Origin of the sequence: Paenarthrobacter sp. PPS72 (assembly GCF_048537125.1) — a bacterium.
Taxonomy (GTDB): Bacteria; Actinomycetota; Actinomycetes; order Actinomycetales; family Micrococcaceae; genus Arthrobacter; species Arthrobacter nitroguajacolicus_E.
In genome coordinates this window covers 1-55,452 of the sequence record NZ_JBLYIE010000036.1, presented here as the reverse complement: position 1 = coordinate 55,452, position 55,452 = coordinate 1, and the positions used below count along the sequence as shown (strand labels likewise).

Annotated in this window: 47 protein-coding genes; 25 read left to right on the top strand and 22 right to left on the bottom strand. The window is 63.2% G+C overall.

Going from position 1 to position 55,452, the window contains the following annotated elements; all coding sequences use genetic code 11:
• Positions 1–222: 222 nt before the first annotated feature.
• On the bottom strand, positions 223–414 hold the full coding sequence (locus tag ACLRGI_RS15095; protein ID WP_044569301.1) for a YegP family protein: 192 nt from the start codon (positions 412–414) through the stop codon (positions 223–225).
• Positions 415–575: 161 nt separating this feature from the next.
• On the opposite strand from ACLRGI_RS15095, the gene nboR reads away from it, so the two are divergent.
• Both nboR and ACLRGI_RS15085 read left to right on the top strand, forming a co-directional pair.
• Entirely contained in the window at positions 576–1,214 is a 639-nt protein-coding gene (gene nboR, locus ACLRGI_RS15090) for a nicotine blue oxidoreductase (protein ID WP_419202436.1), read from the top strand.
• Between the two features lie 20 nt (positions 1,215–1,234).
• The gene (locus ACLRGI_RS15085; protein WP_419202435.1) at positions 1,235–1,702 is read left to right on the top strand and encodes a GNAT family N-acetyltransferase; all 468 of its coding nucleotides are present in this window, start codon (positions 1,235–1,237) and stop codon (positions 1,700–1,702) included.
• Between the two features lie 48 nt (positions 1,703–1,750).
• Here ACLRGI_RS15085 and ACLRGI_RS15080 read toward each other — a convergent pair whose 3' ends face one another.
• The 5 genes from ACLRGI_RS15080 to ACLRGI_RS15060 all read right to left on the bottom strand — a co-directional run bounded on the left by ACLRGI_RS15080 (position 1,751) and on the right by ACLRGI_RS15060 (position 9,250).
• The gene (locus ACLRGI_RS15080; protein WP_419202434.1) at positions 1,751–4,654 is read right to left on the bottom strand and encodes a molybdopterin-dependent oxidoreductase; all 2,904 of its coding nucleotides are present in this window, start codon (positions 4,652–4,654) and stop codon (positions 1,751–1,753) included.
• Positions 4,644–5,582, bottom strand: a complete 939-nt coding sequence (locus ACLRGI_RS15075) for an FAD binding domain-containing protein (RefSeq protein WP_419202433.1) — start codon at positions 5,580–5,582, stop codon at positions 4,644–4,646. The genes ACLRGI_RS15080 and ACLRGI_RS15075 overlap by 11 nt, the downstream gene beginning before the upstream one ends.
• Positions 5,573–6,835, bottom strand: coding sequence for an XdhC family protein (locus ACLRGI_RS15070; protein WP_419202432.1), 1,263 nt, complete (start codon positions 6,833–6,835; stop codon positions 5,573–5,575). The genes ACLRGI_RS15075 and ACLRGI_RS15070 overlap by 10 nt, the downstream gene beginning before the upstream one ends.
• A 330-nt stretch (positions 6,836–7,165) precedes the next feature.
• Positions 7,166–8,749, bottom strand: a complete 1,584-nt coding sequence (locus tag ACLRGI_RS15065; RefSeq protein ID WP_419202431.1) for an NCS2 family permease — start codon at positions 8,747–8,749, stop codon at positions 7,166–7,168.
• A gap of 6 nt (positions 8,750–8,755) precedes the next feature.
• Positions 8,756–9,250 carry a nucleoside deaminase gene (locus ACLRGI_RS15060; protein WP_017200639.1) on the bottom strand — a complete coding sequence of 165 codons (495 nt, stop codon included), beginning with the start codon at positions 9,248–9,250 and terminating at the stop codon, positions 8,756–8,758.
• A gap of 425 nt (positions 9,251–9,675) precedes the next feature.
• Between ACLRGI_RS15060 and ACLRGI_RS15055 the strand changes: the two genes are divergently transcribed.
• A complete protein-coding gene (locus ACLRGI_RS15055; RefSeq protein WP_419202430.1) occupies positions 9,676–11,022 on the top strand; it encodes an 8-oxoguanine deaminase in 1,347 nt (448 codons plus the stop codon).
• A gap of 84 nt (positions 11,023–11,106) precedes the next feature.
• On the opposite strand, the gene ACLRGI_RS15050 is transcribed toward ACLRGI_RS15055, so the two are convergent.
• Both ACLRGI_RS15050 and ACLRGI_RS15045 read right to left on the bottom strand, forming a co-directional pair.
• The gene (locus ACLRGI_RS15050; RefSeq protein ID WP_419202429.1) at positions 11,107–12,042 is read right to left on the bottom strand and encodes a type IV toxin-antitoxin system AbiEi family antitoxin domain-containing protein; all 936 of its coding nucleotides are present in this window, start codon (positions 12,040–12,042) and stop codon (positions 11,107–11,109) included.
• 288 nt (positions 12,043–12,330) lie between these two features.
• Positions 12,331–12,507, bottom strand: a complete 177-nt coding sequence (locus tag ACLRGI_RS15045; protein WP_014922716.1) for a hypothetical protein — start codon at positions 12,505–12,507, stop codon at positions 12,331–12,333.
• Positions 12,508–12,877: 370 nt separating this feature from the next.
• On the opposite strand from ACLRGI_RS15045, the gene pucL reads away from it, so the two are divergent.
• Together pucL and ACLRGI_RS15035 are read left to right on the top strand one after the other, a co-directional pair.
• Entirely contained in the window at positions 12,878–13,792 is a 915-nt protein-coding gene (pucL, locus tag ACLRGI_RS15040; protein ID WP_419202428.1) for a factor-independent urate hydroxylase, read from the top strand.
• 174 nt (positions 13,793–13,966) lie between these two features.
• The gene (locus ACLRGI_RS15035; RefSeq protein WP_419202427.1) at positions 13,967–15,475 is read left to right on the top strand and encodes a nucleobase:cation symporter-2 family protein; all 1,509 of its coding nucleotides are present in this window, start codon (positions 13,967–13,969) and stop codon (positions 15,473–15,475) included.
• A gap of 155 nt (positions 15,476–15,630) precedes the next feature.
• On the opposite strand, the gene ACLRGI_RS15030 is transcribed toward ACLRGI_RS15035, so the two are convergent.
• On the bottom strand, positions 15,631–16,386 hold the full coding sequence (locus tag ACLRGI_RS15030; RefSeq protein ID WP_011776026.1) for an IclR family transcriptional regulator: 756 nt from the start codon (positions 16,384–16,386) through the stop codon (positions 15,631–15,633).
• 221 nt (positions 16,387–16,607) lie between these two features.
• Between ACLRGI_RS15030 and ACLRGI_RS15025 the strand changes: the two genes are divergently transcribed.
• The 4 genes from ACLRGI_RS15025 to ACLRGI_RS15010 are packed head-to-tail and all read left to right on the top strand — an operon-like array spanning position 16,608 to position 21,716.
• Positions 16,608–18,008, top strand: a complete 1,401-nt coding sequence (locus ACLRGI_RS15025) for an NAD-dependent malic enzyme (protein WP_159733163.1) — start codon at positions 16,608–16,610, stop codon at positions 18,006–18,008.
• Between the two features lie 18 nt (positions 18,009–18,026).
• On the top strand, positions 18,027–19,625 hold the full coding sequence (gene aceB, locus ACLRGI_RS15020; RefSeq protein ID WP_419202426.1) for a malate synthase A: 1,599 nt from the start codon (positions 18,027–18,029) through the stop codon (positions 19,623–19,625).
• Between the two features lies 1 nt (position 19,626).
• Positions 19,627–20,889 carry a DUF6986 family protein gene (locus ACLRGI_RS15015; protein ID WP_419202425.1) on the top strand — a complete coding sequence of 421 codons (1,263 nt, stop codon included), beginning with the start codon at positions 19,627–19,629 and terminating at the stop codon, positions 20,887–20,889.
• 14 nt (positions 20,890–20,903) lie between these two features.
• Positions 20,904–21,716, top strand: a complete 813-nt coding sequence (locus tag ACLRGI_RS15010; RefSeq protein ID WP_419202424.1) for a bifunctional allantoicase/(S)-ureidoglycine aminohydrolase — start codon at positions 20,904–20,906, stop codon at positions 21,714–21,716.
• Positions 21,717–21,822: 106 nt separating this feature from the next.
• On the opposite strand, the gene ACLRGI_RS15005 is transcribed toward ACLRGI_RS15010, so the two are convergent.
• A complete protein-coding gene (locus tag ACLRGI_RS15005; protein ID WP_419202423.1) occupies positions 21,823–22,134 on the bottom strand; it encodes a hypothetical protein in 312 nt (103 codons plus the stop codon).
• Positions 22,135–22,390: 256 nt separating this feature from the next.
• Here ACLRGI_RS15005 and ACLRGI_RS15000 point away from each other — a divergent pair, with 256 nt between their 5' ends.
• From ACLRGI_RS15000 to ACLRGI_RS14990, 3 genes are all read left to right on the top strand, one after another.
• Positions 22,391–22,978, top strand: coding sequence for a DinB family protein (locus ACLRGI_RS15000; RefSeq protein WP_419202422.1), 588 nt, complete (start codon positions 22,391–22,393; stop codon positions 22,976–22,978).
• 221 nt (positions 22,979–23,199) lie between these two features.
• A complete protein-coding gene (locus tag ACLRGI_RS14995; protein WP_419202421.1) occupies positions 23,200–23,700 on the top strand; it encodes a sensor histidine kinase in 501 nt (166 codons plus the stop codon).
• Positions 23,701–23,807: 107 nt separating this feature from the next.
• The gene (locus ACLRGI_RS14990; protein WP_419202420.1) at positions 23,808–25,991 is read left to right on the top strand and encodes a transglycosylase domain-containing protein; all 2,184 of its coding nucleotides are present in this window, start codon (positions 23,808–23,810) and stop codon (positions 25,989–25,991) included.
• A gap of 156 nt (positions 25,992–26,147) precedes the next feature.
• On the opposite strand, the gene ACLRGI_RS14985 is transcribed toward ACLRGI_RS14990, so the two are convergent.
• The 5 genes from ACLRGI_RS14985 to ACLRGI_RS14965 form a co-directional block, all read right to left on the bottom strand.
• The gene (locus tag ACLRGI_RS14985) at positions 26,148–27,908 is read right to left on the bottom strand and encodes an FAD-dependent oxidoreductase (RefSeq protein WP_419202419.1); all 1,761 of its coding nucleotides are present in this window, start codon (positions 27,906–27,908) and stop codon (positions 26,148–26,150) included.
• On the bottom strand, positions 27,905–31,018 hold the full coding sequence (locus ACLRGI_RS14980) for an FAD-dependent oxidoreductase (RefSeq protein WP_419202418.1): 3,114 nt from the start codon (positions 31,016–31,018) through the stop codon (positions 27,905–27,907). Before ACLRGI_RS14980 ends, ACLRGI_RS14985 begins: the two co-directional genes overlap by 4 nt.
• A 2-nt stretch (positions 31,019–31,020) precedes the next feature.
• Complete coding sequence (locus tag ACLRGI_RS14975) at positions 31,021–32,181, bottom strand: Gfo/Idh/MocA family protein (protein ID WP_419202417.1); 1,161 nt, start codon at positions 32,179–32,181, stop codon at positions 31,021–31,023.
• Positions 32,182–32,310: 129 nt separating this feature from the next.
• Positions 32,311–33,669: an MFS transporter gene (locus tag ACLRGI_RS14970; RefSeq protein ID WP_419202416.1), complete on the bottom strand. Its 1,359-nt coding sequence runs from the start codon at positions 33,667–33,669 to the stop codon at positions 32,311–32,313.
• A gap of 234 nt (positions 33,670–33,903) precedes the next feature.
• Entirely contained in the window at positions 33,904–34,713 is an 810-nt protein-coding gene (locus ACLRGI_RS14965) for an IclR family transcriptional regulator (RefSeq protein ID WP_419202415.1), read from the bottom strand.
• A 79-nt stretch (positions 34,714–34,792) separates the two neighbouring features.
• On the opposite strand from ACLRGI_RS14965, the gene ACLRGI_RS14960 reads away from it, so the two are divergent.
• From ACLRGI_RS14960 to ACLRGI_RS14945, 4 genes are all read left to right on the top strand, one after another.
• Positions 34,793–35,689 (top strand): LysR family transcriptional regulator, encoded by an 897-nt coding sequence (locus tag ACLRGI_RS14960; protein WP_419202414.1) that lies wholly within the window; start codon positions 34,793–34,795, stop codon positions 35,687–35,689.
• A gap of 112 nt (positions 35,690–35,801) precedes the next feature.
• Positions 35,802–36,164 (top strand): YciI family protein, encoded by a 363-nt coding sequence (locus tag ACLRGI_RS14955; protein WP_419202413.1) that lies wholly within the window; start codon positions 35,802–35,804, stop codon positions 36,162–36,164.
• A gap of 9 nt (positions 36,165–36,173) precedes the next feature.
• On the top strand, positions 36,174–37,229 hold the full coding sequence (locus tag ACLRGI_RS14950) for an alcohol dehydrogenase catalytic domain-containing protein (protein ID WP_419202412.1): 1,056 nt from the start codon (positions 36,174–36,176) through the stop codon (positions 37,227–37,229).
• Complete coding sequence (locus ACLRGI_RS14945; protein ID WP_419202411.1) at positions 37,226–38,851, top strand: FAD-dependent oxidoreductase; 1,626 nt, start codon at positions 37,226–37,228, stop codon at positions 38,849–38,851. The genes ACLRGI_RS14950 and ACLRGI_RS14945 overlap by 4 nt, the downstream gene beginning before the upstream one ends.
• Positions 38,852–39,554: 703 nt before the next feature.
• On the opposite strand, the gene ACLRGI_RS14940 is transcribed toward ACLRGI_RS14945, so the two are convergent.
• Positions 39,555–40,286: a glutamine amidotransferase gene (locus tag ACLRGI_RS14940; RefSeq protein ID WP_419202410.1), complete on the bottom strand. Its 732-nt coding sequence runs from the start codon at positions 40,284–40,286 to the stop codon at positions 39,555–39,557.
• 166 nt (positions 40,287–40,452) lie between these two features.
• Between ACLRGI_RS14940 and ACLRGI_RS14935 the strand changes: the two genes are divergently transcribed.
• Together ACLRGI_RS14935 and ACLRGI_RS14930 are read left to right on the top strand one after the other, a co-directional pair.
• On the top strand, positions 40,453–41,679 hold the full coding sequence (locus ACLRGI_RS14935) for an MFS transporter (protein WP_419202440.1): 1,227 nt from the start codon (positions 40,453–40,455) through the stop codon (positions 41,677–41,679).
• A gap of 173 nt (positions 41,680–41,852) precedes the next feature.
• Positions 41,853–43,178 (top strand): ammonium transporter, encoded by a 1,326-nt coding sequence (locus ACLRGI_RS14930; protein ID WP_419202409.1) that lies wholly within the window; start codon positions 41,853–41,855, stop codon positions 43,176–43,178.
• 93 nt (positions 43,179–43,271) lie between these two features.
• On the opposite strand, the gene ACLRGI_RS14925 is transcribed toward ACLRGI_RS14930, so the two are convergent.
• Together ACLRGI_RS14925 and ACLRGI_RS14920 are read right to left on the bottom strand one after the other, a co-directional pair.
• Positions 43,272–43,868, bottom strand: a complete 597-nt coding sequence (locus ACLRGI_RS14925) for a DnaJ family domain-containing protein (RefSeq protein ID WP_419202408.1) — start codon at positions 43,866–43,868, stop codon at positions 43,272–43,274.
• A 252-nt stretch (positions 43,869–44,120) separates the two neighbouring features.
• Positions 44,121–46,406 (bottom strand): SulP family inorganic anion transporter, encoded by a 2,286-nt coding sequence (locus ACLRGI_RS14920; RefSeq protein ID WP_419202407.1) that lies wholly within the window; start codon positions 46,404–46,406, stop codon positions 44,121–44,123.
• 256 nt (positions 46,407–46,662) lie between these two features.
• On the opposite strand from ACLRGI_RS14920, the gene ACLRGI_RS14915 reads away from it, so the two are divergent.
• From ACLRGI_RS14915 to ACLRGI_RS14900, 4 genes are read left to right on the top strand one after another with little or no spacing between them, the layout of a single operon-like run.
• Positions 46,663–46,866 (top strand): hypothetical protein, encoded by a 204-nt coding sequence (locus ACLRGI_RS14915; RefSeq protein ID WP_419202406.1) that lies wholly within the window; start codon positions 46,663–46,665, stop codon positions 46,864–46,866.
• A 25-nt stretch (positions 46,867–46,891) separates the two neighbouring features.
• On the top strand, positions 46,892–48,007 hold the full coding sequence (locus tag ACLRGI_RS14910; RefSeq protein WP_419202405.1) for an acyl-CoA dehydrogenase family protein: 1,116 nt from the start codon (positions 46,892–46,894) through the stop codon (positions 48,005–48,007).
• The gene (locus tag ACLRGI_RS14905; protein WP_419202404.1) at positions 48,001–49,353 is read left to right on the top strand and encodes a PIG-L family deacetylase; all 1,353 of its coding nucleotides are present in this window, start codon (positions 48,001–48,003) and stop codon (positions 49,351–49,353) included. Before ACLRGI_RS14910 ends, ACLRGI_RS14905 begins: the two co-directional genes overlap by 7 nt.
• Before the next feature lie 2 nt (positions 49,354–49,355).
• Positions 49,356–50,099 (top strand): glycosyltransferase family 2 protein, encoded by a 744-nt coding sequence (locus ACLRGI_RS14900; RefSeq protein WP_419202439.1) that lies wholly within the window; start codon positions 49,356–49,358, stop codon positions 50,097–50,099.
• On the opposite strand, the gene ACLRGI_RS14895 is transcribed toward ACLRGI_RS14900, so the two are convergent.
• From ACLRGI_RS14895 to ACLRGI_RS14885, 3 genes are all read right to left on the bottom strand, one after another.
• Entirely contained in the window at positions 50,096–50,674 is a 579-nt protein-coding gene (locus tag ACLRGI_RS14895; protein ID WP_419202403.1) for an adenylate kinase, read from the bottom strand. The genes ACLRGI_RS14900 and ACLRGI_RS14895 overlap by 4 nt on opposite strands.
• A 101-nt stretch (positions 50,675–50,775) precedes the next feature.
• Positions 50,776–51,273, bottom strand: a complete 498-nt coding sequence (locus ACLRGI_RS14890) for an SRPBCC family protein (RefSeq protein ID WP_419202402.1) — start codon at positions 51,271–51,273, stop codon at positions 50,776–50,778.
• Positions 51,270–51,632, bottom strand: a complete 363-nt coding sequence (locus ACLRGI_RS14885; RefSeq protein ID WP_419202401.1) for an ArsR/SmtB family transcription factor — start codon at positions 51,630–51,632, stop codon at positions 51,270–51,272. The genes ACLRGI_RS14890 and ACLRGI_RS14885 overlap by 4 nt, the downstream gene beginning before the upstream one ends.
• Before the next feature lie 213 nt (positions 51,633–51,845).
• Here ACLRGI_RS14885 and ACLRGI_RS14880 point away from each other — a divergent pair, with 213 nt between their 5' ends.
• Entirely contained in the window at positions 51,846–52,502 is a 657-nt protein-coding gene (locus tag ACLRGI_RS14880) for an SRPBCC family protein (protein ID WP_419202400.1), read from the top strand.
• Positions 52,503–52,585: 83 nt separating this feature from the next.
• Here the strand turns inward: ACLRGI_RS14880 and ACLRGI_RS14875 are convergent, their stop codons facing one another.
• Positions 52,586–54,619 carry a rhamnogalacturonan lyase gene (locus tag ACLRGI_RS14875; RefSeq protein ID WP_419202399.1) on the bottom strand — a complete coding sequence of 678 codons (2,034 nt, stop codon included), beginning with the start codon at positions 54,617–54,619 and terminating at the stop codon, positions 52,586–52,588.
• A gap of 178 nt (positions 54,620–54,797) precedes the next feature.
• Between ACLRGI_RS14875 and ACLRGI_RS14870 the strand changes: the two genes are divergently transcribed.
• On the top strand, positions 54,798–54,938 hold the full coding sequence (locus tag ACLRGI_RS14870; RefSeq protein WP_419202398.1) for a hypothetical protein: 141 nt from the start codon (positions 54,798–54,800) through the stop codon (positions 54,936–54,938).
• 179 nt (positions 54,939–55,117) lie between these two features.
• Positions 55,118–55,288, top strand: coding sequence for a hypothetical protein (locus ACLRGI_RS14865; protein ID WP_178994140.1), 171 nt, complete (start codon positions 55,118–55,120; stop codon positions 55,286–55,288).
• Positions 55,289–55,452 lie beyond the last annotated feature (164 nt).

Here is a 55,452-nt window from a genome sequence, read left to right as displayed (position 1 = left end):
CCATCGTCGCCAAAACCCTCCAGTTGCTGGCGGCGCGGGGCGAAGTCGAGGAGGGCGCGCCGTCGTACGCTATTGACCGCTACAAACTGCTGGACGTGAACGCCGGCACCACCGGCGGAGCAGGCGGCGACGCCTAAACAGCCCGCATCAACAAAAATGGCGGCAGCGTTCGTGAAGAACGCTGCCGCCAATTGCTGTTTAGCGGGTTTCGTTGAACCGGACTTAGGTGCCCAGGTTCCTTCTATCGACCACGAAGCCGGTTGCCGCATTCTCGCGAACTGCGTTGATACCAGCCACTACCGCTTTCAGGTTGGGGAACTGCGGCGACACTGCCACAACCGTTCCATCCTCCGCGGTGAGCCGGAACCGAAATGAGTTGGTTCCTGCCTTGAGAATTTCAAAACTGCCAGCCATTTTCCCCTGTTCTTTCACGCCACGTTGCGTATCCGAGCTGACTTCATAACTCCCTCATCGACCATATCGGCCATTTCAGACCACCAAAAGCCCTACTCAGCGGTAATTTACAACCGATATTGGTAGATCTCTTGGAAAGAACCACAGGAGGTAGAGACCGCATGCAGCCCCGCGCGTATCGTGAGGATATGACTGACACCGGCACGGCCCCCACCACGGGCGTGCTCCTCGCTGCTGGCGCAGGAACGCGGCTGGGTCGCGGACCCAAGGCGCTGCTCCCGTTCCGCGGCAGGACCTTGGTGGAAGTACTCGCCGATACCCTGTTCGACGGCGGTTGCCGCGAGGTTGTGGTGGTGCTCGGCGCCGAAGCCGATCATGTCCGGCGGAGCACCGACTTGGGCACCCATGTGGTGGTGGAGAACGAAAATTGGGCCAAGGGAATGGCCGGTTCCTTCCGCGCCGGCATTGACGCCGCCACGGAAGGCAACAGCATCATGGTGGCACTGGTGGACCAGCCCGGCTTGACCCCGACGGCGGTGAGCAGGTTGCTGGGCAGCCACCGTTCCGGCCGGGTCACCGCAGCTGCCTACCCTGATGAGTCCGGACATCTGAAGCGTCGGCACCCGGTGATTTTCGACGTCGGACTCCGTGCCGAAGCAGCCGCGGCCGCTAACGGCGACACGGGTGCCCGTTCGTTCCTCAAGGCCCATCCAGGGCTGGTGGACTTGGTGGACTGCAGCGACCTCTGCTCCGGTGAGGACCTGGACACCAAGGCGCAGCTCCACCTTTTGGACGGTTAGCGGGCGGGTAAATTAGGGACATGATCCGCATCGCAACTGACGATCCCGCACGCCCCGATGTCCACCAACTCCTCAGCGAGCACCTGGCCGACATGTTCGCCACGTCCCCGGCGGAAAGCGTTCATGCACTGGACCACTCGGCATTGACGCACGAGTCGATCACGTTCTGGACCGCCCGCGAGGATGGCGCCTTGCTGGGCTGTGGAGCGCTGAAGACGTTGTCCCCCGGGCATGCCGAGATCAAATCAATGCGCACTGCTTCCGCTGCACGCGGACGTGGAGTGGCCACCCGAATGCTGGAGCACATCATGGCCGAAGCCGCCCGGCTGGGTTGCGAACGTGTGAGCCTGGAGACGGGAACAGAGGAGTACTTCGCTCCCGCCCGTCGGCTGTACGCACGGCACGGTTTCACGGAGTGCCCGCCGTTCGGGGATTACGCCCTGGACCCGAACAGTGTGTTCATGGAGCTCGCGGTCGCCCCCAAGTAGCTGGCATTAGTGGTTGTTCCCAGGGCTGGGAACAACCACTAATGCGACTCAGTTGGGGATCAGGGTGCGGTCGCGGACGGCCAGGTAAATCTTGTCCCGCGCGATGGGCAGCTCGCCGAAACGGATCCCGGTTGCGTTACGGATCGCGTTGGCCAAGGCGGGAGCCACCGGATTGAACGGGCTCTCGCTCATGGACTTCGCACCGAGCGGACCGGTGGAGTCGTTGGTGGTGGCGAAGTAGACCTCGCTCCGGGGCACGTCCGCGAATGACGGAATGTGGTACTGCCGCAGGATGTCCGTGGTGACCCGACCGGCGTCGTCCACTTTCACTTCCTCGTAGAGCACCGCGCCGAGGGCCTGCGCAATGCCGCCCTCAATCTGCCCGCGGCACTGCCTCGGGTTCACCACCACGCCGGCGTCCGCAGCCTGAACACTCTGCAGGATCCGCAACTCACCGGTTCCCGTATTAACGGCAACCCTGAAGCCGTGGACGTTGAATGCCACCGACCGCGGCGTCCCTCCCCAGTTACCGTCCGTGGCGAGTCGAACGCCTTGCAGCCGGGCGGCGTCGGCGATTTCCGTCAGCGGCACCGTACGCTCGCCGCAGTCAACCGCTCCGTCCACCAAGCGGCAATCGGTCAAGGCTACACCGGTCAGGGACGCGGCAACAGTCTGGATCCGGGTAGCGAGTTCCAGCGCCGCGCCGAGTGTCGCCTTGCCGGCCACCACGGTTCCGGCCGAACCGAACGCGCCGGTATCGTGCTCAAGGAGGTCCGTATCGGACTGACGCACGGTCACCTTGGACGCGGTGGTTGCCAGTGCCGTGGCAGCCAATTGCGCGTGCACAGTTGTGGTGCCGTTCCCGAACTCGGCAGTACCGACGTCGACGGCGAACCTTCCGTTCGCTTCCAAACTCACCCGGGTGTGGGCGAAGTGGCCGCGCGGCGGGACGGTGTCGATCATGGACAGGGCCGAGCCCTCCCCCACCACCCAATCCGGTCCGAGGTCATCCAGCCCTGCCGCCCGGTAGCGCTCCTTGCCACGATCCAAGGCATCCCGAACCAAGGAAACACACTGATCCAGCCCATAGCTTCCGTAATGGACGTCCTCTTCAGGCTCGGGCGTTGTAGAGAGCATGTGATCGCCGGGCCGGACCATGTTCTTGAGCCGGAACTCGAGCGGATCCATGCCGATCCCGATGGCCAGCTCATCAATGGCCGACTCAATCGCGAAGATCATCTGGCTCAGCCCATACCCGCGGAAAGCGCCCGCGGGAACGGTATTGGTGTAGACGGCGTGGGCATCCACTTTCTTGTTCACGCACTTGTAGACGGCCAGCGACTCACCGCAGCCGTGGAACATCACGCCGGGAGCGTGGTTTCCGTAAGCGCCGGTATTGGTGAGGACATTCAATTGCAGGGCAGTGAGCGAACCATCGCGGCTGGCACCCGCCTTCAGGTGAATGGTGAAGGGATGCCGGGTGGTGGTGGCCGTGAACTGCTCCGTACGGGTGAACTCCAACTGCACGGGCCTGCGCAGCGCCAAAGCGGCGAGAGCCACAAGATCCTCTGTCAGGACTTCCTGCTTGCCGCCGAATCCGCCGCCGACCCTGCCGGCCACCACGCGAATGGTCTCGGGCGCAAGGTTGAACACCCGGCTCAACGTCCGCTTCACCAGGAAAGGAACCTGCGTGGAGGAACGGATCATCAAGCGGCCGTCCCCATCCAGCCAAGCGATGGCGGCATGCGTTTCCATGGCCACGTGCTGCACGCGTTGGGTTTGGTACGTGTGCTCGTGGATGAAATCGGCAGCCGCGAAACCGTCGGCAACACTGCCCAGTTCCGCGTGAACCTCTGCCACCACGTTGTGATGCGGCCGGGAAATGCGGGAGAAGACTCCGTCCTTTTCCCCGTGAATCGCCGGGGCACCGGGCAGGATGGCCTCCTGCGGCGTGAACACCGGTTCCAGGAGCTCGTACTTCACTTCCAGTGCCCGGGCACCGGCCTCGGCTGCACCCACGGATTCAGCGACTACCGCCGCAACGCGCTGACCGATGAAGCGCACCACGTTGTCCAGCACGCGGGTATCGTCCGGATCGTCGGTGTAATTCTCGTGCTGGGCCGTGGAAAACAGCAGCTGCGGCGCGTCCTCGTGCGTAAACACCGCAACGACGCCGGGAACAGCCAGGGCCGGGGCCTTGCCGATGGACACAATCCGGGCATGCGGGTACGGCGATCGCAGGAGCTTCATGTGCAGCATTCCGGGGAGTTCGCCGGCGGGAACGTCCAGGCTGTAGCGTGCGGTTCCGGTCACCACGGCCTGCCCGGCGGGAGCGGGAACGTTGTCCCCGAGCTGGCCTGGCGTGGCTGGAACGGCGGCGGGCGTCTGCGTCCCCCGTACTGACTGCGCCCCCTGAATTGACTGCGCCCCCTGAACTGCTTGCGCCCCCGGAACTACTTGCGCCCCCGAAACGTCAGCTCCGGCGTCGTGCTGGTGGTCGCCTCCGTGCGCCTCACCGGAACCGCCGCCGTGACCGCAGACCGCGTCCGCGATGGAGCGGTAACCGGTGCAGCGGCACAGGTTGCCCTTGAGGTTGCGGGGCAGGTTGGCGCGTTGCTCGTCGTCGAACGTTGCGGCGGTCATCATCATTCCGGCTGTGCAGAAGCCGCACTGGAAACCCTGGGCCTCGAGGAACTGCTCCTGCACAGGGTGCAGCCCCTCTTCGGAGGCGAGGCCCTCGATAGTGGTGACTGCTTTGCCCTCTGCTCGGACTGCCGGGTAGATGCAGCTGTGGACCGGCTTTCCGTCGACGTGCACGGTACAGGCACCGCAGTCGCCGCCGTCGCAGCCCTTCTTGACTCCGAAATTTCCTTCCTCGCGGAGGAAAGTGCGGAGGCATTGCCCGGGGCGGGGCGTGGCCTGCGAGGCAGAACCATTGATCTCAATTGCCATTGCGGGCCTCCTTCTGCTGGATGCTTGGTACGGCTGGCTGGGTGGAGGGCTGGGGTGAGGTGGCGTGTGGCGGCCAGAAATCGCCGGACACGGTCATCGATTCGCCCAGCAGCTCGGCCCGGATCTCCTCGGCCAGCTTGAACGTCATGTCACGCCGCCACGCAGGCAGCCCGTGGATGTCATCGTGGTACAGCGGCCACGGAATGGAATCGCCGACGGCGTCAGCCAAGGTCCCGGCGTCGGGAACCTGCCCGGCGGCGAACCTTAGCTGTACCGGCCTTTTGGTGGACGCGGTCACGGTGATGACCAGGCCGCCGTCGGGGTCGAGTCGGCCGATCAGCAGCACGCCGGAGCGGCCAAGGTTGCTCAGGGACAAGCGTCGGAAAGCGACGCGGGCGGACAGCGCTGATGCGGAAAGACTGATGCTGCGGAGCAACTCCCCCGGCGCCAGGACCGTCTGCATATCGCCTGTGACGACCTCGGCCACGGGCACCGCCCGGCTGCTGCCGTCCGGGCTCAGGATAGTGGCTACGCCGTCGAGTCCAGCGCAGAGCGAGGTCATAGGCCCCGCCGGCAAGCCTGTGCAGATATTGCCGCCCACCGTGGACATGTTCCAAATTTTGAACGAGGCCACAAACGACTCGCAGCACGGGCGGATCAGCGCCAGTCCAGGCCATTCGCGGTTGGCTGTCTCCGCAGACCGTGGCAGTGCGTAAAGCTCGGCGACGGTGCAGGTGGCGGCCAGTTCGATTCCCGCATCGGTGACCGTGATCGCGGGCCACTCTGCCTGCCCCAGGTCAAGGAGCCGCTTCAAAACAGTGCTGCCATAGGAGAAAAGGACAGTGCCCCCGGCGAGCCAGGCATCGCCGTCGCGCCATTGTGCCGGGTCCGTGGTGGGGACCACGGCCTCGATGGTGTTCATGTCCATGGGTCCTCCTGAGTGAGGTGTTGAGGGGCGGTGTGAGTCGGTGCGGTGTGAGTCGGTGCCGGGTGAATTGGTCCGGTGCTGTCCTTGAGGGAAGGGAAACCGGGTGCCTCGGACGTCTTCCGGCCCGCACCGCGCTCAGCGATGATTTCGGCGGTGATGGAAACCGCAACTTCGGCAGGTGTAACAGCACCAAGGTTAAGTCCGATGGGCGAATGCAGCCGCTCCAGGGACTCCGGTGGTGTGCCGGCCTCGAGCAAAGCGTCGATCCGTTGGCGGTGGCTGCGACGGGAACCCATCGCACCGACATATGCCAGGTTAAGCCGGAGGGCGCTCTCAAGCAGGGGGACGTCGAACTTGGGATCGTGGGTCAGGATGCAGACCACCGTTCGGGCGTCGATGCGCCCTGCGGCTGACTCCCGTTCAAGGTAGCGATGCGGCCACTCGGTGACCACTTGGTCTGCTCCTGCGAACCGCGCCTGCTTTGCGAAGGCAGGCCGCGCGTCGCACAGCGTGACGTTGTAGCCGAGGAGCTGCCCGGCAGGTAGCAGTGCTGCGCCGAAGTCATTGGCGCCGAAGATCAGCATCCGGGCTGCGGGCAAGCGGCTTTCCACCAGCAGGGTGATCGGCTCCGGTTGAGTTTCCTCCTGTGGGGGCCTGGCCAACCTCTCCGTGGTGACCCAGCCATCAATGCAGCCTTCCGGCGGTGCCAGACGGACCAAGCCGGCACGGCCACCCTGGAGCAGCGGCTCCACCTGGGCAGCGGCGGCGAAAAGTGTGGAGGGGTGGTCGCCCAACAGTTTGGCCAGTTCCTGGGACTCCATGGCCCGGAACCGCACAGGATCGTCCACCACCATGACACCGCCTTGGGCATCGAGCCGGCGGATCAGGGCTGCAGGACGCCGGGTTTGGGCAAAAACAGAAAGTTCAGGCGATCCTGCCCGGAGCGGCTGGATATGGACTTCCAGTTCCCCACCACAGGTAAGGCCGACGGCGAACGCGTCCTCGGAACTGTAGCCGAACGACTCAAGGCGAGGGCCGCCGTCGCGCATTGCTTCCAACGCCGCTTCCACCACGGCACCTTCCACGCAACCGCCGGACAAACTTCCCAGGATTTCGCCGTTTTCAGAGACCAGCATTGAGGTTCCCATGGGCCGGGGCACGGAGCCGCCGGTCCCCACGATCGTGGCCACAGCACACAATTGGCCGGAGACCGCAGGCCGCCAGCTGCCCAGTGAAGGCATCAGATCCAGCATGGCAACACATCCTTATTCCAGGTGTCCCGGCCGGATGGCCCGGCCGGAGCAGTGCGCGATCTTGCCTCATATTCTCATTTCCAGAGGAGGTAGTCGCGATTAATCAGTAAAAGTGCGGGTTCATAGGAACGGGGGCAAGGGCTTCATCTCCCTGCCCCCGTTCCCTGACGGAGCACCGGTGCCCGTTCCTGAATCATCAGGGCCGCCGCCCGCCGTCGTGCCTGTTATATAGGGACGACGACGGCGGGCGCCTATTCGTGCGGTGGGTACCGGCGGACCGCCGATCGGAGTGCCGGAATGATGCCCGCCGGCGCGGGGTGCGGCTCCGGGCTAGACGCCCATCAGCGCGTTGATGGGGCCGCGGGCGAAGTAGATGATGAAGCCGGCCGTGACCACCCACATGAGCGGGTGAACCTTCTTGGCCTTGCCCGACGCCGCGCTGATCACCGCGAAGGAGATGAATCCGACGCCGATGCCGTTGGCGATGGAGTAGGTCAGTGGCATGGTCACGATGGTCAGGAACGCCGGGAGGGCGATGGAGAACTTGGTGAACTTGATCTCGCGGATCTGCGCCATCATCATCGCACCCACCACCACCAGGGCTGCCGCTGCAACTTCCAACGGCACCACCGACGTGAGCGGCGTGAAGAACATGGAGCCCAGGAACAGCAGGCCGGTAACCACCGAGGCCAAGCCGGTCCGTGCGCCTTCGCCGATGCCCGCAGCCGAGTCGATGTACACGGTATTGGACGAACCCGACGTTGCGCCGCCCACCACTGCGCCCATGCCTTCAACAATGAAGGCTGACTTCAGCTTGGGGAACGTTCCGTCCTTATGTGCCACGCCAGCGCTCTTGGCCAGGCCCGTCATGGTGCCCATGGCGTCGAAGAAGTTGGTGAACACCAAGGTGAAGACCAACATGGTGGCCGCCAACCCGCCGATCCTGGCGAAGGAGCCGAAGAGATCAAACTGGCCCACCAGGCTCAAGTCCGGGACGGACACCAGCTGGCTCGACAGGATGGGCACGTTGAGGTGCCAGCCGCCGGGGTTCTCGGCGCTGCCGGGACCGATGCGGAACACGGCCTCGGCAACGGCGGCGAGGACAGTGGTGGCGACGATGCCGATGAGCAGGCCGCCCTGAATCTTGCGTGCCACGAGGATGCCCATGGTCAGCAGTCCAATGATGAAGACAAGAGTGGGGATGGAGGTGATGGAGCCGTTATCGCCGAGCTGGACCGGTGGGCCGCCCGTGGTTGCCCGGACGAACCCGGAATCCACGAAGCCGATGAAGGCGATGAACAGGCCGATGCCAACGGTGATGGCGGCCTTGAGCTCCTTGGGGACTGCCTTGAAGATTGCCGTCCGGGCGCCGGTGGCACCGAAGATTACGATCAGGATGCCGTTGATGACCACCAGGCCCATGGCTTCAGGCCATGTGACTTCCTGGATGACCGCGACGGCGAGGAACGAGTTGATGCCCAGGCCGGCTGCGAGGCCGAAGGGCAGGTTGGCGACGAGGCCAAAAATGATGGTCATGACGCCGGCGGTCAGGCCGGTGACGGCGCCAACCTGTGCAGCTGAGAGCCAGCCGCCTGCGACGTCGGTAGGGGCGTTTTCCGCCGAGAAACCGCCCAGGATCAGCGGGTTCAGGATGACGATGTACGCCATGGTGAAGAAGGTGACCAGGCCGCCGCGGAATTCGCGGGCCAGCGTGGAGCCACGCTTGGAGATCTGGAAAAACTTATCCAGAAAGGAGTTCGACACCGGGGGCTTCTTGTTGCCATCAGCCAGGCCGGTTGCCGTGTGCTTTGCTGCTGTGGGCCCTGCGCCTTTGCCCCCGTTGGGGAGGAGCGCAGCCTGCTTTTCAGCTGCTGTCTGCATTTCTGCGGGATCCAGGATTGTCATGTCAGCCACCGGGCCCTAGTAGTCAATCCTGGAATCAAGCGTGTTCCATGTGTTGAACGGCTGGAGGGCCGCCGGAGCCTGGGGGTCGCCCAGTTCCAGCTTGGCTACCGGCATCAGCGCGTCCCGGTTGTCGTTCTCGAAGTACTCGTAGAAGACAGCGTCATCGAAGCCCACGGATGCGGCGTCGTGGCGGTCTGCGGCAAAGAACACGCGGTCCACGCGTGCCCAGAGTGCTGAGGCCAGGCACATGGGGCACGGCTCGCAGCTGGTGTAGAGGGTTGCTCCGCTGAGATCGAAGGTTCCCAGTTCGCGGCAGGCGTTACGGATGGCCGTGACTTCTGCGTGTGCGGTGGGATCGTTCGTGGCGGTAACGCGGTTGACGCCTTCGAAGGCTCGTCCGTCCGCGGTGACAATGACGGCGCCGAAGGGGCCTCCACTGTTGAGGACATTGGCTGTGGCCAGCTCAATGGATGTGGCCAGGAATTGCTCGGCCGTGACGGTTGTACTCATGTTGCGACTTCCTTAGTGCTGAGGAAGCCAGGTGACCTGTTTGGGGGCGCTACAGAGAGGAGCTCCAGTTAGCTTGGTTACCAGGCTTCAGCATGTGCGATGAAGGTTAAGTTGCGCCTGGTAGATAGCTTCCCGAGGTCCGGGTGCCCGCCTTTGGCAGTTAGAGCGTAGCACCAGGTTTGTGAGCCGCGCCATAGTTTTTTGAAAATTTAATTTCGTCATGCGAAATTACTTTGAGGGCGGGCCAGTCACGGTTTTGGCACCCGAATGTGACTGCCGGCCGCCCCCGCAGGCGTTGACGGCCGCCGTCGTCCATTTTACGCTGTAGAGACCGGGCCGCTCTCTGGCGGACCCGCAACCTGGATCAGCAGACAGGGCCTAACTGAGCTGGAACGCGCACACGCCGACCAGACAAGGAACCTGCAATGACCCCTCTTTGGATCAAGAACCCGCTGGGTATCTTCACCGCAAACGACCTCGACGCCGGCGGCGGACTGGTGGTTTCCGACTCCGGCACCATCATTGAGCTGGTGCCCTCGGGCGGGCAGCCCTCCACGCCCTGCACCGTCTTTGATGCTTCCGCGCACGTGGTCCTGCCCGGGCTCATCAACACCCACCACCACTTCTACCAGACCCTCACCCGCGCCTGGGGTCCCGTGGCCAACGCGCCGCTGTTCCCCTGGCTGCAGAACCTCTACCCCGTGTGGGCCAGGCTGACCCCGCGCAGCCTGGAGCTCGCCGTGCAGGTTGCACTGGCTGAGCTGCTGCTCTCCGGCTGCACCACCGCGGCCGACCACCACTACCTCTTCCCCGACGGCATGGAAGACGCCATTGACATTGAGGTGGCCGCAGTCCGCGCCATGGGGATGCGCGCCACGCTGACCCGCGGATCCATGACCTTGGGAGAGGACGACGGCGGGCTGCCGCCCAGGACCACGGTCCAGTCACCTGAGGCGATCCTTGCGGACAGCGAACGGCTGATCCGGCAGTATCACGAGACCGGTGACGGGGCTGTTGTGCAGATCGCGCTGGCCCCGTGTTCGCCCTTCTCGGTGACCAAGGAGATCATGGCCGAATCTGCGGCCATGGCTGAGCGGTTCGATGTCCGGCTGCACACGCACCTCGCTGAGACGATCGATGAGGAAGATTTCTGCCGGTCCATGTTTGGGCTGCGGACCGTGGACTATTTGGAATCCGTGGGCTGGCTGGGGTCCCGCACTTGGCTTGGACACGGCATCCACTTTAACGACGAGGAGATTGCGCGGCTGGGAGCTGCAGGAACAGCGGTGGCCCACTGCCCGACGTCGAACATGCGCCTCGCCTCCGGCACCGCGCGCGTCCTGGAACTCGAGGCAGCCGGGGTTCCCGTGGGGCTGGGAGTGGATGGTTCGGCGTCGAACGATGCCTCCAACATGATCCTCGAGGCACGGCAGGCCCTGTATTTGCAGCGCCTCCGCTACGGCGCCTCGGTCCCCGTGGAACGTGCACTGGGCTGGGCCACCCGCGGATCCGCCGCAGTTTTGGGACGGTCCGATATTGGCCAGTTGGCGCCCGGACTTCAGGCGGACCTGGCCTTGTTCAAGCCGGACGAGCTGCGGTTTTCAGGCAGCCACGATCCCGTGGCCGCCCTGCTGCTCTGTGGCGCCGACCGGGCGGATCGGGTGATGGTGGGGGGTTCCTGGCGCGTGGTGGACGGCGCGATCCCCGGGCTTGATGTGGCAGGGCTGATCGCCGAGCACTCGGCGGCGGCGCGGAAGTTGGTTGCGGGGTAGGTTTTCGATTTCTCGGGTTGTGGCCCGTTTCGACGGTTCCCTGCGCAATAGACGGCAGGAGTCGTCTAATGCGCAGTGAGCCGTCTATTCGGCTGCGCGGAGAGCCCGAAGCACGCGCATCTTGAACTCGTGCTCCTGAAAAAGATCCCGCCATTTGATGCGAATGAAGGTCCAGCCGAGCTCCGTCAGGGCTTTTTCGCGTTGCCTCTCCTTGTAGATCACCTCGTCCGTGGGCGCGTAATCGAAGTACTTTGTGCGCCCGTCGAACTCCATGGCCACCTTCTTGTTGCGCCACGCGAAGTCGAGACGGTGCCTGCCTTCAACCGTGCGGACTTCCACTTGGAGTTCGGGCGGTTCAATCCGGAGACGCTGGAGCAGCTCGCGCGTCAGGGTCTCTCCGGGAGACTCGGAACGCGGGTCCGCATTTCGCAGGGCTCGGCGCAACGTCAGCACTCCACCTCTCCGCGCGAGCGCATCACACATTGACTCCAGGCGGGCAGAATCCGCGCCGATGCGAAGGGCATGGTCCATCAAGACCAAGGCTTGCCTGGAATTCAAGGTCAGGCAACAATCCACGACGGTCCGCTCAAGGGTTGTACACGGAAGTCCGTCCAAGAACGTCACGTCGCCCTCATTGAACACTCCGGAGTGGGCGACTACATCGCGACCATGCGAAACAGGCGACGGTGTTGTCTTCTGGGTGACGTGCACCAGGTCGTCGACATCCCACAAAAACAAGCGGTGGAGGCGGGCCGCGGAGGTGTGGCTGTAGACCAAGCCGCCACCCGACGTCGTAAGCGTTCCATGGGCATGCGCGGCGATGAGTTGTCGGCTGCGCACCCAGGATTTCTCCGCGGCCCAGGTGCTGCCCCGGATGTAGCAACCTCTGCGGAGCCTCACCAAGACTCCGCTTTGCACCATCCTGGCGATCGCGCGGGCGTTGAATCCCGCCTCGTTGAGTTCGGAAGTACGCCAGAGGTTGATCCCTGAAGGGAGCTCCGAGGGGGCAGTTTTAGTCATAGACCAAGCCTCGTTAGAACCCACCGACTTGGGACAGGCATGCTCAGTCCTATGTGGAAAAGTCCGAATAGACGGCTTGCTGCGGGTTAGGCGAGTCCTACCGTCTAAGGCGCAGCGAGGCATCGAAATGGCGGCGGGGTGGAGGTGAGGGCATGCGGAAAGGCGGGTGATACCTCCCCAGGTATCACCCGCCTCATTGGCTCTGTTGCGCAGAGTCCGTCCCCGTAAAGGGCCCACGGCGGCAGGGTGCCCTGTCCGAGCTTGCGAGGAAAGGGTGCCGCCGGGGATCTAGGGGCGCTGCCGGCCGAACACCGGGAGCGCGCGCAGCCAACGGGAGAACCCGCCGGCTTTGCGGTCACAGTCGGCCGGAATGTAGAAGTCCGGATCTGTTGCACCGAAGGGCAGGTACAGCTCCTGACCCGGCGCCGGGAATTCCACGACGTTGTTCGTATCCTTCGAGTCCATCTGTTCCTCCTCTTTCTCATGCCATCAGTTTCCGCTCTTCGGAAAACTTTTATTGTTATGTGGAAAGTCTAAGCAGGGGTGAAGCAAGGCGTCAAGGCCCCTGCCAGAGCCAAGTAAGTTGCCCCGGTCACATTTGGCTGGTTCATAACGATCCTTGGGAACCCATATACACAGGCCGAAATCATGCGCTACTCTCGAATGAGTTCGTGGCGCAGGTCACGTAACCTGAGAGCAGCAGGCAGGGTCGTAATGAGCTGGCATCAATGGATGTCGGCTCTTTTTTGTTGGGTCGGCTCCACCAGAAACGCGGTGGAAACACGCGCTTAATTTCATTGATGGAACCTAGGTTCCACCTCACAGAAGTTGGGATATGACCATGAGCAACAACATCGTCCTCGGCGAAAACCAGTACGGCAAAGCAGAAGTCCGCGTCGTCAAAGTCACTCGGGATACGGACCGCCACCACATCGAAGACCTGAACGTCACCTCGCAGCTGCGTGGCGACTTCCAGGCCGCACACCTCCAGGGCGACAACGGCCACGTCGTTGCCACCGACACCCAGAAGAACACGGTCTACGCATTCGCCCGTGAAGGCATCGGCTCACCCGAGTCCTTCCTGCTCCGCCTCGCGGACCACTTCACCGGCGGATTCGACTGGGTCACCGGCGGCCGCTGGGAAGCCGAGGCCTACAGCTGGGATCGCATCCAGGCCCACGGCGAGGGACACGACCACAGCTTCGTCCGCAACGGACAAGAGGTGCGTACCGCCGTCGTCGTCCGTGATGGCGCAACCACACACCTTATTTCCGGCCTCAAGGACCTGACCGTCCTGAAGACCACGCAGTCCGGTTTTGTCGGCTACCCGCGCGACAAGTACACCACCCTGCCGGAAACCACCGATCGCATCCTCGCCACGGACGTATCCGCCCGCTGGCGCTACAACACCAACCTGGACTTCGCCGGCACCGACTTCAACAAGAGCTACGAAGACATCAAGGCCCTCCTGCTTGAAGGCTTCACCGAGAACTACTCCCACGCCCTGCAGCAGACGCTGTTCGACATGGGCAAGAAGGTCCTGGAAGCACACAGCGAAGTGGACGAGATCAAGTTCTCCATGCCCAACAAGCACCACTTCCTGGTTGACCTGAGCCCGTTCGGCCTGGACAACCCCAACGAGGTCTTCTTCGCGGCTGACCGCCCGTACGGCCTGATCGAAGCTACGGTCCAGCGCGAGGACATCGCCGCTGCTCCCGTTGCCTGGAGCGGCATCGCCGGCTTCTGCTAAACCCGCACTAAACAAGTAACACCGCACCATCCAAGGGTTTGTGTGCAGGTCCCCCCGACGGCGCCCCGTAAAGGCCGGACCTGCACACAAACCCAACCCCAACAACCCAAGATTTTGTTAGCCAGACACAGTTAGCCAGACGAAGACGTCTGCCATGAACCCAGAAAGTCTGCCATGAACATCAAGAAAAAATCCCGTCCTGCGAATACCACCTCTTCGCAGTCGCACAAGCCGGAACGTCCCGAGGACAAGCGGCTCTCCATTGGAAGCACCTTCGCTTACGGCTTCCAGCACGTCCTCACCATGTACGGCGGAATCATTGCCCCTCCGCTGATCATCGGTGCAGCCGCCGGCATGTCCTCGCAGGATATCGGCCTCCTCATCGCCGCCTGTTTGTTCGTTGGCGGACTGGCCACCATCCTGCAGACCGTGGGTATCCCGTGGTTCGGCTCGCAGCTGCCATTGGTCCAGGGTGTCTCGTTCGCCGGCGTTTCCACCATGGTGGCGATCGTCCAAGGCGGCGGCGGGATCCAGGCGGTGTTCGGCTCGGTCATTGTGGCTTCGCTGATCGGCTTGGCGATCACTCCCCTGTTCTCCAAGATCATCAAGTTCTTCCCACCCGTTGTCACAGGCACCGTGATCACGACCATCGGCCTGACATTGATGCCGGTGGCAGCAAACTGGGCCATGGGCGGCAACGCCAAGGCAGAGAACTACGGCAGCATGGCCAACATCGGCCTCGCGGCAGCAACCATGGGCGTCGTCCTGCTCCTGAGCAAGGTTGGCAACGCGGCCATTTCGAGGCTCTCAATCCTGCTGGCCATGGTCATCGGCACCATCATTGCGCTCATTGCCGGCATGGCTGACTTCTCCAAGGTTGGCCAGGGCGACATTGTCGCATTCCCCACGCCGTTCGCCTTCGGTGCTCCCACCTTTGAAATTGCCGCGATCATCTCCATGCTCATCGTCATCCTGGTGACCCTGACGGAAACCTCGGCAGACATCATCGCAGTGGGCGAGATCGTAGATACCAAGGTGGACTCCCGCCGCATCGGCGACGGCCTCCGCGCAGACATGCTCTCCAGCGCCATCTCCCCGCTGTTCAACTCCTTTACGCAGAGCGCCTTCGCCCAGAACGTTGGCCTCGTGGCCATCACGGGCATCAAGAGCCGCTTCGTGGTCAGCGCCGGCGGACTCATCCTGGTGGTCCTCGGCCTCCTGCCGATCCTTGGCCGGGTTGTCGCAGCGGTTCCGACGCCCGTCCTGGGCGGCGCCGGCGTCGTGCTCTTCGGTACGGTAGCTGCCAGCGGTATCCGCACCCTGGCGAAGGTCGAGTACAAGAACAACATGAACCTGATCATCGTGGCTGCCTCGATCGGTTTCGGCATGATCCCGATCGCCGCCCCGAAGTTCTACGACCAGTTCCCGTCCTGGTTCGCCACGATCTTCCACTCCGGCATCAGCTCGGCAGCGGTCATGGCCATCCTGCTGAACATCCTCTTCAACCACTTCAAGGCCGGCAACTCGGACAACCAGTCGGTGTTCGTTGCGGGCACCGACAGGATCGTCAGCGAAGAGGACATCAAGTGCCTCAGCGAGGGCGACAGGTTCGAGAACGGCAAACTGATCGACGCCGACGGCAAGGAAGTCCCGCTCAAGACCTCCAGCGCGTCAGAGCACTAGCTCGCTAACCGGGCGAATGACAGTAGGCGGCAGCGTTTCCTTGGGGGACGCTGCCGCCTTTGTCGCGTCCCGAGACGACAAATAATGCCCATGTTTTTGGGAAACATGGGCATTAAGTGCCAACTCGGCGGGAGCCGGGAGGCCGGGGGTGAGTACTAGTTCTGGTTGAGCTCCGCGGAGATCGCCATAGCGGCCTCACGAAGCATGGGCACGGCGCGATCGGCGAAACTCTGGTCAACACGGGTGATCGGACCGGAGACGGAGATCGCGGTGGGAGTGGGCGCGTTGGGCACGGCCATGGCGAAGCAGCGGACGCCGAGCTCCTGCTCTTCCTCGTCAATGGAGTAGCCGCGTTCGCGGATGAGCTTCAGGTCAGCCAGAAGGGAGTCGATGTCCCCGATGCTCTTGGCTGTGGGAGTGGGCATGCCGGTGCGGGCCACAATGCCGCGGACCACTTCGTCGTCCAGCTGGGCCAGGATGGCTTTACCCACCCCGGTATCGTGCGTGTGGGCGCGGCGGCCAACCTCGGTGAACATGCGCATGGAGTGCATGGACGGGACCTGGGCAACGTAGATGACCATGTCCGAATCAAGCACGGCCATGTTGGAGGTCTCGCCAAGGCGTTCCACGAGGGTCTTCAACTGCGGCCGGGCCACTGCACCGAGCTGCTTGCTGGCACCTTCGCCGAGCCGGATGAGCCGAGGGCCCAGGGCATAGCGGCGGTTGGGCAGTTGGCGGATGTAGCCCAGGGACACCAGGGTCCTCAAAAGGCGATGGATGGTGGGCAAGGGCAGGTCAGTGGATGACGAGAGCTCGCTCAGGGTGACATCGCCACCTGCATCCGTGATCAGTTCCAACAGTTCAAAGACGCGCTCAACGGACTGCACGCCTCCGGAGGCTTTTTCAGCCATTCCCTTGTCTCCAATGACTCAGATTCCGACAACTCTTATCCGCATCGTGAAAAGAATTGCTTAGAACACCCAACATACAGCACAGCGTCCACCTGCGCGATGACACCGATCATGACCAAGCAAGGGGTTGTGTTTCCACTTTGTAGATAATAATATCCATAATACGAAAACATTCAGTTTGGAACGGCGGCCCGGGAACGGGCCTTACAGGAGGAATTTCAATGGCGAATCCGAGCCCCGGAAACTCGATCACCCTGCGCGTCGCCGCACCGTCGAGCTTCACCGCTACCAGCGAACTGGCAGCAGCCGTCGGCGCAGCCGGTGCAGCAATCACCGCGCTGGACGTCACGGAATCCCACCACGAGACGATCGTTGTTGACGTCACCTGCAACACCACCGATGACGACCATGCAGCCCGCGTCAAGGACGCCCTGAACGCGCTCGACGGCGTCACCGTCCAGCACGTCTCGGACCGCACCTTCCTCATGCACCTCGGCGGCAAGCTCGAGGTCGTCCCCAAAGTAGCCCTGCGCAACCGTGACGATCTCTCGCGTGCCTACACTCCCGGCGTCGCCCGTGTTTGCATGGCTATAGCAGAAGACCCGGCCGCGGCCCGCAACCTCACGGTCAAGCGCAACACCATCGCCGTCCTCACCGACGGCTCGGCTGTCCTGGGCTTGGGCAACATCGGCCCCGCCGCTGCCCTTCCCGTGATGGAAGGCAAGGCTGCGCTCTTCAAGCAGTTCGCCAACGTGGACGCCTGGCCGGTCTGCCTGGACACCCAGGACACCGAAGAAATCATCATGATCGCCAAGGCCATGGCCCCCGTCTACGGCGGCATCAACCTCGAAGACATCGCCGCACCGCGCTGCTTCGAAATCGAGAACCGACTCCGCGAAGAGCTGGACATCCCGGTGTTCCACGATGACCAGCACGGCACCGCGATTGTTACCCTCGCGGCCTTGGTCAACGCCCTCCGCGTGGTGGACAAAAAGCTCTCCGAGGTGAAGATCGTGGTTTCGGGCGTCGGCGCCGCCGGCTCGGCCATCATCCAGCTCCTAAAGGCCCAGGGCGCGCAGCACATCATCGCCGCCGGCCGTTCCGGCGCCATCCACTCCGGCGAGGAATACGGCGACGAGCACCGCAGCTGGATCGCCGCGAACACCAACGAAGAAGGCTTCTCCGGAACCCTGCACGACGCCCTCAAGGGAGCGGACGTCTTCATCGGTGTCTCCGCCCCGCACGTGATCGGCGAAGAGCAGGTTGCTTCAATGGCTGAGAACGCAATCGTGTTCGCCATGGCCAACCCGACGCCGGAAATTGATCCGGTTGTTGCATCCAAGCACGCAGCCGTGGTCGCCACCGGTCGCAGCGACTTCCCCAACCAGATCAACAACGTGCTGGCCTTCCCGGGCTTCTTCCGGGGCCTGCTGGACGCCGGCGCTTCTGACATCACACCGAACATGCTGGTGGCCGCCGCCGAGGCAATTGCCAACCGGGTGGCTGACGATGAGCTCAACGCGAGTTACATTATCCCCAGCGTCTTCGATCCCCATGTTGCCGCCGACGTTGCGACCGCCGTAGCCAACGCTGCGCACGCCAACGCCGCCAGCGCACTCTAGAAAAAGGAATCCGCTCACATGGCTATCACAGTCACCGATCCCCGGCCGATCGATCGCGCCGAGGAAATCCTCACCCCCAAGGCGCTGGCCTTCATCGAGGAACTGCACAAGCGCTTTGCCGGGACCCGCAACGAACTGCTGGAAGCCCGCGGCGTAAAGCGCCAGAAGGTTGCTGACACCAGCCGCCTGGACTTCCTTCCGGAAACCCAGGAAATCCGCGACGGCGACTGGAAAGTTGCCGAGGCACCGGCAGCTTTGCAGGACCGCCGCGTTGAAATGACCGGCCCGGCAACCCCGGCCAAGATGGCCATCAATGCCCTCAACTCCGGCGCCAAGGTGTGGCTGGCGGACCTCGAAGACGCCAGCACGCCCACGTGGCCCAACGTCATCGACGCCATCCTGAACCTCCGCGACGCCGCGCAGGGCACCCTGAGCTACACCTCGCCCGAGGGCAAGGAATACCGTCTCCGCACCGATGCTCCCTTGGCCGTCGTAGTGGCCCGCCCGCGCGGCTGGCACATGGAAGAAAACCACCTGCTGATCGACGGCGAACCCGCGGTGGGTGCGCTGGTGGACTTCGGCCTGCACTTCTTCCACATCGCCAAGCAGTTGCTCCTCAACGGTCATGGCCCGTACTACTACTTGCCCAAGATGGAGAGCCACCTGGAGGCCCGCCTCTGGAACGACGTCTTCGTGTTCGCACAGGACTTCCTCGGCATCCCGCAGGGCAGCGTCCGCGCCACGGTCCTCATCGAGACCATCCCGGCAGCGTTCGAGATGGACGAGATCCTCTACGAACTGCGCCACCACGCCTCCGGCCTGAACGCAGGCCGTTGGGACTACCTCTTCAGCATCATCAAGTACTTCCGTGATGCCGGCGAAGAGTTCGTCCTGCCTGACCGCGCCACCGTTGCCATGACCGCTCCGTTCATGCGCGCCTACACCGAGCTCCTGGTCAAGACCTGCCACAAGCGCGGCGCCTTCGCCATGGGTGGCATGGCCGCCGTCATCCCCAACCGCAAGCAGCCGGACGTCACCGCCGCAGCCTTCGACAAGGTCCGCGCCGACAAGACCCGCGAGGCAAACGATGGCTTTGACGGCTCGTGGGTTGCGCACCCGGACCTGGTCTCCACCTGCCGCGAAGTCTTTGACTCGGTACTTGGCGACCGTCCCAACCAGCTGGACAAGCAGCGCCCCGAGGTGAGCGTCACCCCCGAGCAGCTGATCGACGTCGCATCCGCCGGCGGCACCGTGACCGAAGCCGGCCTGCGGCTGAACCTGTACGTCGCCGTCGCCTACACGGGCGTCTGGATTTCCGGCAGCGGTGCCGTCGCCATCCACAACCTGATGGAAGACGCCGCGACGGCGGAGATCTCCCGTTCACAGGTGTGGCAGCAGCTGCGCAACAAGTCCGTCCTGGCGGACACGGGCAACACCGTGACCCGCGAACTGGTCACCCGCATCCTGGGCGAAGAAACCGAGCGCCTGCGCATCGAATTCGGCGACGAGAACTTCGCGAAGTACTACGAGCCTGCGTCCAAGCTGATCGAAGACATTTGTTTGTCCGACGATTACACGGACTTCCTCACCACGCCGGCGTACGAGCTGGTGGGCTGAGATGGGCTCATTCTCTTCGTCTGACCTGGCTCACATCGAGTCGCAGCTCGAGGCGACGGACCAGTTGCTGGACCGCAACTACCCCGGCGACGACGGCTCGCGCCAGCCCATCCACACCGTCTACATCCCGGCCGACCGCTTCACGCCCACCTTCGTGGCGGACTGGGGTGCGCAGGCACTCGCGACGGCGGAAGGCCACGGCGGATTGGAAAAGCTGGGCCGGCTGTTGGGCCAGGAGTCTCATTTGGCAGCAGCTGTTGCCTCCCGGGTGGCTTCCAAGCTGGCTGCTGAACCGATCGAGGACCTCCGCTTGGACTTCGAAGACGGCTACGGTAATCGCGGCGATGAGGCTGAAGACGCCGACGCCGTGGCTGCCGCCAACGCCGTTGCAGCTGCGGTTGCGGCCGGAACAGCTCCGCCGTTCATCGGCATCCGCTTCAAGTGCTTCGAAGCACCCACCCGCGCACGCGGCCTGAAGACACTGGACCTGTTCGTGTCCACGCTGGCTGAGGCAGGCGAACTCCCCGCCGGCCTGATCCTCACCCTGCCCAAGGTCACCGCGGTGGCCCAGGTCCAGGCGATGGACTTCGCAGTGTCCCGCCTTGAGGAAGTCCACGGGCTTCCCGCCGGCCGGCTCCGCTTCGAAGTGCAGGTGGAAACTCCGCAGCTCATTATCGGTGCTGACGGAACCTCGCCTGTAGCCCAACTCCCCCATGTTGTTCCGGGCCGCATCAGCGCCCTGCACTACGGGACGTACGATTACAGCGCTTCACTGGGAATCTCCGCGGAATACCAGTCCATGGAGCACCCCGTGGCCGACTTCGCCAAGGAAGTCATGCAGCTCGCCGTCGCCGGAACGGGCATCCGCCTCTCCGACGGTTCCACCAACATCATCCCCGTGGGCGATGCCGTGGAAGATGCTTGGAAGTTGCACGGCCGCTTGGTTCGTCGCTCCCTGGAAAACGGCTACTACCAGGGCTGGGATCTCCACGCCGCCCAGCTCCCCAGCCGTTTCTCGGCGTCGTACGCTTTCTACCGCGAAGGCCTCCCCGCAGCGGCGCTGCGCCTGCGCAACTACGTGGAGCGCACCGAAGGCGGCGTCATGGACGAGCCCGCCACCGCCCGGGCCCTCGCCGGCTTCGTCCTCCGCGGCGTCCAGTGCGGCGCAGTGGGGACCGACGAGGTCAAGGCGCTTGCCGGCGTCGAACTTTCACAGCTGACCGCACTGGCGCACCCGCGGCTCGCGCAACCGACTTCCCACTGATAGGAGCATTTCGCATGGGCAAGTACTACTACCCGCAGGGCGGCCTGCCGCCTCAGACCCACCTCACCACAGAGCGGGCCATCGTCACCGAGGCGTACACGGTGATCCCCAAGGGCGTCATGACGGACATCGTCACCAGCAACCTGCCGGGCTTCACCAACACGCGCTCGTGGATCATCGCGCGACCGATCTCCGGCTTCGCCACCACGTTCTCCCAGCTGATCGTGGAGATCGCTCCGGGCGGCGGGGCTCCCAAGGCGGAGTTCGAGTCCGGCGTCGAAGGCGTCATCTTCGTCACCAAGGGCCAAGTCAACCTGACCCTCGACGGCGAGCTGCACCCCCTCGAAGAGGGCGGCTACGCGTACCTCGCAGCCGGCGCCGAGTGGGGCCTGGAGAACGTGTCCAACGACATCGTGTCCTTCCACTGGATCCGCAAAGCCTACGAGCGCCTGGAAGGTTTCGAAGCCAAGTCCTTCGTCACCAACGAGAAGGACGTGGAACCCACCTCCATGCCTGACACGGATGACGTCTGGAAGACCACGCGCTTCACCGATTCCAGCGACCTGGCCCACGACATGCAGGTCAACATCGTCACCTTCCAGCCCGGCGGCGTGATCCCCTTCCCGGAGACCCACGTCATGGAGCACGGACTCTACGTCCTCGAGGGCAAGGCCATGTACCTGCTCAACAACGACTGGGTTGAGGTGGAAGCCGGCGACTTCATGTGGCTGCGTGCGTTCTGCCCGCAGGCTTGCTACGCCGGTGGCCCGGGCGAGTTCCGTTACCTGCTGTACAAGGACATGAACCGCCAGGTGAAGCTCACCTAGTCTTTGCTTCCCTTGTGCGCCGAGATCGCCGGAATGCTGCCAGTTCGTTGGGAGCCTTCCGGCGATTTCGCGTTTTTAGGGCGGTTTCGGTGCGGGGCCGGCGAACTCAGCTGTTTTGGTGGCTTCCGCGCCGGCCAATTCTGAGCCCGGCCCAAAACGCGAGGACAATCAGGCCAAGGACCGCCACAGCGAGCCCCACCTGACTGGCTTGGCTGACCATAGTCACACCGTTGCCCAAGAAGAGCGGGTCGCTCAGCGGCGCATAGGCAACGAAGCCAAAGTCCGTGCTTTGGTTGCTGAACGCCACGATCAGCCCCACGATCACCGCGATAAGCCCCAGCAAAGGCAAGACGACGGCAGAGACTCTGCGCGCAGGCTGCGGTGTGTTCTGTTCCCCAAGTGTGTTGTGTTCCCCCATGCGGCCGAGTCTAGCGGAGCGCGAGCACGCAACTGAGTAGCCGCGATTCTGTGCGACTCTTGCAGCAGTTCGTCGAGCTCGTCGACGTCAATGCGTTCTGGCCCCATCTGAGGCGCTCCGTCACTCCGGGCATGCTCAGGCAGATGCGTCGGACATCGTCTTCTGTGGCCATGGTTCACTGTTGCATTCGCGCTGTTCCGCCATAGGAGACCTTGCAGCACCGGGAGTGTCGGACCCCTTCGGTAGAGTCCTCACCATGGATGACAAAGCGACGCTGCTCACTTACTTGCGCAACCGGCGGACGGACCTGCTCGGGAAATTGGACGGGCTGGGTGAGTACGATGCCCGCAGGCCCATGACACCCACGGGCACCAATCTCCTGGGCCTGGTCAAGCACGTAGCCAGTGTGGAGCTGGGGTATTTCGGGGAGACCTTTGGCCGGCCAAGCGGCAGGGACCTGCCTTGGTTTGACGATGATGCGGCACCGGACTCCGATATGTGGGTTCCGGCAGCCGAGAGCCGTGAGGAAATCCTGGAGCTTCACCATTTTTCCGCCAAGCACAGCGATGAGACCATCGAGGCCCTCCCCCTTGATGCCCCGGGTGTTGTGCCATGGTGGTCGGAGGAAAAGAAGAACGTAACGCTTCACCAAATTCTGGTTCACATGTGCGTGGAGACGTCCAGGCATGCAGGGCACGCGGACATCATCCGCGAGCTCATCGACGGCAACATCGGGCAGAGGCCTGGCGATCCGAACATCCCTGCCCGCTCCTTCGAGGAATGGGCAGCCCACTGCGCCCACATTGAACAGGCGGCATTGGAAGCGGGCAAAACCACCGCGTAAACCTTCGCATCATCCCTGGGAGTAACCGGCCCCTTTGTCAGAGATACAGGAAGCCACGGCGCCCGACGGCGGTACGCAACGTGCCGCCGTCGGGCGCTAAAAGGCTGCCCGCAAACTTGATGCGAACTTGAGCCAATCGAAAAGGTTCCTTGATATAGCAGCGCCACGCTGGAAGCAGACGAAGCACCCATACTCAGGGGCCTCGGCACCGAATTTCCAGTATGAAACACGACAATGTGGGGGAAGCAATGGAACAGGCATCAGCACTCACCGAGGTGGTTTCCGTCAAGGGCATCATCCAGGACCAGCACCCCGTGGATTTCTACGCGCTGGGTGTTGCAGGATGCATCGACCGGCTCGCCGCACCGCTCCGGCGCGAAGGCGTCACGGTGCACTGGCACACTCCCCATCACGGCATCGAGATCTCCTCTTCCGCCGCCGCCCTGCTGTATCACGTGGCGCAGGAGACGTTCAGCAACACCCTCAACTACGCACAAGCCAGCGAGCTCACTGTCCGGCTGAACGCCGTCTACCACGGCATCCAACTCACCATCACGGACGACGGCAGCGGCTTCGAAATCCACGCGGCGCCCAGTGGCCGGCGGCACGGTTTTGGACTGCTGCTGATGTCCATAGCAGTGCACGACGCCGGTGGGACGGTAGACATCGATTCTGCTGTTGGGCGGGGCACCAGTGTGCGGGTTACGCTGCCGCTGGATTGAGTCCGATTTGGAACCATTTTCGGGCGGCCGAGCCATAGCAACGCAGCGTCGGCGGACGTATTCTGTAGCTACTTTTCAGCCTGGCATCCCTAGGGAGTGGCACGAAAATGGTGCGGAACAAGGGTCCAAAGATCGGTCTGGGCAAGGTCCTCTTGAGGGTCTTCGGGTTCTTCTTCGTGAGCGCTCTCTGCGGGGTGTTGATCACTGGATTCCTGGCCCCTGTGGTTGCCTTCACCAGCACCACGGTGGGTGGGTCCGTAGGGTTTTATCAAAGCCTGCCGGCAGAGCTTGACGTCGATTCCCCCTCGCTTTCCAGCACCGTGGTCTCTGCAGACGGACAACTCATAGCCACCTTCTTCGCCGAGAATCGGGTAAAGGTCCCGTTGGACGAGATGTCCCCGTTCATCCGTGAGGCGATTATCGCGATCGAAGACAGCCGCTTTTACGAGCATGCGGGCGTGGACGCCCAGGGCATCATGCGGGCGCTGAGTTCCAACCTGACCCAAGGCACCCGGCAAGGCGCCTCCACCCTCACCCAGCAGTACGTCACCAATGTGCTCAACGAATCCCGCCTGTCCGAGGGTCGGCCCGAGGACGTCGTGCTCAGCGGCCAGAAGACAGTGGGCGACAAGCTGCGTGAAATCAAGCTGGCCCTGGAACTGGAGAAGCGCTTCAACAAGGAGCAAATCCTTGAGGGCTACTTGAACATCGTGTTCTTCAACCGGAACGCCTACGGAATTGAAGCTGCATCCCGCTACTTCTTCAGCACCTCAGCCATGGATCTGACCTTGCCCCAAGCAGCGCTCCTGGCTGGTTTGGTCAATGGGCCCAGTATTTACGACCCCACCGCCGATCCCCAAGCTGCACTCGACCGCCGCAACCTGGTGCTGGATCGGATGCTGGAACAGGGCATGATCACTGCGGTGGACCACGGAGTAGCCATAGCCACTCCCATTGAGCTGGACATTACGCCGTCGCTGCAGGGGTGCGCGGGCACGGCGTTTGCAACGTACTTCTGCGACTACGTCTCCCATCTGATCCTGAACAACGAGGCCTACGGTTCAACCGTGGAGGAACGTGAACGGCTCCTCTACCGCGGAGGCCTGACCATCACCACAACGCTGGATAGTCGGCTGCAGAATGTCGCCCAGCAACAAGTGGACGCTTCCGCCGGAGCCAACCCTGACAAGTGGGGCGCAGCGATGACCACTGTTCAGCCGGGCACCGGGAAGATCCTGGCGATGGCCCAAAACACGGTGTTCGTGCCCCAGGAAGGCAAGTACGATACCCAGCTGAATTTCAACGTTGATGCCAAAGACGAGAACGGCTACGACCTCAATGGCGCCGGCGGTTTCCAGCCCGGTTCCACCATGAAGCCATTCATCTATGCCGAGTGGCTTAACGAGGGCAAGCACCCCACTGCCACGGTGGACGCCTCCCGCAGGGTGTACCCGGTGGGTTTCCCTTGGCGTTCGAGTTGCGGGAAGGTCCTTGGCGGTTACAGCACAGCCCAGAAGGCCCAGAACCTGGGTGCCGACGACGACCTGCAAAATAATGACGACGGCTACTACCGCCCGATGCCCATCAACTACGGCCTCTATAACTCCATTAACACCGCGACTTTCGCTACGGCGGCCCAATTGGACTTCTGCGGTATTCAGAAAATGGTGGACGCCGTGGGCTTGCACAGCGGCTTGGACAACGCTCCGGTGAACATGCACCAGATCGGTAACCTCCTCGGCTCCATCGGCGTGGCCCCACTAGTCCTTGCAAGCGCCTACGCCACGTTTGCCAATGACGGCACGTACTGTGAACCCATCGCCATCACCCGGATCAGCGATTCCCAAGGCAGGGAGTACGAAGCCCAAACGCCGGAGTGCCGGGAAGCCGTGAAACCAGCCGTGGCACGGGGCGTGAATGCCGTCCTGCAGGATGTCCTCAAGGTGGGCTCCGGTGTCTACATCGAGCCAAAGGTCCACACCAAGGTCCCTGTGGCCGCCAAGACCGGCACGTCCAACAACAATGGCGCCACCTGGGTGGCCGGCTACACCACAACGCTCGCTACGGCGTCGTTCTTTGGAGATACCACTGCGGGACAGCAGAGGGCGGGGCAGAACGTCACCATCAACGGCAAGTTCTACAAGTCCTTGGACGGGTACATGATCGCCGGGCCGCAATGGGCCAACTACATGGTGGAAGCCGTGGCACTCTACCCGAGCGGGCCATTCGTGGCACCGGCCCCGCCACCCTCCCCTGCGCCTAGCGTGCCGCCGACCCCGACGGGGCGCTAAGGCTGCGTTGCACCCCTCGTTGCGGGGCCTACTCTGCGTGGCATTTCGTGCGCGAGGCACGCAGAGCGGGCCCCACAACGAACCCACCCCTCGTTGCGGGGCCTACTCTGCGTGGCATTTCGTGCGCGAGACACGCAGAGCGGGCCCCACAACGAACTACAACGCGAGTTCCGCGTCGGCGCGGGTGCCGTCATCCTCGTACGTGTGCACGCCGGCGAGATCCCGTCCCGCGATGTACCCAAAGGTCAGGGCAGGGCCGAGGTTGATGCCACCCGCCGGGTAGTGTCCGCCCATGACATTGGCTTGGTCGTTGCCCACGACGTAGAGCCCGTCGATGGGTTCGCGGTTGTGGTTCACTGCCCGGCCACGGCCATCAGTGTCCAAGCCGGCGAAGGTCCCGAAGCTTCCGGGAACTATGCGCACGGCATAGAAGGGCCCCTTTTCAATGGGTCCCAAAGACGGGTTTGGCTGGTTGGTGGAGTCGCCACCGTAACGGTTGAAAGCGGTCTCGCCGCGGCCGAAGTCAGGATCGACGCCGGAGCGGGCATTGGCGTTGAATCGCGTCACGGTGCGGCGCAACTCTGCGGGGTCGATCCCGCATTTCGTCGCCAATTCTTCCAGAGTCCGCCCCTTGATGAGGTAGCCCGAGCGCAGGTACGGGAAGAGCGGCACAGGCAAAGGCTTGGCCATCCCCAGCGGGAATTTACGGACAAACCGGCTGTCGGCGATCTGCCACGATTCCACGGTTTCGCCCTCAGGGGTGGCGGCGAGCAGGGCTTCGACATAGTCGTAGTAGCCGTTGGCCTCGTTGACGAACCGTTTCCCATCCGCTCGGACACCTATGCTGCCCGGCTTGGCGCGGTCCATGATGTGCGGGAAAACCCCCGTGCGGCCGTTGCGGTAAGGCACCAGGGACACCGGGCACCATGCGGCCGGCGACTTCACCTCCGCCTTGAAGCGGGCACCCACGGCTTGGGCCAGGTTGATGCCATCACCTGTGGTTTCGCGCGGGGAAAGCGTCCAATGCTCCCGGCCCGTGGGCGTCTTGGGAAAGAGCTCCTTGCGCCGCTGAACATCATTGGGGAACCCACCGGACGCCAGTACGACGCCGCGTCGAGCGTTGATCTGCAGCTCACCTTCAGGAGAACGCACGACGGCGCCGGTCACCTTGCCGTTTTGATCGCTGAGCAGCGCTGTGGCCGGCGTGGAAACCCGAATGTCCACGCCAAGATCATCCGCGGATTTCAAGAGCCTGCCGGTCAGCGCCGTACCGTTGACCAGTTGCATGTTCCGGCGGTGCGCCAGCAGGTCCAGTACATGGAAACCGAAGCGCCAGCCAGCGTGACACAGACCCTTGGGGTTGCCCTGCGAAGCCGACAGGAACTTGCTGAGGTCCGGGCCTGCCATGATTCCCATGCCCAGGAACGAGGTTTCGTAGAGCTGGTGGCGCATCTTGGCCCTGAGGCCCGGCTTGATGGTGCGGGCGTTCAGCGGTTTGGGACCGACCGAACGGTTTCCGGTGCCTGCACCGGGGAGTTTGCCGTAGACGTCGTTGATCTTGCTGCCGGGAACCAATTGCAAGGAGGTCTTGTGGTGGAAGAAGCCCACCATGTGCGGGGCCGCCTCGAGGAAGGCATCCACCCTCTCGGCCTGGTAGTCGTCGCCAAGAACCCCGCGGAGGTAGGTTCGGAAGGTTTCTTTGTCCTCGCTGACTCCTTCGGCTTTCGCTAGTGGATTGCCTGGTGCCCAGGCCCAGCCTCCAGACCAGGACGTGGCACCGCCGCAGACGCTTGCCTTCTCAACGACGACCACTTTCAAGCCATGGAATGCTGCCGTGACCGCTGTGGAAAGTCCACCGGCGCCTGAGCCGATAACCAGGACATCGCACTCCAAGGTGTTGGATGAATTGCCGTTCACTTGATGCTCCCGTTGAGTTCCGAAGTCTTGTGTGCTGAGGTGTTGAGTGCTGCTTTGAGGTGCCTTGCCCACGCCAGTTCGCCCATGGCAGCCACTCTCCTGTCGGATGGTGTTTCGACACTGACAGGGGTGTCCGCAGAGAACGCCGCGAGCATGCCCGCCAGGTCGAATTCACCTTCCCCCGGGACACCTCGCTCCGATCGCGACTCCGCAATCAGCCCTTCCCTGCCTACCGGGGCGGCAGTGGGACCGTCGCAGAGTTGGATCAAGGGAACGAAATCCGCGGCTGCTTCAAGTTGGGCCAAGGTGCCGCCGAATCGATGAACGTGGAGGGCGTCCACCACGATCTTGCAGCCCGCCTGCCGGGCCAAGGCCACTGCCTGCGGGATTGATCGGACGGACTGGTAGGCGATGGGTTCCAACGTCGGCATGATTCCGTAGGCCTTGCCATCCTCAGTCATCTGCGCGAGGTGATCACCGAAGCGTTCTAGATCCGGGTCCGCACAGGCAACCGTCAAGGTGGAGGCAGCCAGGGCCTGACCTGCCTCCATCATGCGCAGCCAAGCCTCGCGCTGGTCCTGGCCGTTCTGGAGCCCCGTGCCGTCCAGGAGCAAAAACTCGATGTCTTCAACCGTGATCCCTGTATCGGCCATCCGCTCCAACGTCTTCTTGAGCATGGGGGAGCCTGGCTGAAGGTCATACGGCCGCTCGGCACTGGTGACAGGCCGGACCCTGGCTCCGATGAAGTCGAAACCTGCCTGTGCCGCGATGGTTACCAAATCCGGCGGCGCGGTTCCGACGAGGGACAGCTGGGCGATTCCCAGCCGACGCGTTTGCGTGGTCACGGCGAAGTCTTGATGTGCGAAGTCGTCGGAATGCTGCGAATTCGCCGGAACGCTCCGGCGATCCGGCACCGTTCCAGCGATCTCGGTGCGAGCTAGTGCGGCGGCAATTCGTTGGGCTGCGTCGTAGCCGCTCTTGACCGCGTTGGATACGATTGCCGGCGACTTGTCCACGACAGTCCCGGCCAGGGCAACGGGAACGGAAGCGGCGAAGCTGAGCTCAATTTCCCGTTCCTCCAACGCCGGGGGACCATCCAACGGCAGCACTGAGCGCGAAACCAAGAGATCGCCTGGTGCGTCCAACCACTCGTCCTCCACACCGGCGCGCCTGATCCGTACCCGATTTTGGCCAGGTTCCCCGGAACCGCCAAGCTTCCCGGAACCCTCAAACTCCCCGGAACCGTCAAACTCCTCGATGGTGCTGGACAGGAAGATCCGCACCTTCGGATTGTCTTCAAGGCGCGGCACAGCGAGGATCTTGGCCCGGCGGCCGGATTCAGGAGCCAGGACCTCCTGCGGCCCGATGATCAGCACCGCCGTGCCGAGTGAAGCCAAAGTGTCGGCCACACTCATTGCCACAGAATCCGCGCCCCAAATGGTCACAGCCTCCGGCGCGCTGTCCAAGCTGTCCAAGCTCTCCGAGCTGTCCAAGCCATCCAAGCCATCCAAGCCGTCCAAGCCGTCCAAGCCATCCAAGCCATCCAAGCCGTCCAAGCTGTCCGAGCTGTCTGAGGGACCGGACAGGCCGCCGTCGAGTACTTCCGGGTGGGCGGCGAGCCAGTCCCGGATGTCTGAGACGTGCGGTGAGTCGGCACCGATGAACCCTGGGCTGGGACGTTGCCCTCCGGTGGCGATAACAACAGCGTCGACGCCGTGAGCGCGGGCCAGCGCACCGGCGTCGGATGTGTCAACGTGGGCTCCCACGCGAACCTCAACCCCCAGTCGCTCATTCTCCGCACCGGACCAGTCCGCAAAGCGATGAAAGTCCGGCGTCGATCGCATGCGCTCGGCCAGGGCGAACTGCCCGCCGGGCCGCACGCCGTCGTCCACCAACGTCACGCGGGCCCCGGCTTGGGCGAGTTCGCGGGCGGCGGTGAGCCCGGCGGGACCTGCGCCCACCACCAGCACCCGTGACGAGGGACGAACAGTTGGCGTTGGAACAGGTACCCGCGAACGCCCCACGGCAGGATTGACCGTGCAGGTAACTTGGCCGAGGCCCAGGTTGTCGATGCACACGTTGCAGGCGATACAGGGCCGGTAGCGTTCGCCCTTGAGCACGCCGGCAACAAAGGCGGGGTCGGCATGGATGGCGCGGGCAAGGCTGACGAAGTCGCACGTCCCTTCGGACAGCACTTCCTCGATGATTTCAGGGCTGTTGAGTCGTCCCGCCATGCCCAGCGGGAGCCCGAATTGGCGGTAGGCCTTGGCGTATTCGGCAAGGATTCCGGGCTTCCACTCCCCCGACTGCACGATCCATTCGCCGGCGTCGTAGCTGCCCGCGGAAAGGTCCAGGAAGTCGAGTTTGTCCAGATGGGCCTTGCTGATGATACCTAGTTGCTGTTCGGCGCTGATACCGTCGGCGGGGCCTTCAAGCACGGAGACCCGCAAGCCCACGATCGTCTCCGGAACGGCCTCCCGGACCGCGTCGATGACCAGGTTCATGAAGAATTCCGGGGCCGCAAATTCGTCCGTGCGAAGGTTCGAAATGGGCGACATGAACTGGTGGATCAAGTAACCATGGGCGCCGTGGAGGTTGATCACATCGAATCCTGCCGCAACCGCCCGGCGCGCTGCGGCCGCATAGGCGTCCACCAGTTCGTAGCACTCGGCAGCGGTGAGTTCCCGCGGAACCTCGCCACCCGCCGTCGGGCACGGAACCGGAGACGGGGCGAGGTTCTTGAAGCCGGAAACTGCGGACTGCGCGGTGCGTCCACCATGGTTAAGTTCGACGGCGGCCAACGCGCCTTCCGCGTGCAAGCGGTCGGTAAGGCGGCGAAGGCCAGGGATCATGTCATCAGTGTGCAGCCCGAGTTGGTGGGTGCGGCCCTTACCGTCGGCCCGGACATAGGTGGCTTCGGTGGTGACCATGCCGAGGCCGGCCCGGGCCCGCGTCACAAGGTAGTCGATGTATTGCTCGGTGATAAAGCCGTCCGTGGTGCCGTAATTGCGTTCCATCGGGGCCGAAGCGAGGCGGTTGCGGAGGGTCTTGGGGGTGCGGCCGTTGCGGCCGAGGGTCAGGGGTGATGCTGCCGATGTGGAGGAAACCATGGTTAGCTGGCCACCTTCTCACGGCTTCGCAGCTGGTTAGCCGCTGCGCCGGTGGCGGGAATGGCTGCATGGGCGGGGTGGACGGGTGCGAAGCGGACGGGCTGGCCGGTGCGTGAGGATTCGTAGACTGCGAGCAGGATCCGCAACGACTTGAGGGCGTCTTTTCCGGTGATGGCCGGTTCCATCCCGGTTTCCAGCGCTTGAACAAAATCCTGGACCTGAAGTTTGTGGAACGGGATCAGCTGAGCGTTGATGATGGACAGATCAACGTTCGGTTCCACGCCTTCCGGGTGGACAGGCTCGACGACGATTCGCTCGCCTACCGCCCAAAGGTCCAGGCGACCGTCGCTGCCTTCGGGAAACTCCGTCAGGGAGGCTGAAGCACCTGTTTCACCCGTGATGCGCAGTTGGATTCCCAGGTTGGGCGAAACCGCGGTGGAAGCCTCCAGCGTTGCCATGGCTCCGGACGTAAAGGTGATCACCGCCGTCGCGGAATCCTCTACCTCTATATAGTCACCGTGCCGGTAGGTGTTCACCTTTCCGTACACCTCGGCGACGTCGCCCAAGTACCACTGGAGGAGGTCGATCTGGTGGACGGCCTGTGACATCAGGACCCCGCCGCCGTCGCTCTCCCAGGTGCCGCGCCACGCGTCTCGGTTGTAATAGTCCGGGGCACGATGCAACATCACGGAGCACTGGGCCATGATGGCGCGGCCCAGCGTGCCGTCGTCGATTGCTGCGCGGATTTTCTGCGACGCCGGCCAGAAGCGGCGTTGGAACAGCACCCCCAGTTGCACTCCGGCGGCATCGCAGGCTGCCACCATGCGTTCGGCGGATTCCAGTTTGGTGGCGATGGGCTTCTCGCATAGTACGTTCACCCCCGCCGTGGCAGCTTGCAGCACCACTTCTTCGTGGGTGGGGTGCGGCGTGCAGACTGAGACAATGTCCAAGTTCAGGTTGAGGAGTTCCGCCACGCTTACTACGGCATTAGGAATGCCCCAGGTTTCCGCAGTGGCCTTCGCCCTCTCCGGATCTACATCGCAGACCCCCACGATCCGGACGTTGTCCAAGGCACGGAAAGCTTCCAGGTGGTTCCGGGAAATGGCACCGCAACCCGCGATTCCAACGCGGAAGGTGCGGGGTGCGGTTGCTGACGAAATCATGGGGTTATCCAACTTTCGGGGCATGAGTCGTTGACATGGTGTTTGGGGCCGCTGAGCGGAGGAGACCTTAGGGGAGCATCAAGGCCGGCGCCGGACGGCAGGTGCCGCCCGGCGTCGTGCCCTATCCGCTTACTTGCGTGGTGTACGGGGCTTGCCGAGGTCCTCGAGCGGGACGTTGTAGGTTTCCCTGGCCGTCATGATGGCGATGGCCGAAGCTGCCAGGCAGAGGATGGTGAAGCCCGCTACTGGCCACCACCCGTTGGGGCCTGGCTGTGCCAGGATCGTTGCGATGGCGGGTGCGAAACCGGCCAGGATCAGGCCGATCTGGCTGCCGATCGCCATGCCGGAGTATCGGACCGATGCCGGGAACATCTCGGGGAAGAAGACCGTCCACACGCCGTTCCAGCAGGAGTAGAAGACGGTCATGTTCAGGAAGCCGAAGAGGAAGATCAGGGCAATGTTCTGCTCGCTGATGGCCCAGAAGTAGCCGATGGTGGTCAGTGCGCAGCCCAGGGCTCCTACCAGCAGGACCTTCTTTCGGCCGATGCGGTCCGAGATCATGGCGGAGATTGGAATGGTCACCATGGACAGGCCGATTGTTACAGCGTTCACGGTGAGCATGAGGGTGCGGTCGATGCCCACTGCCGGTCCCGTGGCGTAGGCCAGGGCGTAGACGGTGAAGGTGGTCTGCATGACGGAGAACAGCATCACCACACCGACGCGCAGGACGTCGCGCCACTGGGTCTTGAAAACGGCGACGGCGGGGATCGCCTTGGGCTTGTTATGCTCCACGATTTCTTCGAAGACGGGTGGTTCATCCAAGCGGGTGCGAATCCAGTAAGCGACGCCGAGGACCACAACCGAGAGCCAGAACGGAACACGCCAACCCCAGCTGAGGAGCTGGTCCTCGGGCAGTGCGGCCAGCGGGATAAAGACCACTGTGGAGAGCACCATTCCCGAGGCGTACCCGGTCATCACAAAGCTGGTGAAGAAGGCCCGGCGGCCTTCCGGCGAGTGCTCCATGGTGAGCGTTGAGGCGCCTGCAGCTTCGGCACCGGCAGAGAAGCCCTGGGCCAAACGGCCTACCAGCAACAACGCTGTTGCCCAGTAGCCGATCTGTCCGTACGTGGGCAGGAAACCGATACCGATCGAGGCGACGCCCATGATCACCAGCGTGATCATCAGAGCTTGCTTGCGGCCGATCTTGTCGCCATAGTGGCTCATCACCAGGCCACCCAGCGGCCTTGCGAGATATCCGACGCCGAACGTGGCCATCGCTCCGAGGAGTGCCACTACGGGGTCCCCGCCCGGGAAGAAGATCTTGGGGAAAATCAGGGCGGCGGCGGTGCCGTAGATGAAGAAGTCGTAATACTCCAGCGTGGATCCCAGGAAGGAGGCGAGGGCTGCCTTCTTGGGCGTTTTCACGTGTTCACCCGGCGCTGCCGGGTTGTTTACCTCCGAGGGCGAGTGCTGCTGCACGTTTCCCATACTGTCTCCTCTTTGAGTGCGCGGGAAGAGGCACCGCCGTGGTGCCTTGCCCGGCAAAGAATTAGATGAGTTGCGAATCGCCGGCTGCCGCTTTGTTGGGTGGCCCATCCCGTAACCGTTCATGACGAGTTCAGGATGTGTGCTCCAGATCACAGGCGATTGTTCCTCTGGAATCGACTGTAGGACCCCGGTCACATGCCGGGGGGAAATTTCCCGTTGAACGGGACAGGATGACTACTCTTGGTTCGCGTGCGACAGCCACGGGCGGGAACCGTAGGGTCGTCGCTCCGCGCCCATCGTCCGGGATAGACCGCGGCCTGCGGCCACCAACACGGGCAAGATCAGCCCGGCGTCTTCATCCACGGAAGGCACGACGACGGAAATCGCACCTATGACAGCCTGGCCCTGGCCGAACACGGGCACGGAATATGCCGTGTTCTCCGAAACCAGGACGCCGACCAACCTGGCATAGCCGCGTTCCCGAATGAGGGCGAGGTTCTTCCGCAAGCGTGCGGGATCCGTCTCGGTGGCCGGCGTGGTCTTCCCGAGCGTCCCGGCCAGGAAACGGTCCTGCACCCAGCCCGGCATGTGCGCCATCATGGCCATCCCTGAGGACGTGGTGTGGATATCCAGCCGACCCGCCACCTCGGCGAGGTTCATGACAGTTCCGTGCCGGTCCAACCGTTCCAGGTAAAGCACGCTGTTGGTCTCAACGTCCGGGATGGACAACGCCACATGCTCCCGAACGGCCGCGTGAACGCCTTCCAGGAACGGCAAACCGCGACGCCGGAACTCCTCCAAGGGATTACTGCGGGACGCCAATTCCCACATCTTCATGCCGACGCCGAACTCCCCTGCAGCGTTGCGTTCCAAGAGTCCATTGGCCTCCAGGTCCATGGCCAGGCGGTGAACCGTGCTGCTGGACATCCCGGTAATCCGAACCAAATCCTTCAGCGGAAGCCAAGGCTGACCCTTGGAGAACGCATCCATGATCTTGACGACCCGCTCAATGACGGACTCCCCCGACGCTGAGTTAGCCATCATGCCTCCTGGTTGTTCTTGGCCGCCCGGACCTCAAACCCAATATAGCCTTGCACTGGACACGGAAAACCTGGGAGGCACTGTGGAATTGCGGCAAATTGAGGCGTTCCTGGCCGTTGCCGAGGAACTGCACTTCGGCAGGGCCGCCGAGCGGCTGCGCATGGCCCAATCACCCCTGAGCCAGACCATCAGGAAGCTCGAAAAGGGCCTTGGCGCACCACTCTTTGAACGCAATACCAGGTCCGTCACCTTGACCGCAGCGGGGCATTCCTTACTGCCCCATGCGCGCAAAATCCTGGACGAAGTGGACTTGGCCCGGCGGGCAGTAAGCTCCGGCACCGGGACTGTTTACGGCAAGCTGGCCATCGGCTTCTCCGGAGCGCTGAACCACACCACGCTTCCACCGCTGACGCGTGCCCTTCGCCAGCATTACCCGCAACTTGAGGTGACCTTGCGCGGCGGGCTCTTGACCCAGGAAGCCCTGCAGCAGTTGAGCAACAATGCCTTGGACCTGGCCTTCATCGGCCTTCCCGTGGACGCACCTTCCTTAGCCACCCGCCGGATTGCCACGGAGCGCCTGGGAGTGACGCTTCCCGCTGACCACCCGCTTGCCGGGCGATCTTCGGTATCCCTGGCAGATCTTGCCGCAGACCCTTTCATCACTATGCCGGCCGCCCAAGGTTCAACACTTCGGGACGTCACTTTCGCAGCCTGCGCTGCCGCCGGATTCAGGCCGGGAATCAGCCAGGAAGTGGCCGATCCGTACACAGCCCTTTCCTTGGTAGCGGGAGGGGTGGGCATCAGCCTGATGCCCGAATCAATCAAGGGAATAATGCCGACGGGTACCGTCTTCCTCTCCCTCGAAGGCGAGGACGTCCTGCTTCTTTCCGGCCTCGCCTGGAATCCGGGGGCAACATCACCTGCTGTCCGGGCAGCGCTGGAGTTGGCTGAGCAAGTCCTCCCGACGCCCGCCGACTGACCAGTATGTAGCATTTGCACATAGTTAGAGACTAATTAAGTATTGGACAACGCCTAATTGATTGCCCAGCATTGAGGAAAGCCACCACCCACTCAATGAAGAGGACAACCTCATGGCCACTTTCGCTGTCACCTACGCGTACTCCCACTCGACTTCCGCCAACCGGGATACGGTCCGCCCCGCTCACGTTGAGTTCCTTAAAACCCAGTTCGACGGCGGCCGCCTCCTCAAGAGCGGCCCTTTCGGCCCGGAGGAAGCACCCGGCGCCTTGCTGATCATTGCCGGGGAGTCCAAGGCGGACGTGGAAGCGCTTATGGACCAGGATCCCTTCCAGCAAGCCGGGCTCATTCAGGAACGGACCGTGCGCCAGTGGAACATCTTCTTCGGTGCGGACCCGGCCGTTCAGCCAGCTCAGCCGGCCGTTCAGCCAGCTCAGCCGGCCCTTCAGCCAGCTCAGCCGGCCGCGCAGAACTGAGGTCCCACAGTGCTTTCCGCGATCACCATCTCCAAGGAAACCATTGAGTTCCGGGACTCCCCCGAGCCCATCCTTCAACCGGGCCACGCACTGGTCCGGGTCCACAACGTCACCCTCTGCGGCACCGATCTCCACATCTGGGAGGACGACTACCCCACGGAGTTGCCCCTCATCCAGGGCCATGAGTTCTCCGGGGTTGTGGAGGCACTCGCTCCGGGGGACATCACAGAGCAGGGCATCAGCATCGGCCATCGCGTTGCGGTCAACCCCATCATCTACTGTGGCGAGTGCCGCCCGTGTCTCACGGGACGCTACAACGTCTGCCAAAACGTAGGCTGCCTGGGCTGCTACTCCGACGGGGCCCTGAGTGAACTGATCAGCATTCCTTTGGACAAGCTCTGCGCAGTGCCGGACGAGCTTCCGCTGGACATCGCCGCCATGGGAGAACCTGCGTCAATCGCCATGCAGGCAGTCAACCGGGGCAGGCCCGAGCCCGGGGAAACCGCGCTGGTACTGGGAAGCGGGCCCATCGGTTTATTGGCCACCCTGTATCTGACGGAGCTTGGGGTCCATGTCATCTGCGCCGACACCGAGCAGCACAGACTGGATCTCGCGGTGGAGTTCGGCGCCACGGACACCTTGCTGGTCACGCCCGGGAGCGAGTTTCCGGGCACTCATCAGGCTTCCCGGCTGAACTCATTGACCGGCTGCTACGGTCCCCAACTGGTCATCGAGGCCACAGGTGTTCCATCCTCGCTGGAGAACGCCATCCGGCTTGTAGCCAGCGCAGGACGGATCGTTCAGGTGGGCATTTCCCCCAGGCAGGCCACCGTTTCCATGAAGGACATCCCGTACAAGGAACTCGACATCATGGGAAGCCGCATGAGCCTGAACCTCATCCCGGATGGCCTCGCCCTACTGACGCGGCACCCGGGGCAGGCCCAAACGCTGATGACCCACCGTTTCGATCTCAAAGATCTCCAGCAGGCCTACCGCCTCATGCAGGGCCGTACGGAAAAAATCGGCAAGATCCTCATTCAGATGCCCGCGGCGAGTTCCGCATGAGCACCCCGAACCTCACCGCACCCGACCAGCTCAAGTCCAGCTACGACGTCGTAATCATGGGCAGCGGTGCCGCCGGGCTGGTAGCTGCTGTCCGCGCGGCGGATTCTGGATTGGGCGTACTTGTTGTGGAGAAGGCTGCCCTGCTGGGCGGCACCACCGCTGCCGGCGGAGGCGTGATGTGGGCACCGAACAATCACCTCGCAAAGGCCGCCGGCTACCAGGACAGCCATGCCGACGGCGTCGCTTACCTTACCGAGGCCGCCGGGCATGTGATGTCGGCGGAAGAAATTGAATGGTACGTGGCCACAGCACCGCGGGCCGTGGAATTCCTCAACGCAAACACCCAGGTGTCCATGGTTCCGATCGCCCGTCCGGATTACCACATGGAGTGGAAAGGTGCCGCGAACGGTGGCCGGGGCCTGGACAACAACGCCTTCGATCCCCGGGACTATCCGGGACTGTCACAGCTGATCCGTCCGTCGTCCTATTTCCCGCTGCTCACCATGACAGAGCGGGATGAACTGAACGGACGTGCCGCCGATTCTGCGCTCCTCTCCCGCCGGGCCTCCGCCGGAATCCGGACGATGGGCGGTGCACTCGTGGGGAACCTCCTTGCGAGCGCTTTGGACCGTGGAGTGCAAATCGTGGCGTCCAGTCCTGTGGAGGAATTGTCGCCAACCGGCACAGGATGGAACGTGCGTCTCGGCGGTGTTGCTGAAGCGCGTCTGACCGCGAGCGCCGTCGTGCTTGCCTCGGGCGGGTTCGAATGGAACCCTCGGCTCCGCAACGCTTTCCTGCCCTATCCGGTGACGCCCATCAGCGCACCGTCCAACGAAGGCGACGGCCTGGAACTTGGGCTGAAGATCGGGGCGGCTGTGGAGGACATGTCGGCGGTGTGGGGCGTTCCAGTCATTTCGACGGCGGCCCATCAGTATGACGGGCAGCGTTCAGGGCGAATGGGAAACGTGGAGATGACGCTCCCGGGGTCCATCACCGTGAACAGCGACGGCAGGCGTTTCGTCAACGAAGCCCTCAACTATCACGATGCCAGCCGGGTTTTCGCGTCCATCAATCCTCACACCGGACGGCAACAGAACAACCCGGCATGGCTGGTGTTCGATGCCAATTACCTGGCCAAGTACCCTGTGGCGGGGTCCACTCCGGGCGAGCCCGCTGAGTGGATGGTGTCCGCGCCGAGTTTGGATTTGTTGGCGTTGGAAGTGGGCATCAATCCGGAGGGGCTCGATGCCACGGTTGCGCGATTCAATGCTGACGCCGCCCTGGGCGTGGACACGGAGTTCGGTCGAGGCGCCACCCCGCAGGACCGCTTTCTGGGTGACGCCGGCAATTCTCCCAACCCCTGCCTGGCGCCTCTTCTGGCCGCCCCGTTCTACGCGGTTCCTATCCACGCCGGGGTGCTGGGGACGTCGGGCGGCTTAGCCACTGACTTCACAGGGAGGGTGCTTGACCACCGGCAACTCCCCATCCCGGGACTCTACGCGGCGGGCAACGTCTCGGCCGGCGTGTTCCGCAACAACTACCCCGGCGGCGGCGCCACGTTGGGTTCGGCCATCACGCGGGCCTTCGTTGTCGGGGAGGACTTGGCGGCCCGGCTCAAGTAGCCACACCTTGGTGACACCCCCCGTTGTGGGGCCCACTCTGCGTGGCATTCCGTCGTCGAAACGCGCAAAGCAGGCCCCACAACAAACACACCCACATTGCGGGGCCCACTCCGCGTGGCATTCCGTCGTCGAAACGCGCAAAGCAGGCCCCACAACAAACACACCCACATTGGGAGGCCCACTCTGCGTGGCATTCCCCAAAGAAGCACCGCAAAGCAGGCCCCACAACAAACACACCCACGTTGTGGGGCCCACTCTGCGTGGCATCCTGTCGTCGAAACGCGCAAAGCAGGCCCCACAACAAACCCACCCACCTTTGGGAGGCCCACTCTGCGTGGCATTCCCCAAAGAAGCACCGCAAAGCAGGCCCCACAACAAACCCACCCACGTTGCGGGGCCCACGTTGCGGGGCCCACTCTGCGTGGCATCCTGTCGTCGAAACGCGCAAAGCAGGCCCCACAACAAACACACCCACATTGGGAGGCCCACTCTGCGTGGCATTCCGTCGTCGAAACGCGCAGAGCAGGCCCCACAACAAACCCACCCCACATTGCGGGGCCCACTCTGCGTGGCATCCCGTCGTCGAAACGCGCAAAGCAGGCCCCACAACACCCCCCCACATTGGGAGGCCCACTCTGCGTGGCATCCCGTCGTCGAAACGCGCAAAGCAGGCCCCACAACAAGCGGGCCCTAACAAAAGGGGCTAGCGCGCGTAGCGCTCCGTGAAGTTCCTGAGCACCCGCATGGGTTCCGTGACGGACGATTGCCGGGCGGTGGCGATGAGGTCGTCGGCTGCGTGGGGCGGGAAGTAACCGGCGTTCTTGTAGATGTTGATACGGGTGATCAGGCCGTCGGCGTCCAGTTCAGGGTGGAACTGGGTGGCATAGAGGTTGTTCTTGATCCGGAACATGTGCACCGGGCACGCCTCGGAACTGGCCAACAGCACAGCGTGTTCGGGAAGTTGGCTGCACGCTTCCTTATGCCCAACGAACGCCTCGAAAAAATGCGGAACGCCGCTGAGTAAGGGATCGCGTTCTCCCTCGGCTGTGAGCGTGATCTGAGTTGCCCCGACGGGTTCACCAAAACGCCGATCAATCACCGCGCCCTGGTGCACTCCCAGTGTGCCGACGCCGTAGCAGGCGCCCAGGAACGGGAAGTCCTCAGCCACGATCCGGTCCAGCAGCGAGGAAAGTTCCGACTCAACCCGGATCTGGTCCGCGCTCTTCTCCTCCACAGGATCGCTGGACGTGTAGGGGCTGCCGCCAACAATCACGCCGGAGTAATCAGACAGTTCCAAGTGCGGCAAAGGCCCGGATTCCAGCCGTATCCGGACCAGTTCCTCGGGTTCCAGGCCGCAGTACCGGAGGTACGCCTGGTACTCGTCGTCGGCTGCGGCGTCTTCGGCACGGGTGGCCAGCAAGAGAAAGGGCTTCACAGGCCCAGTCTGCGCGAGGAATGGCTGAGGGACAAAGTGTGTTGCCAGCAGGAGGGGGTTTCTGACAGAGACTCCCTTGCATCGCCGTGGCTGCATAACGTTGTAGGAAACCCCATGAAATACTCATGACTCATTCCAGAGGAGCCATCTTTTGAAGCAGGACCCCATGGTCGTCGGGACGTCATCATCCGAGGCGTCGCGTGCTGAAACGCAACAACCGAAGAAGATCCCTTGGGGCGGACTCCTGGTGCTGGCGGCTGCCGGCTTCACTGCAGTGACCACCGAACTCCTGCCCTCGGGCCTCCTCCCCCAAATCAGCCGGGACCTCAGAGTGGACGAGTCGGCTGTCGGTTCACTCACGGCGGTCTACGCGGCGATCATTGTCTTCACAGCTCTGCCGCTTTCCCGGTTCCTGGCTGGACGGGTTCCCCGGAAGACATTGCTGATCGCGACTGTTCTGGCGTTCGCGCTCAGCAATGTGCTCCTGGCACTCAGCCCTACGCTGGGTTGGGCGATCGGAGCGCGGCTCCTTGGCGGCATCGCCCACGGCATGTTGTGGTCCAGCATGGCGCCCTATGTGGCACGTATTGTTCCCGCGCATTCCGTGGGGAAGGCCATGGCTGTTGTGTTCAGCGGGAACAGCATCGCGTTGGCCGTCGGCGCTCCCATCGGGACGCTGATGGGTTCACTCATGACCTGGCGGGCCTCCTTCATGGTCCTTGCGGGGGTGGGTGCGCTCCTGGCTGCATTGGCCTTCTGGCTTCTTCCGGGGGCGCATGACCAAGCCAGCCAGAAGACGCCGTCCCTTCGGGCAGCCATGAAACTGCCCGGCGTCGTGGCCATCGCCATCGCGTGGCCGCTCCTGTTGCTGGCCCATTTCACATTGTTCACTTATGTGGCGCCGTTCCTGCTCGCGTCCGGGCTGCCCGAATCCGCCACGAGCATCTCCCTTTCCGTGGTGGGAATCGCCAGCCTGGTGGGGATCTGGATAGCCGGCATGACGGCGGACTCGCGCCCGCGCACCTCGGTGATTGCCGCCGTCGGACTCTTGACACTTGCCTTCGCCCTGCTGCCTGCGTTGGGCGGCACCTGGGTTGGCGCCTTTGCGCTGATGACACTGTGGGGCATCGCGTTCGGTGCGGTGGGCATCTACAACCAGGCCGCGATTCTTCGCGCCGGTGGTGAGCACAAGGACGCTGCCAACGGCCTCACCGTGGTGACGATTCAGCTGGGCATCGCGGTCGGTGCTGTCTATGGAGCTTTTGCACTGACCTCGGTGGGGGCTCAACTGGTGCCCTTGGCTGCGGCCCTGCCCACGGCGATTGCCTTGGTGATCATCATCGCGAGCCGTCGCGGAGGCTATCCCGCCGGACCCCGGGAGAAGCGCCGTTAACGTCCCCGAAACACGGTGGTGACGTGATCTTCACGAACTGGGGATTTCTGTAACTTACCTGCAACTTAGCTCTTCTGAGTCGGAAACATAGCTCACCGAATATTGATCGGGGGGTTGGCGCGGGCCGGAACAACGGCCCCGTTTCGGACAGGCTCAATGAGAAGGGAACGCAGGTGGAGATCTCTGCGCAACACGTCTGGATGATGTTATCGGCGGCAATGGTGCTGTTCATGACCCCCGGCCTCGGCCTGTTCTACGGTGGCATGACCCGTGCCAAGGCTGCGCTCAACATGATCATGATGAGCTTCATCTCTGCGGGCATCGTTGGCGTGGTGTGGATCCTGTGGGGCTACTCGATGACCACTGGCGACGGTTTCCTCGGCCTGTTTGGCAACCCGTTTGCGCACTTCGGCCTGCAGGACCTGATGGGGTCGCCCGACCTCATCAAGGCAGGCTTCGCAGCCACCTTCGCGATCATCACCGTGGCCCTGATCAGCGGCGCGATCGCCGACCGCGCCAAGTTCGGCGCTTGGGCACTGTTCGTCCCGATCTGGATCACAGTGGTGTACTTCCCGTTGGCCTATATGATCTGGGGCGGTGGCCTCATGAGCGCCGGGGGTGCCGTGACCCAAATCTTCGGACAGGTGATCGACTTCGCCGGCGGCGCAGTGGTTGAGGTCAGCTCCGGAACCGCCGCTTTCGTCCTCGCACTGATCGTGGGAAAGCGTCACGGATTCGCCAAGGACCCCAACCACCGCCCGCACAACGTCCCGTTCATCATGATTGGCGCGGCCATCCTGTGGTTCGGCTGGTTCGGCTTCAACGGCGGCGCGGCAACCACGGCTGAGCAGGCCGGACTCATCTGGATCAACACCCTGGTAACGCCGGCAGCGGCAATGCTCAGTTGGCTCGTCGTGGAGAAGATCCGTCACGGACACCCGACGTCGCTGGGTGCGGCGTCCGGCGTCGTGTCCGGCCTGGTGGCCATCACGCCATCCTGCGCCAACATCAGCCCGCTCGCCGCACTGGGACTGGGCCTTGTAGCCGGTGCCGCCTGCGCAGTGTTTGTGGACCTGAAGTACAGGTTCGGTTTCGACGACTCCCTGGACGTGGTGGGCGTGCACTTCGGCGCCGGCGTCATCGGCACGTTGTCCCTGGGTTTCATCGCTTTCCCCACCGAGGGCACTGCCGGCGGCCTCCTTTATGGCGGCGGTCCCCAGCAGCTCATTGCCCAGACGGTTGCCGTGTTGATCACCATCGCCCTGTCCGGTCTGTGCACGCTGGTGATCGGCCGGGCCATTCACAAGACCATCGGATTCCGGGTGCCGCTGGACCACGAAGTCACCGGTGTTGACCTCACCCAGCACGCCGAGTCCGCCTACGAGTTCGGCCTCACCGCCCACGGCCACTTCCGCCAGCAGCAGTCGCACCTGTCGGCGCTGATCAAGCGGAAGCCCGCTGCAGCCGCCCTGGAGGCCAAGGAAGACAGCTTCGCCTAAAGCAGCCACGCTGAACAGCGGCCGACGGCGGAACCTGGGTTTCGCCGTCGGCCGCTGTTTTGCGTCGCCCGCCTGTATTAGGTCGCATTTGGGTCAGCCGGAGCCGTTCCAGAGGCGCTGCCACCACGTTCGTTTGGTTTCGGGCGCGGATTTCGGCTCCGGCGGAGCTGCCGCGGCCCTGCGTTCCCGCCACTTTTCCACTTCAACCTCCACATCACGGAGTTTGGTGATCACAGGAGGGCCACCCTGCAGCTGGCGCCGGGCCTCGACCACGCGTTTGTTGAAGTCCTCGAGGATGTCCCGGACCTGCTTGTCCGTGTACTGCTGGTCCAGCTTGGCGTCGAGCTCCGAGTCCTCGATCCGCAGCAAAATGGCGGGTGGACCGATCCCGCTGAGGCGTTCGCGCTGGATGAGCCCTTTGACCCACCAGTCGGGGTCGTAGTGCTCCCCCAAGCCGGGAATGGGCTTGCCTGCGTACTTGTTGTTATCGAACTTTCCTTGGTTCATGGCGTCCCGGATGAGGTACTCAACCCGGGCGGCGTCGTCTACCTTGCGGCGTTTCTCGCGCTCTTCGGCATCCGCGGCCTCAAGCTCTGCATCTTCCTCGGCGTTACCGCCCCAGGACCGCACCGCCCGCAACTCCGCACCCCGTTCGAGCTTCCGCCTGAAGGCGTTGTTCTCGGCGTTCACGTCCCGCCACCTCCTCACACGGCAGCCCTCGCCTGCCGGAAATCGTGGTTCTGGATCCAGTATTCCGCACGTTGCCGTGGTTAATCCCGTACCCCGGCGCCTGTTGTTTGAAACCCGCGGCACACCCTGTACCGCCACCACCCACCAGGAAATCGCAGCAGCCCCGACACGCCGCAATGGGGGGGTGTGTCGGGGCTGAAGCAGCTCAAAGTGGGTGGTGGCGGCACGTGGACGCGGAAGGCCCCCGCTGAACTAAGCCCGGACCGCCATGCCCGGATCCAGTTGCTCGATGCCCACCGGCGTCACCAGGACAACCCGTGCCGTGCAAATGTCGTAGAACAAGCCAGTGGCCTGAACCTGACCGGAAGCCAGGGCCGGGCCGGTCACTGGGTGATCTTCCAGCTTCCGGAGTTGGAGGGCCACGTTCACCATGCTCAATTGATCGAGCCGGCTGTAGCCTTCAGCCGCCGCAGCAAGCGCTACAGGGTGCTCGGCCATCAGCGAAGCGTAGCTCGGCCGGGCATGCTCCAGCCATGTATCAAAACCAGCGCCCATGTCAGGCGCGGCACCCTCGGCATCGGCAATAACTGCCTTCATGGCACCACAGTTGGAGTGTCCGCAGATCACGATGGAGTCCACAGACAAGCCCTTGACGGCGAAGGACAGCGCAGAGTCGATCGAAGCATCGCTGCCGTCGTTGCACACGACGTTGCCAATGTTCCGGAGCGTGAGGAGGTCGCCCGGTCCGCTGCTGGTGATCAGGTTGGGGTTCACCCGGGAGTCGACGCAGGCAACAAAGAGAGTGTCCGGATTCTGCCCTTCGGTGAGGTCCTGCACCAGCGGACGGACCTTGTCAGCGTGCCGCCGGTGATATTTGTCGATGCCCAGGAGGATGGACCGCAGCGGCAGCCGCCCGTCGTCGTCGTCGTCCAATGTTGAACCGTCACCGGAGGGCAACCAGGACGTTCGGGGCGGCAGCGGGAATTCGCGCGGGTCCTGGCGCTGCGGTGTGTTGTCCTCGGCGTCGCTGAAAGCAGTGGTGCCGTGTTCCTCGAGGACCACCGACGCGCCCGTGTTGCGCTGCTGCTTCTGCCAGGCGACCAAGGCTTCGCGGAAGGCATGGTCCAGATAGTCGGCGTTGAGTTCCACCACCACGTCCCGACGTTCGGGCACGGAGTGGAGGACACGGTTGAGCCGCGGCAGCGCGAAGAAGCTGCACGAGCCGGCGATGGTAACGCGCCATGGCAGCGCCTCAGCAGAAGGGGCATGTGCCTGGATCTGCGCCCGGAGCACACGCCAGAGCACGCAGAGGGCGGCCAATGCCAGGCCAATGATGACGCCTTCGAGCAGGTTGAGCGCCACAACGCAGACCAAGGTGACGCTGTAGACGAGGAGGTCGCCGGTGCGGAGGCTGGTGCGGATGTCCGCAACTTTGATGAGCTTGGCCCCGATCACCAATAGGAGCCCCGCGAGCACGGACAAAGGAATCAACTGGATGAGGCCTGCGAAGAGCGCGGAGAAGACCAGGACCCACACGCCGTGCAGCATGGCTGAGGTGCGGCTCTTGGCGCCCGCTTCAACGTTGGTGGCACTGCGGACGATCACGCCGGTCACCGGGAGTCCGCCGAGCATGCCGGAGACGACGTTCGCTGACCCTTGACCGACGAGTTCCCGGTTCAGGTTGGTGCGCGAGCCGCCCATTTTGTCCACGGCGACGGCGGAGAGGAGCGACTCGATGCTCGCGATCAGCGCCACGGTGATGACGGCCATGGCGGCTGCGCGCCAGTTCCCGTCAGGCAAGCTGGGAAGTGCGATTGCGTCGAAGATGGAGCCGCTGAAGCTGATGCGCTCCACGCTTGGCGCGACAGCGACGGACAGTGCCGTCACGGCGACGACTGCGGCCAGCGGGCCTGGGATCTTCCGAACTGCGGCGGGGAGGAACTTCCAGGTCAGCAAAATGGCGACGACGGCCAGTCCCAGCAGGGCCGAGTGCAGCTCGACGTTGGTGATGGCTGCTGGAAGTGCAGTGAGGTTCTCGATGGCGGATCCAGCGGCTTGCCCACCGAGAAGCACATGGAGTTGCTGCAGGATGATGGTGATTCCGATGCCAGCCAGCATCGCTTTGACCACCACCGGTGACACGGCCAGCGCGGCCCGGCCTAGGCGGCTGACGCCCATGAGTAGCTGCACGACGCCGGCAGCAGCGGTGATGGCGCACGTCACCTGCCAGCCGAACTCGTCTACCAGACCGGCAACGACGACGGTCAGTCCGGCGGCGGGGCCGCTCACCTGCAGCGGGGAGCCACCCAGGCTACCGGCAACAATGCCGCCGACAGCTGCGGCAATGAGGCCGGCCATCACCGGAGCACCCGAGGCTGCGGCGATACCCAGGGAAAGGGGGAGGGCAACGAGGAAGACCACGAGCGAGGCCGGGAGGTCCGCGCCTAGGTTGCTCAGGAAGGTGGGCTTAGGGGATTTGGGTCCCGGCGGGCTGTGTGAGTCGGCGGGAACGGTGGCGGATTCGTTGGACTGCGGCATGGGTCTCCTAGCTTGGGAGTGCTGACCCTTCCAAGCTACGGAATCTGTCACCGTTAATGACAAGGATATGTGACAAGCATGACAAAAGCTGTGAATAGACGGCTTCATATGAGGACCAAAGGGAACTTTCGTGGGGGTGGAGCTCGTTAGGGGTCCGGGATTCTGTCTGCACCAGCGGGAGACGCCCTGCTGCCGGGCTTCTTGTCCTCCTCACTGCGGGAACGTCCTCATCGGTGATATCAACGGCGACGGCAACGTGGATCTTCTGGCCCGTGACGCTGGTGGCGCCCTGTGGCTCTACCCCGGCAACGGCAAGAGCGGCTGGCTCCCCCGCGGCCTGGTCGGCTCCGGCTGGAACGCCATGAACCTGATCATCCAGCACCAAGAAACAAAGCAAAGCGAACGACGGCGGGAACCTACCGCCGTCGTTCGCTGTACGCCCAACATGGCAAGACCCTAAGGCACCTTAGAATAGGCTGGGTCTCATGACCGAACCCCACCCACAGCCCGTCCGCATCAGTTCCGAGCCCGCGCAGCTGCAAGCCTTGGAGCCCGTGCTCGAAAAAGTCCTGACGGCAGTGGGCGATGTACCGGAATTGCTGGCCATTGCCAAGGACATCGGGCGCACAGCTCCGAAGCCCGGCGAGGGAAACACCGCCAAACTCTGGGAGTTCCTGGCTTCCGTGACAGCCGTGGATGTCGCGGCCGGGCGAGTGCTCGAACCGCACCTCGATGCTCTCGCGATCCTCGCCCAAGCCGGAGTCGAAGCCCAAGCCGGAGTCGAAGCCGAAGCCCAAGCCGGAGTCGAAGCCCAACAACAAGGAGCATGGGGAGTCTTCGCAGCGGAAGGCGCCGGGATGAAGCTCGAAGCCAAGCGGGATGCTGACGGCAACTTTGTCCTGAACGGATCAAAGCCTTGGTGCTCACTGGCCGCCCAGCTGGAGGCTGCCGTGATCACGGCCCACCTGGAAGACAACAGCCGGGCCGCCTTCGCCGTGGATTTGAAGGCCTCCGGAGTTTCCTGCGAAACGCCTCAATGGACCAGCCGGGGACTGCAGGAAATCCCCAGCGGAACAGTTCACTTCGACCAAGTCGCAGCCCGGCCCGTGGGCCACAACCGCTGGTATTTCCGGCGTCCAGGCTTCGCTTGGGGTGGCATGGGCGTGGCTGCGTGCTGGCTGGGCGGGGCCGTCTCGGTGGCTCGCCACTTTGCGGTAACCCTGAACACAGCTGCCGACAACGGCCGCGAACCGGACCAAATTGCACTGGCATCCTTGGGCGAAATCGATCGGCTCATCACCTCCGCTACCGGCTATCTCGCCGTCACTGCGGAACGCATCGACGCCGGCGATTTGGAGGGTTCAGACCCTGAGAGCCCGAGTGCCTGGAGCGAAGCCCTCCGTGTGCGCGGAACTGTTGCCGCCGCCGTCGAGCGTGTCCAAGAACTGGTGACGCAGAACCTGGGCCCCGGCCCGTTGGCTTTCGACGAAGCGTATGGAAAGCGCATGGCGGATCTGTCGCTGTACATCAGGCAGCATCACGCCATGCGGGACGATGCCCAACTGGGCGCCCTGACCCTGAAAGGTGACCGCAGTTGGTAGCTTTCTCGCACGCGGACACCGGCACGTCGGAGTCGGAATGGGCTGCCAGCGGAGTTGTCGCCCTGCCGGAGCTGCCGCTGAACACGGAAAAGCTCGCGGGCATGTTGTTTGTGGTGCTCGCCGCGCATCCTGACGACGAGACCCTCGGGGCCGGTGGCCTCCTGGCCAAACTTCATGCCGCCGGAGCGGCAGTGGAGATCCTGCTCTGCACGGCAGGCGAGGCCTCGCATCCGGATTCGCAAACCACGACGCCGGAGCAGCTTGCCGCTGTCCGGCTCACGGAGTTCCACGCGGCAGTGTCTGGGCTGGCTCCCAGCGCCAGGTGGCGGTTTCTGGAACTTCCGGATGGGCAACTCGCAGCGCACACCGAGGTCATCGCGGACGCCCTCCGGGCAACGGTCGCCGGGAGGCCTGCAGAGGCCGTCACGATCGTGGCACCTTATCGCCACGACGGGCACACGGACCACGACACTCTTGGCAGCGTGGCCGCGGCAGCCGCGACACAGGGTGGCCATGGGCTGTTGGAGTATCCCATCTGGTACTGGTTGTGGGCGGGACCGGATGATGCAACATGGGAGTCCTGGGTGCGGGTGCCGTTGACCGATCAGGATCAGCAGGCCAAGTCCAAGGCCATGCTCGCTCACACCTCCCAAACACAGCCGCTGTCCGCCGAACCGGGCGATGAAACGCTCCTGTCGGACACTTTCCTCGAGCACTTCCAGAGGCCCTGGGAAACCTTCGCCTGGCATCCACCCAAGGCCAACACAGCCGCCGACGCGGAGCGGATCTTCGACGAAGTTCACACCAGGGAAAGAGATCCTTGGAGTTACACCACCAGCTGGTACGAACGGCGCAAAAGGGCGTTGACCCTTGCCGCACTGCCGGAAGAATCCTACGAATCAGGCCTGGAAATAGGTTGCTCCATTGGAACCCTCAGTGAGGAACTCGCCAAACGTTGCAGCAGATTCCTGGCTGTGGATGCCAGCAGTGCTGCCTTGTCCCAAGCAGCCGAAAGGTTGTTGCCCTATTCTTCAGCCGAGACACAACACTTGACTATGCCCGCTGAATGGCCTGATGGCACCTTCGATCTTGTGGTGCTATCCGAGACGGGCTACTACCTTTCACCGGAAGAGCTCGCTGAACTCCTGACACGGATTGGGACGTCCACCCGCCCGGGCGGCACCTTTGTCTTGTGCCATTGGCGGCACCCCATCGCCGGGTGGCAACTGGACGCCGAAGCGGTCCACACAATGGCCCGTAAGCAACTCGGCTGGCCAACGCACGGACTGTACAGGGAAAAGGACTTCATGCTGGAGGTCCTTGTTGCTCCGGGCAGCACGCCATGACCGTGCCGGGAGGACCGGAGATCAACAGCGTGGCAGTGGTAATGCCTGCCCATAACGAGGACCAACACATCGGCAAAGCCCTGGTGGCACTGAAGGCCGCCGCGGACGCACTTCAACGTGAGCATCAGGACATGGAAGCCCGCCTTGTGGTGGTCCTGGATCATTGCACCGACCGGTCAGCGGAGATTGCCGCTGCACATACCTCCGGCGACCCCCGCTTCCGCGTGATCGGCGTCAAGCTGCGAAGCACAGGTGCCAGCAGAGGATTCGGTTTCCGTTCAGCGCTGGAGGGCGTGCCTGGGGAGAAAGCCGAAAGCATGTGGTTTACCACCACCGACGCCGACTCCACTGTTCCCCGGCATTGGCTGACACGGCAGGTGGAACTGGCTAACGCCGGCGCCGACGCCATCCTGGGATCGGTGGAACCCGACCCGGCGGACATGGACCCCAGGGTGCTGAGGCGCTGGCTGGACCTGCACCCCTTTCGGGAGGACCACCCTCACGTGTACGGGGCCAACCTGGGCATCCGCGCCTCCGCCTATCTCGCGGCTGGCGGCTTTCCCAAGCTGCGGACCCACGAGGACCGTGTCCTGGTGGAACGGCTTCGCCACCAGGATTTCACCGTGACAGCTACGGACAGCATCCGGGTTCTCACGTCAGGGCGCACACTCGCCCGGGCTCCGGAAGGATTCGCCGCCCACCTTCGCTCACTGGCAACTGACATTCCAGCAGCCGTAAGCGGCTAGCCCGTCAGGGCGCCCTCCAACACGGCGATCGCGGTCTTCGTGATCGTTTCCCGCTGGCCCGACCCATCAACGGTGAGCAGAATTCCGCGGTGCGCGTACGCCGTCAGCACCGGCTGCGTCTCCTCGCGGTACAGCTCCAGCCGGCGTTGGATCACGGGCTCCGTATCGTCGGCCCGTCCCTCTTCCTGCGCCCTGAGCAGCATCCGGGCAATCAGTTCATCATCTGAACCCGTTAGTTCGAGAACCACTTCCAGGGTTTGCTGCCGATCAGCGAGCATCTCGTCCAGCGCACCAATTTGGATAACGGTTCTGGGGTAGCCGTCCAGAAGAAAGCCCTCACTGGCGTCCGCCTCTTCAAGCCGTACCCTCAGCATGGCCGTGGTGACATGGTCCGGAACGAACTCTCCACGATCCATATACCCGCTGGCTTCAGCACCCAACTCCGATTTATCGCGGACGTGGGCGCGGAACAGCTCACCAGTAGAAATGGCAGGAATCCCAAAATGCCGCGCGATGTGCTCCGCCTGCGTGCCCTTGCCCGAACCAGGAGGGCCCATGATGATCATTCGCGCCATGACACTGGTCCGTTCCGAGAGGCAGCCGGGACTTAACCATACGCCGACGACGACGGGAGGCACCCGCCGTCGTCGGCGTCTTTTTGCTGGTGGTTCAGCCGTCAGGCGTTGGCTGATTCCGTGAGGACCCCATCGATTTGCTCGATGGCTTCACGCATCCCTTCTTCCATACCCATCTCTGCCATCTTCTGCATTTGCTCTTCGGAGTCGAAGGTGGAGGTAATGGTCATCCGGGTGCGGTTTTCCAGGGGCTCGAGTTTCACGGTGGCGTGAGTGATGCCCAGGTCATCCACGGGCTCGCCTTGCTCGTCCGCGAAGCCGTCATCGAACTCAAGGTGGTCCGGGGCGTTGACGGCCGTGAACTTCCACCAGCCCCGCGCCTTGGTACCGTCCGGTCCGGTCATGTAGTAGGCGGCCTTCCCACCAACGGTGAACTCGTGCTTCTCAAAAGTGGCAGGCCACGTGGGCGGTCCCCACCAACGCTCCAGCTGCCGGGGGTCTTCCCAGATCCTCCAGACGCGTTTCACATCGGCATCGAACTCAGCGACAATGCTGAAGCTCAGGGCCTCAACATCCTTGTTTACGCTGACAACAGTCATGGCAGATCCCTTTCATCATCTTCGGTGAGTATGTCCGCGATCCGGCCGGCGCGTTGCCGCCAGATCATTTCGAGTTGATCCAACAGGTGCCGGGCTTTTTGAAGCCCCTCGTGATTTCCCCGCACAATCTGCTCCCTGCCACGCTTTTCCTTGGTGACCAGGGAGGCCCGTTCCAGGACCGCGACATGTTTTTGCACGGCCGCGAAACTCATGGTGTAGAGCGCGGCAAGCCCCGAGACCGAGTACCCGTCCACCGTCACCCGGGCCACGATATCCCTGCGTGTGGCATCTGCCAACGCGTGGAACAGGCGGTCTGTGTCGTCGTCGGAAAGACGTGCGCGGAGCTGATCTACAACCATTTGGTTGTACGATATCGCCGGGTTGTCGAGGTGTCAATGGTTCTGAGGTAAGGCATGGTGCGCGAGATCGCCGGATGGCTGCGAGTTCGCCGGAAGACTCCTCAGACCTGGCACCATTCCCGCGATGTCGACTCAGGGCAGTGTATTTACCCTCCAAAAAGCTCGATAATGTAAGTATGCTGATCAATATCTAATAAGGAGGATGAGGAAATCGTGACCACGAAAGTGAACAAGACAATCATGGTCAACGTTCCGGTCAGTACGGCCTACAGGCAGTGGACCAAGTTCGAGGAGTTTCCGCACTTCATGGGCGGGGTTGAACGCGTGACACGGCTCAGCGACGACAGGCTGGAATGGGTGGCCGAAATAGCGGGCGTCCATCGCCGCTGGGAAGCCAGGATCGTTCAGCAGGACGTGGACCGTGCCGTCGCATGGGCCGCCGTGGAGGGTGCCAAGAATGCAGGCTGGGTTGAATTCAAGGAAGCCGGGGCCAGCCAGACATCCCTGCACTTGTCCCTGGAATACGAACCGCATGGCGTCCTCGAATTCCTGGGCGACAAATTGCACATTGTTGAAAGGCAGGCTGAGTCCGACTTGAAGAAGTTCAAGGAGTACATCGAGAAGCAGGCACCCGAGACGGCAGCCGACTCCCCCAGCCCTGCGGCTCCGGAGGCTGCCCGGGAGACACCGATCGTTGACCCCGTCACCCACCCCTTCGACCAAACCAACGGGCTGGCGGACGTGGACGGGGACTCGGACGGAACAGCGGACAGCGACACCCGCAGCGCCGCGGAGCGCAATGATGAGGACCGGGGCCCGGGACTCGGTTTCATCCCGCCCCAGAGCGGCGGACTCCCGGGCCAACGGTAGCGCGAAGTAGCAACGCGGGGTCACTTTCGGCCCCCTAAAGGCTCCGAAAGGGTGCCGAGGTGACCCCGCGTTGCTTCAGTGGGTTACTTCTTCGCGCCCGTGTAGACGACGGCGGGAGCTGCCGGAGCCTGCATACCTTCACCGATGAAGAAGCTCGGTTGCGGAGGCTGGTTGTAGGCCACATTCTCCCGTGCCACAGCCGTGCGGTAGACCGTGTCATGCATCAGGGTCCGCAGCCGGACCTCGGTGGGTGCGGTGGTGGTGTAGATCCGCAACTCGGTGCTGTCCGTGGATGGCCAGGCGATCTCTTCACGCCAGTCACCCATGATGTCAGCTTGGATGGACGGGTTGCCCTTGGTGGTGTTATTGCTGCGTGCACCCTCCGCCGTCAGCAGCCGGTCGCTGGACTCGGTTTCCCAGTTCCACTTGGAAATGGTGGGAACCCCGGTAAACGAGGTTGCGTCATAGTCGTGGTCCACCACTTCGCGAAGCAAGTCGCCATCCCACCATGCCAGGAAGTTCGCAGCAGGAATCTTCTCGGAGATCAGCTCGCCTTTGGCCGACCTCAGCTGGCCAACACGCGAATCCCAAGCCGCCGTACCCCCGACGGCCCATCCTTCCGCCCCGGCATACCGGGGATCGATGTCGCCCGCTGCACCGCGACCAGTGTCCTTGGCGGCGGGGATACTCCAGAGGACTTCACCGGTGGCAGCGTCGCGGAAGGTTGCTCCGCGATTGCCGCTCTGGCCCATGCTCTCGTGGACGGCGAACGTCTCCAACCCGGGCCTGGACGGATCGAGGTCGCTGGTGTGGATGGCATCGCCGTGGCCGAGCTTGGTGTTGTAAAGCGGCTGCCCATTATCGTCAATGGTCATGGACCCGAAGATGAACTCGTCTTTGCCATCCTGGTCCACGTCCGCGACGGACAGGTTGTGGTTGCCCTGGCCCTTGTATTCATCGCCGGCAAGGCTTGAATCGAAGGTCCAGCGCTTCACGAGCTTGCCGTTGACGAGGTCGTAGGTGACCAGAACGGTCCGGGTGTAGTAGCCGCGACTGAACATCATGGAAGGACGTTCACCGTCGAGGTACGCCACTCCGGCCAGGAAGCGGTCCACTCGGTTTCCGTAGTTGTCGCCCCAGCCGCTGACGGCACCGCGCGGGGGCTCGTAGGCCACGGTGTCCATGATGGTGCCCGTCTCACCCTGGAAGACGGTCAGGAATTCGGGGCCGGACAGTATGTATCCAGCGCTGTTGCGGAAGTCGGCGTCGGCGTTTCCGATCACAGTTCCTGCCGCGTCGCGGGTGCCGTCCGCTGTCTTGAGGGAGACCTCAGCCTTGCCGTCGCCGTCGAAGTCGTAGGCCAAAACCTGGGTGTAATGCGCGCCGGCGCGGATGTTCCGGCCCAGGTCGATGCGCCACAGCTTGGTGCCGTCCAGCTTGTAGGCGTCCACGTACACATTGCCCGTGTAGCCGGATTGGGAGTTGTCCTTGGCGTTGGACGGCGCCCACGTTTGAATTACCTCATACTTTCCGTCGCCGTCGAGGTCCGCCACTGTCGCATCGTTGGCGGAGTAGGTGTACGGCTTTCCGTCAGGGGTCACTCCGTCTGCCGGCTTGTCCAGCTTGATGGCCATATAGTTCTGCGCCAGCGGCGTGACGGCTTCGCTCAGCTTGTCCTGCCCCTGGCCATTGCCGACCGTTTTGATGACGTAGCTGGACGCTGGAGTGCCATTCGGGTCTACGAACATGGTTGTACTGCGCAAGGGTTCCGGCGTGATGTTTACGCCGTCGCGCAGAACCTGGAAGCCGATACTGTCATTGTCCAGGCCAAGCATGCGCCAGCTCAGCGTGACACCTTGGTCAGTCAGAACAGCAACCGGTGCCCGGTCCAGGTTCTCCACTTGCCGCTTGAGGGTGGATGGATCCTTCGCGGTAAGTACAACCTCGGGGAGGCCGGCTTGCGCTGCCTGCGGGAGTTGGGCGGGGGCTGCTTGGGCGAGCGGGGCGCCGGTCAGCGTGATGGCGGCAGCGGCGAGTGAAGCAGAGGCCGCCGAGGGTAGGGCCCTCCATCCACGGCCACGGGTACTGCGGTAGGAACATTTCGAGGGGTAAGCCAAAGAACATCTCCTTTGATGCAGAGTGGCAGGGGATCTGCCACTCTATTTGGAACGTTTCACACAGAGGTACTCGACCGCCCCTCAGATGAGTGGTTATAGGAGCGGAGCTGCGAGAAAACGCTTTCCGACAACAAGGTTTACCAGCGGTTCCACAGCCCGGTCAAGGGTTTGACAGGAAATGAACACGAAGCCCATGCTCGCGAACCGCCGGGAAGGAACGGCCGGTGCCGAAGGTGCAGCTGGTGGTGTACACGCTGGACTTGCAGCCCGCCGGTACGGTAGCCCCGGTTACCGTAGCCCGCAGGGTTACACGGAGTAATGAGCAACGTGTAATCGGTCACACTTGGCCGGATTCCCTTGTCAACCGTGGTGGGCAGCATGAACCATGAATGAGGGAATTCGTTCCCATACAAGCTGAATCAGCAATCCTCACCGACGAGGATGCGGCCCCTGCGAAGAAGCTTGGGGCTGTTAACGGCCTGAGTGAAAGTACTGACAATGACGACACATACTGACTCCATCACGCTGAAAATCTGGGACAAGTCGGCAATCGACCACACCATCGATGCCGCTATCGAATCCCTTTCACACCGCGCCGCCGCCGAAAACTGCGGGATCGCGGTAACACTTAGCGGTCCCAAGACCTTCACGGTCAGCCTGAACCGCTAAGCAGCTCAAGCACTAAGCAAGAGGACGACGCCGGGACCCTCCTTTGGGTTCCAGCGATCGTCCTCTTGCGTTTAGCCCCAATACCGTTTACTTAGGCGGGTTTGGGTATCCGTTTGAGTTGCCAGCCGGACATCTTTCGTTTGACGACGCGGGGGTTGGTGCGT

What these genes read in the sequence shown, in the direction of transcription:
- ACLRGI_RS15050 (WP_419202429.1), bottom strand. Translation starts at nt 12,042, where the DNA reads ATGACTAAAACTGCCCCCTCGGAGCTCCCTTCAGGGATCAACCTCTGG.
- ACLRGI_RS15060 (WP_017200639.1), bottom strand. Translation starts at nt 9,250, where the DNA reads ATGAGTACAACCGTCACGGCCGAGCAATTCCTGGCCACATCCATTGAG.
- ACLRGI_RS15080 (WP_419202434.1), bottom strand. Translation starts at nt 4,654, where the DNA reads ATGGCAATTGAGATCAATGGTTCTGCCTCGCAGGCCACGCCCCGCCCC.
- ACLRGI_RS14975 (WP_419202417.1), bottom strand. Translation starts at nt 32,181, where the DNA reads ATGATTTCGTCAGCAACCGCACCCCGCACCTTCCGCGTTGGAATCGCG.
- ACLRGI_RS14885 (WP_419202401.1), bottom strand. Translation starts at nt 51,632, where the DNA reads ATGGTTGTAGATCAGCTCCGCGCACGTCTTTCCGACGACGACACAGAC.
- ACLRGI_RS14945 (WP_419202411.1), top strand. Translation starts at nt 37,226, where the DNA reads ATGAGCACCCCGAACCTCACCGCACCCGACCAGCTCAAGTCCAGCTAC.
- ACLRGI_RS15075 (WP_419202433.1), bottom strand. Translation starts at nt 5,582, where the DNA reads ATGGACATGAACACCATCGAGGCCGTGGTCCCCACCACGGACCCGGCA.
- ACLRGI_RS15055 (WP_419202430.1), top strand. Translation starts at nt 9,676, where the DNA reads ATGACCCCTCTTTGGATCAAGAACCCGCTGGGTATCTTCACCGCAAAC.
- nboR (WP_419202436.1), top strand. Translation starts at nt 576, where the DNA reads ATGCAGCCCCGCGCGTATCGTGAGGATATGACTGACACCGGCACGGCC.
- aceB (WP_419202426.1), top strand. Translation starts at nt 18,027, where the DNA reads ATGGCTATCACAGTCACCGATCCCCGGCCGATCGATCGCGCCGAGGAA.
- ACLRGI_RS15025 (WP_159733163.1), top strand. Translation starts at nt 16,608, where the DNA reads ATGGCGAATCCGAGCCCCGGAAACTCGATCACCCTGCGCGTCGCCGCA.
- ACLRGI_RS15030 (WP_011776026.1), bottom strand. Translation starts at nt 16,386, where the DNA reads ATGGCTGAAAAAGCCTCCGGAGGCGTGCAGTCCGTTGAGCGCGTCTTT.
- ACLRGI_RS15095 (WP_044569301.1), bottom strand. Translation starts at nt 414, where the DNA reads ATGGCTGGCAGTTTTGAAATTCTCAAGGCAGGAACCAACTCATTTCGG.
- ACLRGI_RS15070 (WP_419202432.1), bottom strand. Translation starts at nt 6,835, where the DNA reads ATGCTGGATCTGATGCCTTCACTGGGCAGCTGGCGGCCTGCGGTCTCC.
- ACLRGI_RS15085 (WP_419202435.1), top strand. Translation starts at nt 1,235, where the DNA reads ATGATCCGCATCGCAACTGACGATCCCGCACGCCCCGATGTCCACCAA.
- ACLRGI_RS14895 (WP_419202403.1), bottom strand. Translation starts at nt 50,674, where the DNA reads ATGGCGCGAATGATCATCATGGGCCCTCCTGGTTCGGGCAAGGGCACG.
- ACLRGI_RS14970 (WP_419202416.1), bottom strand. Translation starts at nt 33,669, where the DNA reads ATGGGAAACGTGCAGCAGCACTCGCCCTCGGAGGTAAACAACCCGGCA.
- ACLRGI_RS14865 (WP_178994140.1), top strand. Translation starts at nt 55,118, where the DNA reads ATGACGACACATACTGACTCCATCACGCTGAAAATCTGGGACAAGTCG.
- ACLRGI_RS15010 (WP_419202424.1), top strand. Translation starts at nt 20,904, where the DNA reads ATGGGCAAGTACTACTACCCGCAGGGCGGCCTGCCGCCTCAGACCCAC.
- ACLRGI_RS15045 (WP_014922716.1), bottom strand. Translation starts at nt 12,507, where the DNA reads ATGGACTCGAAGGATACGAACAACGTCGTGGAATTCCCGGCGCCGGGT.
- ACLRGI_RS15000 (WP_419202422.1), top strand. Translation starts at nt 22,391, where the DNA reads ATGGATGACAAAGCGACGCTGCTCACTTACTTGCGCAACCGGCGGACG.
- ACLRGI_RS14910 (WP_419202405.1), top strand. Translation starts at nt 46,892, where the DNA reads ATGACCGAACCCCACCCACAGCCCGTCCGCATCAGTTCCGAGCCCGCG.
- ACLRGI_RS14995 (WP_419202421.1), top strand. Translation starts at nt 23,200, where the DNA reads ATGAAACACGACAATGTGGGGGAAGCAATGGAACAGGCATCAGCACTC.
- pucL (WP_419202428.1), top strand. Translation starts at nt 12,878, where the DNA reads ATGACCATGAGCAACAACATCGTCCTCGGCGAAAACCAGTACGGCAAA.
- ACLRGI_RS15035 (WP_419202427.1), top strand. Translation starts at nt 13,967, where the DNA reads ATGAACATCAAGAAAAAATCCCGTCCTGCGAATACCACCTCTTCGCAG.
- ACLRGI_RS14920 (WP_419202407.1), bottom strand. Translation starts at nt 46,406, where the DNA reads ATGCCGCAGTCCAACGAATCCGCCACCGTTCCCGCCGACTCACACAGC.
- ACLRGI_RS14935 (WP_419202440.1), top strand. Translation starts at nt 40,453, where the DNA reads ATGGTCGTCGGGACGTCATCATCCGAGGCGTCGCGTGCTGAAACGCAA.
- ACLRGI_RS14870 (WP_419202398.1), top strand. Translation starts at nt 54,798, where the DNA reads ATGAACACGAAGCCCATGCTCGCGAACCGCCGGGAAGGAACGGCCGGT.
- ACLRGI_RS14965 (WP_419202415.1), bottom strand. Translation starts at nt 34,713, where the DNA reads ATGATGGCTAACTCAGCGTCGGGGGAGTCCGTCATTGAGCGGGTCGTC.
- ACLRGI_RS15005 (WP_419202423.1), bottom strand. Translation starts at nt 22,134, where the DNA reads ATGGGGGAACACAACACACTTGGGGAACAGAACACACCGCAGCCTGCG.
- ACLRGI_RS14980 (WP_419202418.1), bottom strand. Translation starts at nt 31,018, where the DNA reads ATGGTTTCCTCCACATCGGCAGCATCACCCCTGACCCTCGGCCGCAAC.
- ACLRGI_RS15015 (WP_419202425.1), top strand. Translation starts at nt 19,627, where the DNA reads ATGGGCTCATTCTCTTCGTCTGACCTGGCTCACATCGAGTCGCAGCTC.
- ACLRGI_RS14955 (WP_419202413.1), top strand. Translation starts at nt 35,802, where the DNA reads ATGGCCACTTTCGCTGTCACCTACGCGTACTCCCACTCGACTTCCGCC.
- ACLRGI_RS14990 (WP_419202420.1), top strand. Translation starts at nt 23,808, where the DNA reads ATGGTGCGGAACAAGGGTCCAAAGATCGGTCTGGGCAAGGTCCTCTTG.
- ACLRGI_RS14890 (WP_419202402.1), bottom strand. Translation starts at nt 51,273, where the DNA reads ATGACTGTTGTCAGCGTAAACAAGGATGTTGAGGCCCTGAGCTTCAGC.